Origin of the sequence: Enterococcus wangshanyuanii, from assembly GCF_002197645.1 — a bacterium.
In the GTDB taxonomy this organism is placed as follows: domain Bacteria; phylum Bacillota; class Bacilli; order Lactobacillales; family Enterococcaceae; genus Enterococcus_L; species Enterococcus_L wangshanyuanii.
The window spans coordinates 1729362-1787032 of sequence record NZ_CP021874.1 but is presented as its reverse complement, the minus strand read 5'-3'; the positions used below and the strand labels follow the sequence as shown (position 1 = coordinate 1787032).

60 protein-coding genes and 1 pseudogene (2 of these 61 cut by a window edge) are annotated in these 57671 nt (G+C 34.9%); 45 read left to right on the top strand and 16 right to left on the bottom strand.

The genetic code is table 11. The features are described 5' to 3' along the window. The 3 genes in view from CC204_RS08710 to fucO are tightly spaced (at most 21 nt apart) and all read left to right on the top strand, a layout consistent with a single transcriptional unit that may run on beyond the window. On the top strand, window positions 1-1927 hold the 3' portion of the coding sequence (locus CC204_RS08710) for a BglG family transcription antiterminator (RefSeq protein ID WP_162288337.1). Its footprint begins 122 nt before the window's first position; 1927 of the gene's 2049 nt are visible here — the last part of the coding sequence; its start codon lies off the left edge, out of view; the stop codon is at window positions 1925-1927. A gap of 21 nt (window positions 1928-1948) precedes the next feature. Then, the gene (locus CC204_RS08705; protein WP_088269830.1) at window positions 1949-2518 is read left to right on the top strand and encodes a hypothetical protein; all 570 of its coding nucleotides are present in this window, start codon (window positions 1949-1951) and stop codon (window positions 2516-2518) included. Window positions 2519-2535: 17 nt separating this feature from the next. Then, on the top strand, window positions 2536-3693 hold the full coding sequence (gene fucO, locus CC204_RS08700) for a lactaldehyde reductase (protein ID WP_088269829.1): 1158 nt from the start codon (window positions 2536-2538) through the stop codon (window positions 3691-3693). A 94-nt stretch (window positions 3694-3787) separates the two neighbouring features. Here fucO and fni read toward each other — a convergent pair whose 3' ends face one another. The 6 genes from fni to CC204_RS08670 are packed head-to-tail and all read right to left on the bottom strand — an operon-like array spanning window position 3788 to window position 9460. After that, entirely contained in the window at window positions 3788-4837 is a 1050-nt protein-coding gene (gene fni, locus CC204_RS08695) for a type 2 isopentenyl-diphosphate Delta-isomerase (protein ID WP_088269828.1), read from the bottom strand. Continuing rightward, the gene (locus tag CC204_RS08690) at window positions 4821-5918 is read right to left on the bottom strand and encodes a phosphomevalonate kinase (RefSeq protein WP_088269827.1); all 1098 of its coding nucleotides are present in this window, start codon (window positions 5916-5918) and stop codon (window positions 4821-4823) included. The genes fni and CC204_RS08690 overlap by 17 nt, the downstream gene beginning before the upstream one ends. After that, complete coding sequence (gene mvaD, locus CC204_RS08685; RefSeq protein WP_088269826.1) at window positions 5915-6913, bottom strand: diphosphomevalonate decarboxylase; 999 nt, start codon at window positions 6911-6913, stop codon at window positions 5915-5917. Before mvaD ends, CC204_RS08690 begins: the two co-directional genes overlap by 4 nt. Further along, complete coding sequence (mvk, locus tag CC204_RS08680; protein ID WP_088269825.1) at window positions 6913-7857, bottom strand: mevalonate kinase; 945 nt, start codon at window positions 7855-7857, stop codon at window positions 6913-6915. Before mvk ends, mvaD begins: the two co-directional genes overlap by 1 nt. Window positions 7858-7874: 17 nt before the next feature. Next, the gene (locus CC204_RS08675) at window positions 7875-9233 is read right to left on the bottom strand and encodes a tripartite tricarboxylate transporter permease (RefSeq protein WP_088269824.1); all 1359 of its coding nucleotides are present in this window, start codon (window positions 9231-9233) and stop codon (window positions 7875-7877) included. Further along, the gene (locus tag CC204_RS08670; protein WP_088269823.1) at window positions 9233-9460 is read right to left on the bottom strand and encodes a hypothetical protein; all 228 of its coding nucleotides are present in this window, start codon (window positions 9458-9460) and stop codon (window positions 9233-9235) included. Before CC204_RS08670 ends, CC204_RS08675 begins: the two co-directional genes overlap by 1 nt. Window positions 9461-10017: 557 nt before the next feature. On the opposite strand from CC204_RS08670, the gene CC204_RS08665 reads away from it, so the two are divergent. Then, window positions 10018-10950, top strand: coding sequence for an N-acetylmuramoyl-L-alanine amidase (locus CC204_RS08665; RefSeq protein ID WP_088269822.1), 933 nt, complete (start codon window positions 10018-10020; stop codon window positions 10948-10950). Window positions 10951-10995: 45 nt separating this feature from the next. On the opposite strand, the gene CC204_RS08660 is transcribed toward CC204_RS08665, so the two are convergent. Next, entirely contained in the window at window positions 10996-11628 is a 633-nt protein-coding gene (locus CC204_RS08660) for a pentapeptide repeat-containing protein (RefSeq protein ID WP_088269821.1), read from the bottom strand. Between the two features lie 35 nt (window positions 11629-11663). Further along, complete coding sequence (locus tag CC204_RS08655; protein ID WP_088269820.1) at window positions 11664-12728, bottom strand: FUSC family protein; 1065 nt, start codon at window positions 12726-12728, stop codon at window positions 11664-11666. A gap of 302 nt (window positions 12729-13030) precedes the next feature. Between CC204_RS08655 and CC204_RS08650 the strand changes: the two genes are divergently transcribed. Continuing rightward, window positions 13031-14704 carry a peptide ABC transporter substrate-binding protein gene (locus CC204_RS08650; RefSeq protein WP_088269819.1) on the top strand — a complete coding sequence of 558 codons (1674 nt, stop codon included), beginning with the start codon at window positions 13031-13033 and terminating at the stop codon, window positions 14702-14704. Window positions 14705-15012: 308 nt separating this feature from the next. Here CC204_RS08650 and CC204_RS08645 read toward each other — a convergent pair whose 3' ends face one another. Then, window positions 15013-15360 (bottom strand): DUF3899 domain-containing protein, encoded by a 348-nt coding sequence (locus CC204_RS08645; RefSeq protein WP_088269818.1) that lies wholly within the window; start codon window positions 15358-15360, stop codon window positions 15013-15015. Between the two features lie 83 nt (window positions 15361-15443). Between CC204_RS08645 and opp1B the strand changes: the two genes are divergently transcribed. The 10 genes from opp1B (at window position 15444) to rplT (CC204_RS08595) (ending at window position 24510) form a co-directional block, all read left to right on the top strand. Next, a complete protein-coding gene (gene opp1B, locus CC204_RS08640) occupies window positions 15444-16385 on the top strand; it encodes an oligopeptide ABC transporter permease Opp1B (RefSeq protein WP_088269817.1) in 942 nt (313 codons plus the stop codon). Further along, window positions 16385-17437: an oligopeptide ABC transporter permease gene (opp3C, locus tag CC204_RS08635; protein WP_088269816.1), complete on the top strand. Its 1053-nt coding sequence runs from the start codon at window positions 16385-16387 to the stop codon at window positions 17435-17437. The genes opp1B and opp3C overlap by 1 nt, the downstream gene beginning before the upstream one ends. A gap of 5 nt (window positions 17438-17442) precedes the next feature. Next, entirely contained in the window at window positions 17443-18504 is a 1062-nt protein-coding gene (gene opp1D, locus CC204_RS08630; protein ID WP_087640927.1) for an oligopeptide ABC transporter ATP-binding protein Opp1D, read from the top strand. Next, a complete protein-coding gene (locus tag CC204_RS08625) occupies window positions 18504-19463 on the top strand; it encodes an ABC transporter ATP-binding protein (RefSeq protein ID WP_088269815.1) in 960 nt (319 codons plus the stop codon). Before opp1D ends, CC204_RS08625 begins: the two co-directional genes overlap by 1 nt. A gap of 435 nt (window positions 19464-19898) precedes the next feature. Further along, window positions 19899-21011, top strand: coding sequence for an RNA-guided endonuclease TnpB family protein (locus tag CC204_RS08620; protein ID WP_088269814.1), 1113 nt, complete (start codon window positions 19899-19901; stop codon window positions 21009-21011). Window positions 21012-21276: 265 nt separating this feature from the next. Then, window positions 21277-22062 (top strand): Cof-type HAD-IIB family hydrolase, encoded by a 786-nt coding sequence (locus tag CC204_RS08615; protein ID WP_088269813.1) that lies wholly within the window; start codon window positions 21277-21279, stop codon window positions 22060-22062. Between the two features lie 13 nt (window positions 22063-22075). Next, window positions 22076-22873, top strand: a complete 798-nt coding sequence (locus CC204_RS08610) for a Cof-type HAD-IIB family hydrolase (RefSeq protein ID WP_088269812.1) — start codon at window positions 22076-22078, stop codon at window positions 22871-22873. Between the two features lie 323 nt (window positions 22874-23196). Further along, the gene (infC, locus tag CC204_RS08605) at window positions 23197-23718 is read left to right on the top strand and encodes a translation initiation factor IF-3 (RefSeq protein WP_087640931.1); all 522 of its coding nucleotides are present in this window, start codon (window positions 23197-23199) and stop codon (window positions 23716-23718) included. Between the two features lie 97 nt (window positions 23719-23815). Next, window positions 23816-24016: a 50S ribosomal protein L35 gene (rpmI, locus tag CC204_RS08600; protein ID WP_069662903.1), complete on the top strand. Its 201-nt coding sequence runs from the start codon at window positions 23816-23818 to the stop codon at window positions 24014-24016. A gap of 131 nt (window positions 24017-24147) precedes the next feature. Beyond that, a complete protein-coding gene (rplT, locus tag CC204_RS08595; RefSeq protein ID WP_088269811.1) occupies window positions 24148-24510 on the top strand; it encodes a 50S ribosomal protein L20 in 363 nt (120 codons plus the stop codon). A 61-nt stretch (window positions 24511-24571) separates the two neighbouring features. On the opposite strand, the gene CC204_RS08590 is transcribed toward rplT (CC204_RS08595), so the two are convergent. Next, window positions 24572-25738 (bottom strand): tyrosine-type recombinase/integrase, encoded by a 1167-nt coding sequence (locus CC204_RS08590; RefSeq protein ID WP_088269810.1) that lies wholly within the window; start codon window positions 25736-25738, stop codon window positions 24572-24574. Window positions 25739-26127: 389 nt separating this feature from the next. On the opposite strand from CC204_RS08590, the gene CC204_RS08585 reads away from it, so the two are divergent. Together CC204_RS08585 and CC204_RS08580 are read left to right on the top strand one after the other, a co-directional pair. After that, a complete protein-coding gene (locus CC204_RS08585) occupies window positions 26128-28779 on the top strand; it encodes an HAD-IC family P-type ATPase (RefSeq protein ID WP_088269809.1) in 2652 nt (883 codons plus the stop codon). A gap of 240 nt (window positions 28780-29019) precedes the next feature. Continuing rightward, on the top strand, window positions 29020-29583 hold the full coding sequence (locus CC204_RS08580) for a tyrosine-type recombinase/integrase (protein ID WP_188634506.1): 564 nt from the start codon (window positions 29020-29022) through the stop codon (window positions 29581-29583). A 270-nt stretch (window positions 29584-29853) separates the two neighbouring features. Here the strand turns inward: CC204_RS08580 and CC204_RS08575 are convergent, their stop codons facing one another. Together CC204_RS08575 and CC204_RS08570 are read right to left on the bottom strand one after the other, a co-directional pair. Next, window positions 29854-30513, bottom strand: coding sequence for a hypothetical protein (locus CC204_RS08575; protein WP_227011247.1), 660 nt, complete (start codon window positions 30511-30513; stop codon window positions 29854-29856). A gap of 541 nt (window positions 30514-31054) precedes the next feature. Then, window positions 31055-31300: a lipopolysaccharide assembly protein LapA domain-containing protein gene (locus CC204_RS08570; RefSeq protein WP_157894262.1), complete on the bottom strand. Its 246-nt coding sequence runs from the start codon at window positions 31298-31300 to the stop codon at window positions 31055-31057. A gap of 102 nt (window positions 31301-31402) precedes the next feature. Here CC204_RS08570 and CC204_RS08565 point away from each other — a divergent pair, with 102 nt between their 5' ends. Next, window positions 31403-32401, top strand: coding sequence for an alpha/beta hydrolase (locus CC204_RS08565; RefSeq protein WP_088269806.1), 999 nt, complete (start codon window positions 31403-31405; stop codon window positions 32399-32401). Between the two features lie 58 nt (window positions 32402-32459). Here the strand turns inward: CC204_RS08565 and CC204_RS08560 are convergent, their stop codons facing one another. Further along, window positions 32460-33299, bottom strand: a complete 840-nt coding sequence (locus tag CC204_RS08560) for a hypothetical protein (RefSeq protein ID WP_088269805.1) — start codon at window positions 33297-33299, stop codon at window positions 32460-32462. A gap of 355 nt (window positions 33300-33654) precedes the next feature. Here CC204_RS08560 and CC204_RS08555 point away from each other — a divergent pair, with 355 nt between their 5' ends. The 18 genes and pseudogenes from CC204_RS08555 to CC204_RS08465 all read left to right on the top strand — a co-directional run bounded on the left by CC204_RS08555 (window position 33655) and on the right by CC204_RS08465 (window position 46848). Further along, the gene (locus CC204_RS08555) at window positions 33655-34224 is read left to right on the top strand and encodes a recombinase family protein (protein ID WP_088269804.1); all 570 of its coding nucleotides are present in this window, start codon (window positions 33655-33657) and stop codon (window positions 34222-34224) included. 217 nt (window positions 34225-34441) lie between these two features. Continuing rightward, the gene (locus tag CC204_RS08550) at window positions 34442-34654 is read left to right on the top strand and encodes a preprotein translocase, SecE subunit domain protein (protein ID WP_088269803.1); all 213 of its coding nucleotides are present in this window, start codon (window positions 34442-34444) and stop codon (window positions 34652-34654) included. 17 nt (window positions 34655-34671) lie between these two features. Continuing rightward, a complete protein-coding gene (locus CC204_RS08545) occupies window positions 34672-35592 on the top strand; it encodes a hypothetical protein (RefSeq protein WP_088269802.1) in 921 nt (306 codons plus the stop codon). Window positions 35593-35601: 9 nt separating this feature from the next. Next, window positions 35602-35844 carry a hypothetical protein gene (locus tag CC204_RS08540; protein WP_088269801.1) on the top strand — a complete coding sequence of 81 codons (243 nt, stop codon included), beginning with the start codon at window positions 35602-35604 and terminating at the stop codon, window positions 35842-35844. Window positions 35845-36307: 463 nt separating this feature from the next. Next, window positions 36308-36577: a hypothetical protein gene (locus tag CC204_RS08535; protein WP_088269800.1), complete on the top strand. Its 270-nt coding sequence runs from the start codon at window positions 36308-36310 to the stop codon at window positions 36575-36577. Next, window positions 36558-38414: a hypothetical protein gene (locus tag CC204_RS08530; RefSeq protein ID WP_088269799.1), complete on the top strand. Its 1857-nt coding sequence runs from the start codon at window positions 36558-36560 to the stop codon at window positions 38412-38414. Before CC204_RS08535 ends, CC204_RS08530 begins: the two co-directional genes overlap by 20 nt. An 808-nt stretch (window positions 38415-39222) precedes the next feature. Further along, window positions 39223-39483 (top strand): WxL protein host-binding domain-containing protein, encoded by a 261-nt coding sequence (locus tag CC204_RS21810; RefSeq protein ID WP_088269798.1) that lies wholly within the window; start codon window positions 39223-39225, stop codon window positions 39481-39483. Window positions 39484-39714: 231 nt separating this feature from the next. Continuing rightward, on the top strand, window positions 39715-40209 hold the full coding sequence (locus CC204_RS08520) for an isoprenylcysteine carboxylmethyltransferase family protein (protein ID WP_088269797.1): 495 nt from the start codon (window positions 39715-39717) through the stop codon (window positions 40207-40209). A gap of 23 nt (window positions 40210-40232) precedes the next feature. Next, window positions 40233-40457: a hypothetical protein gene (locus CC204_RS08515; protein WP_088269796.1), complete on the top strand. Its 225-nt coding sequence runs from the start codon at window positions 40233-40235 to the stop codon at window positions 40455-40457. Window positions 40458-40775: 318 nt separating this feature from the next. Next, entirely contained in the window at window positions 40776-41177 is a 402-nt protein-coding gene (gene mscL / locus CC204_RS08510) for a large conductance mechanosensitive channel protein MscL (protein WP_088269795.1), read from the top strand. A gap of 308 nt (window positions 41178-41485) precedes the next feature. Next, a complete protein-coding gene (locus tag CC204_RS08505) occupies window positions 41486-41992 on the top strand; it encodes a hypothetical protein (protein WP_088269794.1) in 507 nt (168 codons plus the stop codon). 115 nt (window positions 41993-42107) lie between these two features. After that, a complete protein-coding gene (locus tag CC204_RS08500; RefSeq protein ID WP_088269793.1) occupies window positions 42108-42551 on the top strand; it encodes a DUF3290 domain-containing protein in 444 nt (147 codons plus the stop codon). Window positions 42552-42563: 12 nt separating this feature from the next. Then, window positions 42564-43199: a DUF421 domain-containing protein gene (locus CC204_RS08495; protein ID WP_088269792.1), complete on the top strand. Its 636-nt coding sequence runs from the start codon at window positions 42564-42566 to the stop codon at window positions 43197-43199. A gap of 446 nt (window positions 43200-43645) precedes the next feature. Then, window positions 43646-43906: a hypothetical protein gene (locus CC204_RS21495; protein ID WP_227011246.1), complete on the top strand. Its 261-nt coding sequence runs from the start codon at window positions 43646-43648 to the stop codon at window positions 43904-43906. A 438-nt stretch (window positions 43907-44344) separates the two neighbouring features. Next, complete coding sequence (locus CC204_RS08480) at window positions 44345-44746, top strand: hypothetical protein (protein ID WP_088269790.1); 402 nt, start codon at window positions 44345-44347, stop codon at window positions 44744-44746. A gap of 222 nt (window positions 44747-44968) precedes the next feature. Further along, a pseudogene (gene rplT, locus CC204_RS08475) lies at window positions 44969-45178 on the top strand (50S ribosomal protein L20); the annotation flags it as partial. Between the two features lie 129 nt (window positions 45179-45307). Next, window positions 45308-46033 carry a hypothetical protein gene (locus tag CC204_RS08470; RefSeq protein ID WP_088269789.1) on the top strand — a complete coding sequence of 242 codons (726 nt, stop codon included), beginning with the start codon at window positions 45308-45310 and terminating at the stop codon, window positions 46031-46033. Between the two features lie 125 nt (window positions 46034-46158). Beyond that, the gene (locus tag CC204_RS08465; RefSeq protein ID WP_227011245.1) at window positions 46159-46848 is read left to right on the top strand and encodes a CPBP family intramembrane glutamic endopeptidase; all 690 of its coding nucleotides are present in this window, start codon (window positions 46159-46161) and stop codon (window positions 46846-46848) included. A 62-nt stretch (window positions 46849-46910) separates the two neighbouring features. On the opposite strand, the gene CC204_RS08460 is transcribed toward CC204_RS08465, so the two are convergent. Continuing rightward, the gene (locus tag CC204_RS08460) at window positions 46911-47639 is read right to left on the bottom strand and encodes a TraX family protein (RefSeq protein WP_088269788.1); all 729 of its coding nucleotides are present in this window, start codon (window positions 47637-47639) and stop codon (window positions 46911-46913) included. 231 nt (window positions 47640-47870) lie between these two features. On the opposite strand from CC204_RS08460, the gene psiE reads away from it, so the two are divergent. After that, window positions 47871-48314, top strand: coding sequence for a phosphate-starvation-inducible protein PsiE (gene psiE, locus CC204_RS08455; protein WP_088269787.1), 444 nt, complete (start codon window positions 47871-47873; stop codon window positions 48312-48314). 45 nt (window positions 48315-48359) lie between these two features. On the opposite strand, the gene CC204_RS08450 is transcribed toward psiE, so the two are convergent. Beyond that, window positions 48360-49403, bottom strand: a complete 1044-nt coding sequence (locus CC204_RS08450; RefSeq protein WP_088269786.1) for a YeiH family protein — start codon at window positions 49401-49403, stop codon at window positions 48360-48362. A gap of 106 nt (window positions 49404-49509) precedes the next feature. On the opposite strand from CC204_RS08450, the gene CC204_RS08445 reads away from it, so the two are divergent. Next, on the top strand, window positions 49510-50334 hold the full coding sequence (locus tag CC204_RS08445) for a LysR family transcriptional regulator (RefSeq protein ID WP_088269785.1): 825 nt from the start codon (window positions 49510-49512) through the stop codon (window positions 50332-50334). 75 nt (window positions 50335-50409) lie between these two features. Beyond that, on the top strand, window positions 50410-50826 hold the full coding sequence (locus CC204_RS08440) for a helix-turn-helix domain-containing protein (RefSeq protein WP_088269784.1): 417 nt from the start codon (window positions 50410-50412) through the stop codon (window positions 50824-50826). A gap of 867 nt (window positions 50827-51693) precedes the next feature. Here CC204_RS08440 and CC204_RS08435 read toward each other — a convergent pair. Continuing rightward, window positions 51694-52614, bottom strand: coding sequence for a PTS sugar transporter subunit IIB (locus tag CC204_RS08435; protein WP_088269783.1), 921 nt, complete (start codon window positions 52612-52614; stop codon window positions 51694-51696). Between the two features lie 235 nt (window positions 52615-52849). On the opposite strand from CC204_RS08435, the gene CC204_RS08430 reads away from it, so the two are divergent. The 6 genes from CC204_RS08430 to CC204_RS08405 all read left to right on the top strand — a co-directional run. Further along, entirely contained in the window at window positions 52850-53101 is a 252-nt protein-coding gene (locus CC204_RS08430) for a hypothetical protein (protein ID WP_088269782.1), read from the top strand. Window positions 53102-53181: 80 nt separating this feature from the next. Further along, the gene (locus tag CC204_RS08425) at window positions 53182-54447 is read left to right on the top strand and encodes an efflux RND transporter periplasmic adaptor subunit (protein WP_157894261.1); all 1266 of its coding nucleotides are present in this window, start codon (window positions 53182-53184) and stop codon (window positions 54445-54447) included. Then, a complete protein-coding gene (locus CC204_RS08420) occupies window positions 54434-55126 on the top strand; it encodes an ABC transporter ATP-binding protein (RefSeq protein WP_088269780.1) in 693 nt (230 codons plus the stop codon). The genes CC204_RS08425 and CC204_RS08420 overlap by 14 nt, the downstream gene beginning before the upstream one ends. Further along, window positions 55126-56346: an ABC transporter permease gene (locus tag CC204_RS08415; protein WP_088269779.1), complete on the top strand. Its 1221-nt coding sequence runs from the start codon at window positions 55126-55128 to the stop codon at window positions 56344-56346. Before CC204_RS08420 ends, CC204_RS08415 begins: the two co-directional genes overlap by 1 nt. 12 nt (window positions 56347-56358) lie before the next feature. Continuing rightward, window positions 56359-57015, top strand: a complete 657-nt coding sequence (locus tag CC204_RS08410; protein ID WP_088269778.1) for a response regulator transcription factor — start codon at window positions 56359-56361, stop codon at window positions 57013-57015. Further along, window positions 57012-57671: the 5' end (the start) of a sensor histidine kinase gene (locus CC204_RS08405; RefSeq protein WP_088269777.1), read on the top strand. 768 nt of this gene lie beyond the right edge of the window; 660 of the gene's 1428 nt are visible here — the first part of the coding sequence; its start codon is at window positions 57012-57014; its stop codon lies beyond the right edge, outside the window. Before CC204_RS08410 ends, CC204_RS08405 begins: the two co-directional genes overlap by 4 nt.

Here is a 57671-nt window from a genome sequence, read left to right as displayed (position 1 = left end):
TTTACGTATTCAGGGAAAAGAAAGGATCAGTAAGAACGGTCAAATCGTATCTAGTGATCTGGATGTTCAACATTTAGCTCAACTGTTGGATGAGTTATCGCCATTGGTTTATTTGACGGATACAGAGCGGCAGCATTATCTGTTAGTGATTCTACTATTTAATGATACTAGCTCGCTCGCATCATTAGCACAAAGACTGGCAGTAAGTAAGAATACTATTTTAAAAGACAATAAGAAATTGAGCAGCCAGCTAAAAAAACAACATATAGACTTAGTCTACAGCCGAAAAAGCGGCTACTATTTGGAAGGAGAGGAATTATCGATCCGCAAGATCGGGATCAAAGCGATCAGAGAAATCCTCAATGATACACAAGAAGCTGCCCGCTTTAATTCTGTGTTTGCAACAGATCTCCAACGGATCAAAAAACTTCAAGCCCAATTAGAACTGTTGGAAAAGCATCTGAATTTGACTTTTACCGAAGCAAAGCTAGTAGATTTATCCTTTGTCCTTTATATGTGTACAAAAAGAATAGCACGCGGCAATAAACTCAAAAAAGATGTATTGAAGCATGTGATTCCAATGGTTGACCGTTCTTTTTATGAAGAGGTTTCTGCCACATTAAGCTACTTTTTTGAAGGTTTGGACGACCCGGCAGAAGCAGAGTTTATCAGTCTGCAAATTTTAAGTAGCAGTTTGATTTGGAATCGAACGCAGCAAAAAAATGCTCAGCTGATCACCGCGATCCAAGCAACGATCCAGCAATTTGAATTATTGGGGATCACTACGATCAATGAAAAAGAGGAGCTGACCGAAGCTTTATATCAGCATATTCTCCCTGCGAGTTATCGTATCAAGTTTGGCGTGCCAGATAACAATCCAAGTGCTAAGAAGATCATTGAGGAATATGAACACATCCACCAATTAGTAAAAGCAGCGATCCAGCCGATCGAATCAGTATTGAAGGTTGTGTTTCCAGAAGATGAACTGACCTATATTACGGTACTTTTTTTGAGTTTTCTAAAAAATGATTTGGTAAAAAAAGATAAGAAGCAGGCCGTTGTTGTTTGTCTTCAGGGAATTTCGATTTCTCGTTTATTGCTGGAAAACTTAAAGGAATTATTCCCGGATATTCATTTCGTCCGCTATATGTCTTTGCGGGAATTTTATGAAATGGATGACCGTTACATTGATTATATATTTTCTACGGTTCATTTAGATACAGAAAAAACAGTGTTCTTTATTCGACATTTTCTGAATGGAACTGAAAAAGCCTTGTTAAGCCAAGAAGTTGAAAAAGAATTAGGGGCAACGAATAAAAAACGAGCAGCTACAATCGAAACCAATAAGGTATTAGAAATTGTTGATCAGTATGCGAGTGTCACAGAAAAGCTGTTGCTTGAAAAAAATCTGGATGCATATTTTCACTCCTTGAATTATCAGCAAACAAGTACATTACCTCACAGCTCCGGCAAGCAGCAATTATTGAACTTATTGCCTATCGAGCATATTCAGATTTATCAAGGATCACTCACTTTTTCCGAAGCGATCCATGTGGCTTCCAAGCCATTGATAGAGCGAAAGTTTGTTGAAGCGGATTATGCGAAAACGATTATTAAAAATTACGATCCTGCCTATCCTTATTTTGTGATTGCACCTGAGACTGCGATTCCTCATGCTGGTCCGGAAGATGGTGTGCGTAAACTGGGCATGTCATTGTTGCTGTTGAAAAAACCAGTGTATTTTTCAGATGAGCTGCCGGTTCGTCTGATCTTCATGATCGCGCCTAAAGATAAGAAAAGTCATATCAACGCTATCAGCAGTTTGTATGATTTTGTTAATGATAGACGTCACTTAGAGCGGTTGCTTTCAAAAAACTATGAACGGGAATTAAAAGCGTATTTGGATGAGCAGTTGGGCTGTCGTTAAAACAAAGAGGAGGAAGAAAAAATGGGGGAACAGGGCATTTTGATGAGAAAAGTATCTGTCGATAAAACTTTGAATCAATTAATGATTTTTCTTAAAGGATCAGCTGTGATTTGTCTGTTATACCTTATAAACGGCTGGTTTATTCAAAAAAATCTGACGTTAAAAGAAGTCCTTGCTTTAGGACCACTGTATCTAATTTTATTGATTGGTTTTTTCATTTTGCTAAAGATGAAGCATGAAGGACGCAACGATCCTCTGCTGCAGGAAATATATGAGAATTTTCAGTTAAGCCGCTTTGAAGAGATAAAAAAATTAGATCAGCAGCTGGTAAAACAGATCAAAAAGGCCCGCAAATTTGTCTCGAATAACGGGCAAGTTGTAGGGACTGCCGATTTCCTGTTGGCAGATTTACGTGATGGTCAATTTCAGTTATTACCGATCAAAAGAATCGTTACTGTTGAGTTGACCGCTAAAGGAAATCAGGCAGCTGTTGAGTTTGAGCTGGAGACTAAACAGTATCAACTGTTCTTTAAAAAGTATAAAGAAGCGAAAGAGCTGACTGATGCATTGAAAACCCATTATTCTTTATAAGAAAAGGAGTGGAAACGATGACGATCCATCGAATGATATTAAATGAAACTGCTTATTTTGGCAAAGGGGCAATTAAAGAAATTGTCAATGAAATCAACAAACGCCAGTTTAAAAAAGCATTGATCGTAACAGACAAAGAGCTCATAAAAAATGGTGTTGTGACAAAAGTGATCAACTTGTTGACAGCTGAAAAAATGCCGTATGCAATTTATGATGAAATTGTGCCTAATCCGACCATTCGTGATGTTCAAAACGGTGTGGAAAGTTGTCGGGACGCGAAAGCTGATTATATTATCGCGATCGGTGGCGGTTCCCCGATCGATACAGCGAAAGCAATTGGTGTGATCATCAATAATCCCGAATTTTCTGATGTCATCAGTTTGGAAGGAGAAGTACAAACTAAGACACCAAGTTTGCCTATTTTAGCTATACCAACTACTTCTGGAACAGCCGCTGAGGTGACGATCAATTATGTTATCACAGATGAAAACAATCACAGAAAATTTGTATGTGTCGATCCTCATGATATTCCACTCGTTGCTTTTATCGATAGTGACATGATGATCGGAATGCCTAAAGCCTTATGTGCTGCAACTGGCATGGATGCGTTGACTCATGCAATCGAAGGATATGTCACAAAAGGAGCATGGGAAATGACAGATATGCTGCATTTAAAAGCCATCGAGATCATTTCTCATGTCCTACGTGACTCAGTAGCTGGGGATGAACAGGCAAGAGAAAAAATGGCGTTGGGTCAATACCTTGCTGGAATGGGGTTCTCTAACGTAGGTTTGGGCTTAGTTCATGGTATGGCTCATCCGTTGAGCGCTTGGTACAATGTTCCTCATGGTGTCGCCTGTGCATCATTACTACCAACTGTTATGGCCTATAATCAGGATGCTACTGGAGAAAAATACCGTGAAATCGCTAAATATATGGGCATTGAAAATACGGAGCAGCTGTCGATCGAAGAAGCTCGTAGCGCTGCTGTGGAGGCAGTTCAGCAGTTAAGTACAGATGTGGGGATCCCGCAAACGATCAGTGCATTGGGTGTGAAAGAACAAGATTTAGCAGCAATCGCTGAAGATGCACATAAAGATGTATGTACACCAGGTAATCCACGAAGTGCCACAGTTGAAGAAATCACCGAATTATACCGTAGCTTGCTTGCGTAAAAAATAGAAAAGAGTGCGTTACACCTTTTGTAAAAGGTACAACGCACTCTTTTCTATTTGATTAGTATTCGCAAATATATTAATGCTTGTTGATTTATCGATGACTTCTCGTGGCAAATGTCCGGTAAGGAATCCCGCGGCTTTCGCACCAATGACTGATTTCACTAGAAAAAATGAGATCTGTTGCAGTCAGTTCAGCGGTTGTTGTTTTTCCAAGCAAGGTATAAAGCATATGGAGTTCATTCTCCCACTGTTTGACTAACTCGATCGTTTTATCTAAACCATGTGTCATCAGGTGATTCAAGATCGTTCCGGCGACGCCAACACTTTTGGCTCCTAAGCTTAATGCTTTTACAATATCCAAAGACTGACGGATACCGCCAGAAGCTAGAATCGTTATCTCTTGCTGCAATGATTGAGATTCTAGTAAAGAAAGGACAGTGGACTGTCCCCAATTATCTAAAAAGCTCAATTCTCTCTTTTTTCGACGAGCATTTTCAATTTGAGTAAAACTAGTTCCGCCTTGACCGCTGATATCGATCGCTTGAACACCTCGAGCCAGTAATTGAGTGACTGTTTCATTACTCATTCCAAAACCAACTTCTTTTACGGTTACCGGAACTGATAAATGAGCGACGATTTCTTCGATATTGTCTAACCAGCCATGAAAATCACGATCTCCTTCCGGCATAACCAGCTCTTGCGCAAGATTCACATGAACTTGTAAGCCATCTGCCTGAAACAAATCAACAGCTTTTTTGGCATCTTCTAAAGAAAGACCAGCACCGATATTTGCGAATATGATTCCCTTTGGATTTTCTTTACGAATGATTTGATACGTATCGGCTAAATCAGGATTTTTTAATGCGGCATTGACAGAGCCTGTCGCGGTCATCATCCCAGTTTCTTTTGCGATGATCCCGATTTGTTGATTGATTTCTTTTGCACGATCACTGCCTCCTGTCATCGCATTGATGTAAAAAGGCTGCTTAAATGAAAAATCGAGAAAAGAAGTGGAGATATCGACGTCCTCCACTGCAGTTTCAGAAAAAGAGTGGTGAACAAAACGCAGTTGATCAAAGTCGTTGCTTTTCTCTTTATGAAAGGCTTTCGCTAAAGAAATATGTTCATCTTTTCGATTCATCGTTTCCCTTCTTTCTGTAAAAATAAACGTGCAGCGGTAAAGGCGTGATGCCTTCTTTTTCCCATGAGCTCATCAAAGGTAAGATACCCGTTTTTTGTTTGAAAACAACAATTCCGCAATCACCACCGCCGGCACCAGAAGATTTAGCTGCACCGCCATAAGCATCAGCGAGGTTACATAATTTTTTTAGAGCAGGTGTTTCGATCGTCACTCCAGTGATCGATGTCAGTTCTTGCAATAAGATGCGGTTTTCTCTAATTTGCGATTGAATCAGTGAAATATTCTCTGTTTCAAATCCAGTGATCATTGTCTCTACACAAGTCTTACTTTTTAGTAGAAAGTCCTTATAGGCTACTTCTTGAACGTCTTTTGATTGATGAACTTGATCCACTAAGTCAGAAGTAGAAGCAGGTGAGCCTGTCCAGCCGATCAATAGACGTAGTTTTTTAGGAACAGTCAATGGCTGAATTCTTAGCTTCGGCCAGGTGGCTTCAAGTAGCTCTGTTAAGGTTTGGCTTTGAAGAGCGTCATTGACCCATTGATGATCGAATGTAGAAAAAGCGATCCAGCCGCCATAACAGCTTGCTGCAATATCACCACAGGAGCCATTTCCCTGAACGGCTAAGTGAGCAAGGGCAGAAAGCTTGAAAATGTCTTCCTCTGATAAAGATAGATCATAAAAAAGCCCTAATGCTTTGACTGTCGCAACCGTTACAGCGCCGCTGGAGCCTAAACCGTATTTGCGGCCGTTAGAATTATCCAGTTCACTTGTGACTTTCAAATGGTAAAAAGAAAGTTCCTTTTGTTGTTCTTGTGCATATTTTTCTGTTAAACGAATAGCGGCCAAAACATAATGAAAGGGATTCTCCCGAATATCTAAAACAAGTTCATCATTTCTCCTCGTCCAACGGACAGGTAAAGAGCTGTATTGCGCTGACTGGATACTGCCATTTTTTTCTGCGTTTTGTACAGTAACAGTCACGAATTGATCGACGGCAACAATGATCGATGGATGTCCAGGCTCGACAACTGCATATTCGCCAGCGATAAATAATTTACCAGGGGCAGACACTTCAATCATGATTTTTCAGATCCTTCCACAGGCAGCAGCTTGATCCCAGGGCCAGCGGACGCTGAAATCAATTGTTCACTAGAAAAGTGCTCTGCCAAAGAATGTTTTAATGTTGCGAGATGTTTCTTTTCAACTAGAATTTTGACGTTGGGACCTGCATCCATTGTAAAATAGCAAGGTAACCTATTTTTCCGAATTTCCCTGACCAACTGCATTACTTTAAGACTTTCTGGTGACCAGTAAGTAAACGGAGGGACAGCTCCTAAGGTTGTACCATGCATCCGTAAGCTATTTGCTTCGGTAACTTCACCCAATTTTACAAAATCCTTTTCTGCAATAGCTTGTTTAGCAGCCGTTAAATCAGTTTCGATCGAATCTAACCAGCCAGAATAAAAACTGGAGGTTTCTACAGTACGCCTCATGCCATCACGACTAGAGATATCCTTAACACCATCATCCACTAAGACAAAGAGCATCGCAAGCTCGTCTTCCCAACCATCAGCATCGATCGCTTTTGCAAAAGAAGTTTGGTCAGATGTTCCTTTTTGCCACTCAGCGAAACCACCGAAAATACTGCGGCAAGCAGAACCTGAACCACGACGAGCTAAACGGGATAATTCTGTATCTGTAAGATTTAAATGCAAGGCTTGATTGCATGCACCTGCTAAAGCAGCTAAACCACTTGCAGAGGAAGCTAATCCGGCAGCAGTTGGGACAAAATTTTGACTGTCGACCTTAGCAAATAACTCTATCTGGTGCCTTTGACGGACTAAATCTAAAAAGGCGGTGATTTTTTTTGTTTGTTTTGATTCTTGAATTGTTCCATCTAAAAAAAATTGATCTTCTGTTAGGGTTTCGTCGAACTCGACACATGTCTCTGTGTAAAAGGCATCTAAGGTCAACGATAAACTATTATTCATTGGTAAAATCAATTGCTCATCTTTTTTGCCCCAATACTTGATCAGGGCAATATTTGTATAGGCACGTGCTTTTCCCGCGTACATTATTTTTTCACCTCTAATGATTGAATCCATGCGGCAGTCGCACCAGCATTTTTTAAGGAATCTGCGATTTTTTCTGCTTGTCTTTTTGAATCAACTAGAGCGATCAGACAACCTCCGCGGCCGCCGCCTGTCAGCTTTGCTCCGAGAGCGCCATTGTTCCGCGCTGTTTCAACTAAATGATCCAGCTGTTTGTTGCTGACGGTCAAAGCTTTTAAGTGTTCATGAGCCTGATTCATACTGGTTCCTAAAAGTGGAACATCGTTCATTAAAATCGCTTGTTTCGCTTGAACAGTCAAACGTCCTAGTTCAGTAATATGTTTTGCTGCTAATTGCTTGTCTTCTTCAAAAAGATGGGCAACATCGCTGACCGCTTCTCTGGTTTGTCCTTTGATGCCAGTGTCTGCAACAATCAAATAGGCATTAGAGACATTCATCGGAAATAACTCCAGCGGCTGTCCTTTGATAAAAAAAATCGGCTTGCTTCCGCTAGTGGCTGCAGCATCGATGCCGCTAGGATTCCCATGTGCAATTTTTTCTGCCTCATCGACTAGTCTTAGCAGCGTTTCTGGTGAACAAGGTGTCTTAAAATAATCGAACAACCCTCTGACGATCGCTACAGCTACAGCTGCACTTGAGCCCATTCCGCGTTCGGCAGGAATCGTACTGTTGATGGTTATTTTTAAGGTTGTATTCTCTTGCCCTAATTCAGCTAATGTTTGGTAGATGACTTTCTGAACGCTTTTTAAACGAGCAGGGACTTCTGCTAAGTTGCCGCAAAAATATTGACAATCCAAAGTCATCATCTGATCCGACTCTATCGTAGTCATAATTGACGTTTCCTCAAACGGAAAAGCGATAGCAGGTTCACCGTATACAACAGCGTGTTCACCCATCAAAATGATTTTACCTGTCGCTTGACCGTGACCTATATTCTTTCTATTCATTCCAATCAACTATCCTTCTATTTAAAAATTAAATGTGTGGTGATCCAAGGTGCTGCATACAAAATCATGAATTGAACGCCGTAATTGACGCCCATCTTATTAAGAGTACCACAAACGATCCCTACCAGTAAAACACCGAAAATATTGATCAACCCAGCATCCATATAAGCCAATAATAAGATAAAGCCGATAAATAGGCCGAGAATGGCTTCGTGAGGGATTTTTTTCAAAACGAATGCGGTCATTTGACGTGCATATTTCATTGCGACAAAATACGTGATGATCGAAGCTAAAACACCTGCAAAGACAATGGCAAAAACAAACTCACCTTTGCTTAGCAAATGATGGATATTATGCTCTAAAGTAAAAACGGGCGGCGCATTGAATAGAGCATTGGCGGGTCCTACAGCGACTGGAGACAATGGAATCCCTAAAGCGATCAATGGAATGATCACACCGGAAAGATAGGTTGCATGAGACAACGCACTCATAGAAGTGATAGCCATACTGGCTTTTTTTACGGGATCTTTTTCCTTGTTTGCTACAGCTTCACCGAACAAAATCGTCAATCCGACAGGGCTTAAAAAGAAGAGAAAATTTGAAAGTAAAGAAACTACAGCACTTGTTCCAGCTTCTTTTTTTGTGATTGTCTGAAGCGGGTGTGCCAAGGACTGCTGTTCATCTACTTTGTTTAAATGAATCTCATTTTTATCATGCCTTGGCAAAGCCTCTCGACTCTGCTTATTTAATAAGCCCAATAAAGAAACGAGCAGAGGGCCGATCGTGATCCCTAAAAAGAAAGAAACAGTCACATTTTTTTCTTGCGGCACCGCACCGATTCCCCAATAAAGATAACGAAGCCCTTGAAATAACAGACCTAAGGGAATAATACTGATTAGAGCCAACAATTTATTCTTGCCGATCAATGATAAGAAAATCGCACCGAAAACAAATAACAAAGGCGCATATTCTTTCACCGAATCTGAAAATGGTGCCAAAATATTTGCTAAAAGCAGGCTGACTGGAATAGCGATCGCTGTTCCGATGATCGAACCTGTAGCCATCTTTTTAATACTAGTTGCCGCCATCCCGCGCTCTTTCAAATAGAGTGCGTGTTCGATCATAGGCGTTGACATTACACCGCCCGGTAACCCCACAAGCGCTGTAGGGATCGCATTCATCAAATTCAATGTAATGATCGCGGAAATGAAAAAGGTCAGCACGACGATCGGCTCCACACCAGCTAAAACAACGGCTAATGTAACTGGCATCAAAACAGATGTTTCATCCGTTCCAGGAACAAACCCGATAAATGTATATAAAACGATCGCTCCTAAAACAGCTAGAAGCATCTGAAAAAGTAATCCGGCATCCATTAATCTTCTTCCTCCTCAATGACAGTTCGCTTCGGTTTGATCAAAACAGTACTGATAACAAACCCTAAAACAGCTCCGCCTAAACCAAAAAATAATTGCTTCGTTGTATCTCCTGCAGGTGCTAAAAAGAAACTCCCCATGGTCGTCACACTGCAAATTACAATTGCTAAAATCAAATCTTTCAAATCAACTAGGTCGCCCCAGAGTTCAATAAGATTCTTTTTCATGATATCTCCTCCTTGATATAAAAGCGGAACAAATCGTCTGATCCTATAGAAAATTAGGAAATTGACTTTGAGACACTTTTTGTCTCACTGGCAATTTATCTATTTTCCTAAGGAATGATTTGTCAGCTGGATAACGATAAAAGTGGAATGAGCCGTTCAGTCTCGACTGAAAAATAGGAAAATATAACTGAGGTGCTTTTTGCCTCATTTATATTTTATCTTTTTTTCGAGAGACTGGCTCATGCAGCTGGATAAAATAAATGATCAACACTTTCTAGCGAAAGTCTTGTACTGTTCATCATCAACTCAAATCTTTTCGATGTGATTCCCGGCAAAAATTTGTCCGATCAATGTGTATCCTTGCTTCTCCATACTTTCAAGTAATTGAGAATTATTCTCAACCTATATTAGTTTACCAAAAAAGCCTATGAAGTAAAATTTTTGAACCTATCTTAAACAAAAAATTAGAAACTAGTCGATCGTATTTCATTTTAAGGATAGTTTAAGCTTGCAGTTTTACTCTTTTATTGAGTATACAAAAGGCAGGAGAGGAAAAAATGAGGAGACGTTTAATCTATACAATATCGATAGTCATTGTATTACTAGGGACAGGCTATTTAAAAAGAACAAAAGAATTGGCGAGTGATCGGCAATTGACCGAAGATACATCGGTGGAGGCTTTAGCGATTTCCCTTGAAGAAGGGGAAGAAAGCTTAGAAGAACTAGTACAAATAGGTTCAAAAGATGCAATTTTATACAGCAAAGCTTCAATTAAAAGTACGGAACTAGCTGAGGTCAATCGCGGAGAGCTGATAGAATTAATAGCAACAGAAGATCAGTGGTATCAAGTAGTTACAAATGCTGGTGATGAAGGCTATGTTTCAAAAAACGATAGCCAGATAATTACGCGAACAAAACAAAAAACTCCTAGTTCGTTAGAAGGAATGACAATTGTTTTAAACCCCGGGCATGGTGGCGATGACACTGGGGCGATCAGTAATGATGGCTGGATTTACGAAAAAGAGGTGACGTTAGAAACGGCAGAGGTAATCAAATCGGCACTTGAAGAAAAAGGCAGTACAGTGATTTTGACTCGAGACGAGGATATAGCAGAGGACCTCTCTGAGATTTGTACGGTCAGTCAACAAAATAATGCAGATCTCTTTATCAGCTTACATTATGATTCTTCTGAGAACATGAATGAAGCAACCGGGACGACTACGTATTACTATTATGAAGCATATGCTGATTTGGCCGAAGCCGTTAATCAGTCATTGTCTGAAAATCTCCCGTTACAAAATCGTGGGATCGACTATGGCAATTATCAAGTATTACGAGAGAATACTCAACCTGCATTATTACTGGAATTAGGCTATATGAATTCAGACTATGACTTAGAAATATTCAATACAGAAGCATATCAAATGAAAGTTGCAAATGCACTGATCGAAGGGGTGTCTGAGTATTTACAGAAAATGGAAAGGGCATGAAAAAAGGAAGAAGGTTTTTCGACATTGAAAAACCTTCTTCCTTTTTTATTCGATGCTTAATCCTAATCCAGCAGCAATGATCACTGCTTGTTCGGTTGTGACTTTTAATCCTTTGATCAATTCTTGAGAAAAGGCAATTTTTTCAAACGTACTTTTTCTTAAATCAAGTTCTTTCAACATGGTATGAAACCAATTGCTACCAGTCAATGAACATTCTTCAAATAAAAGATTGTTCCAAACAACTTCAACAAATTCGGTATCATTCAAACTAGTCTGGTTGAAGTGGACGACTTTTTGATTCGTTGCGCTAAATGAGGCGTAGTCCGCCAAACAATCCTCAAATGTACAATCACGCAGATAACTCTCTGCAAAGTTAGTCCCAGTTAACTTACAGCGGCGGAAATGGACTTGATGAAAACTTGCACCGAGCCATTCCGTGTTCGAAAAATCGCAATGCTCAAAAATCACATTGCTGCATTCAAAGCGTTCCAAGTGATTTCGATTCATCGTCAATTTATCAAAATGACACTCTCTAAAAACTAAATTTCGACTATCCTGATAACTAAGATCCTGTTCTTTTAGTGCCAATCCCTCAATAATGATCTCATCATCCAAAGAAATGAAATCTGTTTGCGTTAACCGCGGCAGGATTGGTGCTACTGGTTTTTTTATTTTCATGATATGAACCTCCAGAGGGATAATTCAGAATTAGCTTATTCTGTTTCTTTATCTAAATTTTCATCTAATTGATAGGCACGATTATAAAATCGTAAGCAAGTCGTCAACACATAAGCCCCTAAAAGCCCAAGTAGACTCCCTAAGACAATTCCGATCAAACGATAATTCAAAAGACTGACCAAATATTGATGCCGAGCCAAATTAGCTAAAAGTAACGACATTGGTGTGGTAAAAAAGTTTGCGATCGCATAGTTTCGTTTAATAAAAAATTCGACAGTTAAAAAGAAAAAGCAAATCAATAAGATCGATTGCAGTGTCGTAAATGCAATACTCAGCAATAAAGCAGCGATCAATAGCCCAACCATCGTGCCAAAAATCCGCTGGACATTGCGATGCATGATCGCACGTAAGTTGTCTCCCTGTAAAACTGCAGCGCAAGAAACAATCATCCAGTAAGCATTAGTCAGATGCAACGATTGACTGATATAAGTCGCTAAAAACAAGATGGCAGCGTAATGTAAAGCATCTAAAAGGGCAGCAGGATCGATATATAGACGTTCCTGTAAAGAGATTTTCTTTTCTACTGGTTTCGCTTCAACGCTTCCCTCAACAAAATACAGAATAACAGCAACTACTAAAGAGGTTATAACACCTAACAGCACATAACTCATCATGATCGGGATTCTATCAAGCGGAATTTTCGTTCCACTGCCCATTGCAGTAACCATGACAATAAAAAAAGCCCCCGGCTTGGCAATTGCATACAATCTAAAAATGATTCTAGCTAAAAAAGCAATCAACGCGATCATGATGGGAATGACCCATGGAACATGGGTACTGAGCATCCCAAGTAAATTTCCTAAAAGTAAAAAGCTACCTACGGAACTTAAGCGGATCATTAAATCCTTAAAAGGTAATGTTTGATAATAAAGAAACGTAAAGATACCTAAAGAACCAAAGCTGCCTATTAGTAAATTATTTGAGAAGTATCCAATAAACAGTGGGATCGCCATACAAATTCCAGCCCCAACTAGGCGAAAGGGTGCTTTTTGTGGTTTGTGAAATACTAATAACTCCTTAAAAAAAGATGAACTCTCCATCTAATTCCTCCTATACTCTTAAGACAATCATTTTTTGGTCCAATTTAAAAGTACCGCTAAAAGATATGTCCTCTCTATTAATCTAACATACTATTTAAGTAGAAGACAATTGCTTTTTTACTTTATTTCTAAGATTATTCTTCTAATGTAAATATAATTTGATGATGCGAATATGAGGATAAGATAAGATTTTTCTTGATTTTTTAATTTAAAAATTGTAAACTATACCTCAGATACAATAAATAATTATTAAATTCTGATTTTTCAGAAAATACTTTAGGGTTTCTAGGGAGGAAATAAGAATGAAGTTAAAGAAGTCATTTGCTTTTGGATTCATCACTTTATTTAGTCTAACACTTGCTGCGTGCGGCAATGGTGGAAAAACAGACGATTCAGGCAGTGCTGCATCAACTGGCGGAAAACCAAGTGGAGAGCAAGTATTTCGCGTGAATGTATTACAGGAAATGCCAAGTGCTGATTTATCGTTAGCAACAGATACGATTAGTTTTACAGCATTAAATAATGTGTATGAAGGAATTTATCGTTTAGATCTTGAAAATAATCCACAACCTGCTGGTGCAGCAGAGAAAGCTGAAGTCAGTGAAGATGGGATTACTTACAAAATCAAGTTGAATGAAGACGCAAAATGGTCTGATGGTCAACCTGTAAAAGCAGAAGACTATGTTTATGGATGGCAACGTACAGTTGATCCAGCAACAGCTTCAGAATATGCCTACTTATATGAATCTGTGAAAAACGGTGCAGATATCGCAGCAGGTAAAAAAGACAAAGGTGAACTAGGGATCAAAGCTGTAGGCGACTACGAACTAGAAATTACTCTAGAAAAAGCAACACCATACTTTGATTATCTATTAGCGTTCCCTTCATTCTTCCCGCAAAGAAAAGATATTGTGGAAAAATATGGTAAAGAATATGCTGCAAACAGCGACAATGCTGTCTATAACGGACCATTTGTCTTAGCTGATTTTGATGGACCAGGTACAGATACTGATTGGTCTTACAAGAAAAACAAAGATTACTGGGATGCTGACACTGTGAAATTGGACGAAGTGAAAACGAACGTTGTAAAAGAAGCACCGACTTCTTATAACTTATTCCAAGACGGACAAGCAGATGACGTGATCTTGACTGGTGAATTAGCGCAACAAGCGGCGAACGATCCAGCATTAGTTATCCAAAAAGAAGCATCAACACAATATATCGAATTAAATCAAATCGATGAAAATTCTCCATACAGAAATGAAAACTTAAGAAAAGCGATTTCTTATTCAATCGATCGTAAATCTCTTGTTGAAAATATCTTAGGTGACGGATCAGTAGAACCTAAAGGATTAGTACCAGCAGATATGTCTAAATCTCCAGATGGAAAAGAAGACTTTGCTAAAGCTGCTGATGACAAGATCGAATACGATAAAGAAAAAGCAAAAGAATATTGGGAAAAAGCTAAAAAAGAATTGAAAATTGATTCTCTAGAGTTAGATATTCTATCTTCTGATGCGGATTCTTCTAAGAAAACCGTAGAATACGTACAAGGTGCGATTCAAGAATCATTAGATGGTGTTAAAGTAACAGTTAGTCCAGTACCATTCTCAGTTCGTCTAGACCGTTCAAACAAAGGTGACTTTGATGTAGTTATCGGTGGTTGGGGAGCTGACTATGCAGATCCAAGTAGTTTCTTAGATCTATTCCAAACAGGCGTTTCATATAACCGTGGACGTTACAGCAACACTAAATATGACGAGTTTGTAAAATCTGCTGCAACAACAAATGCCAATGATCCTGAAAAACGTTGGGATGATATGGTCAATGCAGAGAAAACAATCATGGGCGACATGGGTGTCATTCCGCTTTACCAAAAAGCAGAAGCACACTTACGTGCTGAAAAAGTCAAAGATGTTTGTTTCCACCCAGCAGGTGCGCAATACGATTTCAAATGGACATACATTTCAGAATAATTCTGAAACACATTTGAAGTGACACTTATCAAAAATGCGGAGGCAGGTATGATTGCCAGTCTCCGATTGTAATAAGAAGAGATTCACGAAAATTGACAAGAAACATTGAAACTAAAAGTAACAGATGTGATTGCCCGTGCGAATACTCTTTGCGCGAGCATGACTGTTCTTTTATCAGATGTCTTGTGATTTTCGTGAATCTCGGCTTGTTTTTAATGAATTTGCATTTATCTTATCATAAATGCTTCATTTAAAAGGAAGAAGCAAGAATCATAGAAATTTATTTTCCTCACTCTTGCTATCTTTGCTTATAAAAAGTAAAATAATAAAGAAACAATAGAGACGATCAGTAAGATACCGCCTGTTTCAAGCCAGTAAAGCTGATGTGCTTTACCAATCTCTGAAAATGGGATAAATTCTTTCGGTTCATTTTTCTTTTTAAAACGAAAATGCATTTTCATAAAACGTTGGAAATTATCAAAAAATCCTGAGGACATGACCCAAAGGGCCAAGCCAATGATTAAAAAGAACAAAGAAACGATGAAAAAGGTATCTGATACAGAACGGATAGTCAATGACTGTTTTATTAATAGGTAAGTAAAAATACCGATGCTTGAGACCGCTGAAGTAATGAGGGGCCATTTTATTTTATTCATGTGCTCATCCTTATCTAAATTTTTCTATCCTTACTTTATCGAAAAAAGCTGATGAAGTCAAAATAATCTCGGAGGTGTCATTCTTGAACAGTTTTGGAAAATATTTTCTTAAACGGGTCTTTTTTATGATCGTCACGTTGTGGCTGATCGCGACGATTACGTTTTTCTTGATGCAATTATTACCAGGTACTCCTTATACCAACCAAGAAAAACTTAGTCCGGAAACAATTGCTATGTTGAATAAGCAATCTGGTTTAGATAAACCAGTCATCGTTCAATATGGAATCTATTTAAAAAATCTGCTAGTCGGTGATTTTGGGATTTCATTCCAATTTAAAAACCAACCAGTAGCAAAACTTTTAGCAGGCCGTATCGGACCATCCGTCCAATTAGGGGGACAAGCGATCATTTTCGGTACATTAGTAGGGATTCTTTTAGGAATCATCGCTGCAATGCGCCAAAATACTTGGGTAGATACATTGGCAACTCTGATGGCTATTTTAGGACGTTCGATTCCTAACTTTGTCTTTGCCGTATTATTACAATACGTTTTTGCTATGAAATTAAAAGTATTACCGATTGCAATGTGGAATGGATTTGCTTATACGATTCTACCGACGATTGCACTTGCTATGAGTCCAATGGCAGACTCCGCCAGGTTTATCCGAACGGAAATGGTCGAGGTATTACATAGTGATTATGTAGAGCTAGCGCGTGCTAAAGGCTTAAGCCGTTGGCAAGTTGCGGTTAGACATGGACTTAGAAATAGTTTGATTCCATTGATTACATTATTAGGACCTTTAGCTGTTGGTCTGATGACAGGATCGTTAGTTGTTGAGAATATTTTCGCCATCCCGGGAATCGGGGAGCAATTTGTAAAATCAATCATGACCAATGATTATCCAACGATCATGGCTGTAACGATTTTATATTCTGCTTTACTAGTATTCGTTATTTTAGTCGTAGACTTACTTTATGGATTGATCGATCCAAGAATTCGTGTTTCAGGAGGTGACCGTGGCTAATGCAATCAGTTGATTTAAACAATGTACCAGATAAAATCAAAAATATTCCTGCTGGAGAATTCCAGCCTTTAGATACTTCAACAACAAAAGAGCGGGAACGAATCGCAACACCGTCACTAAGCTTTTTGCAAGATTCTTGGCGTCGTTTGAAAAAGAATAAAGCTGCTGTAGTTTCCTTGATCTTTTTAGGAATCATCATCTTTATCTCAATTATTACGATTTGGGTTTCACCACATGACCCAACACAACAAAATGTTGCATATATCAATTTACCGCCGCGTATTCCATTTTTGGATAGCATCAACGGCTTCAATGGGACAGCTACAGTAGCTGGGCAAGTAGTTGATAAGTATGCGCAAGCAAATGTTCCAGATAATGTGAACTTCTATTTAGGAACAGATGGATTAGGACGTGATGTGTTAAGCCGTTTGTTCATGGGAACACGTATCTCATTATTGATCGCCTTTATTGCTGCTTTACTTGATATCACGATCGGTGTTACGTATGGTTTGATCTCAGGGTTATTAGGCGGACGTGTCGATACAGTGATGCAACGTATTCTTGAAGTTCTTTCAGGAATTCCTAACTTAGTTGTAATGATCTTGATGCTGACTGTTTTTGATCCAGGTATTTTATCGATCGTGTTAGCGATGGTTATTACCAACTGGATTTCAATGGCCAGAATCGTTCGGGCACAGACCTTGAAATTAAAAGACCAAGAATTTGTACTAGCTGCTCAAACATTAGGTGAATCTCGTTTGAAGATCGCCGTAAAACATATCTTGCCGAATATTTCTAGCGTGATCATTGTTCAAATGATGTTCAGTATCCCGTCGGCAATTTTCTTCGAAGCGTTTCTAAGTTTCATCGGTTTAGGATTAAGACCGCCGACCGCTTCTCTTGGAACCTTGTTGAATGAAGGATATAAAACGTTCCGTTTCCTTCCATATTTAATGTGGATTCCTGCCGTAACACTATCAATAGTAATGATTTGTTTCAACTTACTAGCTGATGGTCTACGTGATGCCTTCGATCCTAAGATGAAAGAGTAGAGTGAATGACTATGGAAAAAGTATTAGAAGTAAAAGACCTACAGATTTCTTTTGATACGTTTGCTGGAAAAGTAAATGCTATTCGCGGTGTCAGCTTTGAATTGTTCAAGGGTGAAACACTTGCGATCGTAGGAGAATCTGGTAGTGGTAAATCAGTAACGACTAGAAGTATCATGCGTTTATTGAGTAGTAATGCAAATATTGATAATGGAGAAATCCTGTTCAAAGGCGAAGATATCGTTAAGAAAACTGAAAAACAAATGCAAACGATTCGTGGAAAAGAAATTGCAATGATTTTCCAAGATCCGATGACATCATTGGATCCGACGATGCCGATTGGTAAACAAGTGGCTGAATCGTTGATCAAGCATAATAAAGTATCGAAAAAAGAAGGATTAGAGCAAGCATTAGAACTCCTTAAATTAGTAGGGATTCCAAATGCCGAAAAACGTTTAAAAAACTATCCTCACCAATTTTCAGGCGGACAACGTCAACGGATCGTTATCGCGATCGCTTTGATTTGTTACCCAGAAGTTCTGATTGCGGATGAACCAACAACTGCATTGGATGTAACGATCCAAGCACAAATTTTAGAATTATTAAAAGACTTACAGCAAAAAATCAGCACATCGATCATTTTTATCACCCATGATCTAGGGGTCGTAGCCAATGTTGCTGACCGTGTAGCTGTAATGTATGGCGGCCGTTTAGTCGAAGTTGGGACATCAGAAGAAATTTTCTATAATCCTCAACATCCATATACATGGGGATTACTTGGCTCGATGCCGACAATGGAAGGAACAGAAGATAAGCTATATGCGATTCCAGGTTCACCTCCAGATTTGTTGGATCCGCCAAAAGGGGACGCTTTTTATCCGCGTAACGAATTCGCAATGAAAATCGATGCAGAAGAAGCACCTCCGTATTTTGAAGTATCACCAACTCATAAAGCTGCGACATGGTTATTGGCGCCACAAGCACCAAAAATCACACCTCCAGCAGAAATCGTTCGTCGTTGGGCAATTTACGCTGAACGTCATAAGACAGCAACAGGAGGCGTTAAGTAATGAGTGAAAAAAGAAAAGTACTTTTAGATGTTAAAGGCTTAAAACAGTATTTTAACGTAGGTCGTCCTGATGAAGTCAAAGCGGTCGATGATATCAGTTTTCACATTTATGAAGGTGAAACATTTGGTTTAGTTGGAGAATCCGGTAGTGGAAAATCAACAACAGGCCGTAGTGTTATCCGCCTATACAATCCAACTGATGGCGAAATTATTTTTGATGGAGAAGATATCAGTAAAATTCGTTCAAAATCAGCGATGCAAGAATTCCGTCGTGAAGTTCAAATGATCTTCCAGGATCCTTATGCATCATTGAATCCAAGAATGAAAGTCAATGACATCATTGCTGAAGGAATCGATATCAATCATTTAGCTAGCACTCCTGCTGAGCGCGAAGAGAAAGTCAATGAGCTTTTAAAAGTCGTAGGACTTGATCCAAGTCACGGTACACGTTACCCACATGAGTTTTCAGGTGGTCAGCGTCAACGGATCGGGATTGCTCGTGCATTAGCTGTGGACCCTCGTTTCATCATTTGTGATGAGCCGATTTCTGCATTGGATGTATCGATTCAGGCACAGGTCGTTAACTTGCTGCAGGATCTGCAAAAAGATGCTGGCTTGACGTATCTATTTATCGCGCATGATTTATCTATGGTAAAACATATCAGTGATCGAATCGGTGTGATGCACAGTGGTAGATTGTTGGAAATGGGTTCAAGTGATGATGTGTATAACTTTGGGGTACATCCGTATACTGAAAGTTTATTATCAGCGATCCCATTACCAGATCCGGATTACGAACGCACACGTAAACGTATCGTTTACAAACCACAGCCTGAAGACAATAAAGAACGTAAATTGAGAGAAATCACTCCTGAACATTACGTGTATTGTTCTGAAGATGAAGTGGATATCTATCGTAAAAAAATTGAAGAGAAAAAAGCCAGAGCGACTCAAGGGTAGTCGTCTGGTAAAAGAAAGACTAGCTAAGAAAGATTCTTTTCTTAGCTAGGATTTTTAACAAGTAGCTTCTTGAGCCAGCTCTTCAGAAAAAAGATAAAATAAGAATGAGGCAAAAAGCGCCTCAGTCGTATTTTCCTATTTTTCAGTCAGAGTAAATCGGCTCAATTGGCTTTTTATCTAATCTAGCTTCTTGAGCCAGCATCTCGCAAAAAAGATAAAACCTGATTATGGCGAAAAGCGCCATTCTCATGTTTTCCTATTTTTGATCGATGCAAACCGGCTCAATCAGCTTTTATTTAATCTAGCTTCTTGAGCCAACTCTTCAGAAAAAAGATAAAATAAGAATGAGGCAAAGAGCGCCTCAATCGTATTTTCCTATTTTTCAGTCAGAGCTAACCGGCTCAATCAGCTTTTTATTGGTAGGGTGGTATGTTCATGAGGGTTTTAAAGGCGTATAAGTATCGGCTTTATCCTACCTCAGCTCAAGAGGAGTTTATCAAAAAAACTTTTTCTTGTGTTCGTCTTGTGTATAATCTTTTGCTGCAGGATCGGATCGCTCTTTATAAAGCATTGAAAGAAAATCCTGATCTTACTGTCAAGCTGCCGACACCTGCTCAATATAAAAAAGAGCATCCTTGTTTAAAAGAAGTAGATAGTTTGGCGTTAGCGAATGCGCAAGTTTATCTGGATCGGGCATTTAAAAAATTTCATAGGGAAAAAGGCGTTGGTTTTCCAAAAATGAAACAAAAGAAGGATTCTGTTTCGTCTTACACAACTAATAATCAAAATGGGACGATCAAAATTATCGATGACAAATGGATAAAAGTTCCCAAGTTGAAGACACCAATGAAAGTAAAAATGCATCGTCCGATAAAAGGAAAAATAAAGTCAGCAACGATTTCTTTAACACCTAGCCATAAGTTTTTCATTTCGATTCTTTGTGAAGAGGAAGTTCTTGCGGTAGAGAAAACACACTCTGCTATAGGAATCACATTAGGCACTTCTGAATTTGCGGTGTTATCAAATGGTAGACGTATCGATAATGATAAGTACACCAAAGAATTCGAGCAACGACTCATACGGGAAGAGAGAAAACTTGTTAGGCGTAAAGAAATTGCTAAATTGAAAGGTACAGAACTATCTCAGCAAAAAAACTACCAGAAACAAAAATTGAAGGTAGCTAAGATGCGGGAAAAATTGATGAATCAGCGAACGGATTTTTTAAATAAGATTACAACAGAAATCGTTCATAAATATGATGTGATTTGTATTGAAGATATTCATCAATCAGATGTGTATAGAAATAGCAAACTTCATCGAGGAATCTCAGATGTTTCTTGGGCGTTATTCGTTTCAAAATTGGAATATAAAGCTTCTTGGTATAATAAAAGATTGATCAAAGTTTCAGCTTGCGATAAATGTTCTGAACATTCAGAAAATAAAAAGCGGAGTAAAATATTTATTGAAGACATCGATAAACAAAAAGAAGTATCTGATCTAGAAACTGCAGCAAGTATCCATGTTTTGAACAAAGGATTAAGCTATTAAAATACACAGTAAAAACTGTAGGGACTACAGGGTTAGCCTAGGGCATATAAGGTAGATACAGCGATAATTCGATCATTTATCTTTTTCTAGGAAGTTTCTATTAAAATAGAAATAGTTCACTAATTATTAGTTGATAAAAAATAAAAAGTTGAACTTTGCTAAGATCTACTTATTCATTTTTGAATAAGCTTAGCAAAGTTTTTTTAGTTTCTGAATAAAAGTGTAGTACAATGATAGATAGAAGAAACAGTAGAGGAGGTTGATCATGAGAAATTGGAAAGCGCTTGTATTTTTTGACTTAGATGGCACATTGCTAAATGCAGACTCTGAGATCTCTAAGGAGAATCTGCAGGCTATTCAAGGATTGAAACAAAATCATATATTACCAATGATTGCCAGTGGTCGTTCACCTAAAGAAATCATTACTATTACAGCAAATACAGGAATCGATTCATATGTAAGTTTGAATGGTCAATTTAATGTAGTTGAAAATCAAGTGGTATCAAAGCATGTCTTTCCGCTTGACGTGATCAACAGACTAATGATTTTTTCTAAGGCATTAAATCATTCATTTGCCTGTTACACGGATCAAGAATATGCAGCTTGCTACAAAACTGCCAGTATGGAAAAGCTCTATAAATTGGATAATGCGCCATTACCTGAAATCAACAAAAATTTCCATCTCAAAAATGAAATCTATATGGGGTATCTTTTTTCAGAAGATGAGACAAAAGATCAACTGTATCAAACAGAATTTTCTGATAGTCTGACTTTTTATCGTGATAGTCCATATTCATTGGCAGTTGTAATAAAAGGTCAATCGAAAAAGACAGGGATTCAAGAAGTTATCAATTCACTTGATTTAGCGCATGTACCCACCTATGCATTTGGTGACGGGAATAATGATTTAGGAATGTTCGAAGCAGTTCAAACGGCAATTGCGATGGACAATGCATCAGAATATGTCAAACATCACGCAGATTTTATTACTAAGTCCCATATGGATGACGGGATTCGTTTTGGTTTAGAGCATTTTGGTTTGTTACCATGAAAGGATGAGTATAATGACAGTTAAAATGATTGCAGTAGACATGGATGGTACGTTTTTAAATAGTCAAAAAGAATATGACCGTGAAAGATTTGATTATCTGTATAACAAGATGAAACAGCAGAATGTTCGCTTTGTAGTAGCAAGCGGAAATCAATATTATCAATTAAAGTCTTTTTTTCCAACGATTGCAGATGAGCTATCTTTTGTCTCAGAAAATGGCGCTTATGTCATTAGCGAAGGAAATGAAATTTTTTGTGGAGAGCTTCATCCGGAGAGTGTAAAAGACGTACTTACTATCTTATCCGAGGTAGAAGGCGCACATACGATCCTTTGTGGGAAAAACAGTGCATATGTCAGCGAGCAAGAGCCGGATGAATTTGTCGCATACGGTAGTAACTATTACCATCGATTAAAAAGAGTGCCGAATTTATTTGACGTAACTGATGATACATTATTTAAATTTGCTTTGAGTTTTCCTTCTGAGAAAGTAAAGGGCGTATTAGCACAGTTAAATACAGTTTTGGGTGACAAAGTGACGCCTGTTTCCAGCGGCCATGAGGATGTGGATTTGATCATTCCAGGAATTCATAAAGCCTATGGATTGATGCAACTGCAGGAATTATGGGGAATCAAAAATCATGAGATTGCTGCTTTTGGTGATAGTGGGAATGACTTGGAAATGCTAAAGCATGTGGGTCATAGCTTTGCGATGAGTAACGCACAGCCGGAAGTCAAGGTTGCTGCAAGTGAAATCATTCTATCGAATGATGAAGATGGTGTTTTAGTTAAAATCGAGGAACTATTAAAATAGAAAGCTTCTTCAGGGAAATGGGGCAAACAATGAATAGCTCATTTGCTTCATTTCCTAATTTTTTGATGAAAAGATGTTTGACAAATACAGAAAGATGGCTTATACTATTAAAGTTGAGAAATGAAAGCAGAAGCACCCGCTTCTCGCCTTAGTTGACCTTGTCACTGGGCTGGATAAGAGGATTCCTTATATCAGAAGATATAAGTCCGAAAAATCGCGGGATCTGTTTACAGAGCCTGTTTTTTATTGTCATTTTTATGACAGGGACGTCAAGGAATAAAAACGTTTCAGCGCTGATTTTCTCTTAATAAACTTGGAGGTGAATGACCATAGCAAAGGATATGATGGTGAACGACGGCATTCGTGCACGCGAGTTACGTTTGATCGGACAAGACGGTGAACAATTAGGTGTTAAAACAAAAGTGGAAGCGTTGAAAATCGCTGAAACAGCCAATTTGGATTTAGTTCTAGTAGCACCTACTGCGAAACCTCCTGTTGCGCGAATTATGGATTATGGAAAATTCCGTTTCGAAACGCAAAAGAAAGAGCGTGAAGCTCGTAAGAAACAAAAAGTGATCAACGTAAAAGAAGTTCGTTTAAGTCCGACGATCGATGTCAATGACTTTAACACAAAACTTCGTAATGCACGCAAGTTCTTGGAAAAAGGGGACAAAGTGAAAGCTTCGATCCGTTTCAAAGGCCGTGCCATTACCCATAAAGAGATTGGTCAGAAAGTTCTTGATCGCTTAGCGGAAGAAACTGCAGATATCGCTACAGTTGAACAAAAAGCGAAAATGGACGGACGCAGCATGTTCCTAACGCTGGCACCGAAAAACGACAAGTAAGCTGAAAAGCTGATAACTAGTTAACAAAAGATTTTGAGGATACTCGTTCAATAGTTGAACGGTAGACGAAAATGAAAATGTAGGAGGAAAATTAGTCATGCCAAAACAAAAAACTCACCGCGGATCAGCAAAACGTTTCAAACGTACTGGTAAAGGCGGTTTGAAGAGATTCCGTGCGTTTACAAGTCACCGTTTCCACGGTAAAACAAAGAAACAACGCCGTCAATTGCGTAAAGCAGGAATGGTATCAGCTGGCGATTTCAAACGTATTCGCCAACAATTAGCAAGAATGAAATAAAAAGCTGAATAGCTCGATTAGCATTGACTGAAAAAGCTTGCTGAATGTAGGAAAGTTGAAGAATTTCTTGTAACAACTTAGCAATGAAAACACTCATAGAGATAATAGATATTTATTAGGAGGAATTAACCATGGCACGTGTTAAAGGTGGCGTAGTAAGCCGTAAACGTCGTAAAAAGATCCTTAAATTAGCGAAAGGCTATTACGGATCAAAACATACTTTATTTAGAACAGCAAAAGAACAAGTGATGAAATCTTATAGTTATGCATACAGAGATCGTCGTCAGAAAAAACGTGATTTCCGTAAATTATGGATTGCGCGTATCAACGCAGCAGCTCGTATGAATGGCTTGAGCTATTCTAAATTAATGCACGGTTTGAAATTGGCAGAGATTGATATCAACCGCAAAATGTTAGCTGACTTGGCTGTTAACGATGCATCAGCATTTACAGCATTAGCTGACCAAGCCTCAAAAGCCCTAGAAAACAAATAATAGGCAACTTTTGAACACTCCAAACCCACTATAATCAGTGGGTTTTTTATTTTTCATTTTGCTATATTTCATTCATAAACTCAGCAAAACGATTAGCTGTTTTATCTCTTTGGTCTTTGGATAAGTGAGTGTAAATATTCAGTGTCGTTTTCACATTAGAATGTCCAAGTCTTTCTTGAGCTTCTTTAATTGGGATATTTGCTTTGTATAATAGACTTGCATGTGTATGCCTGAAACCGTGCATTGTGATTGTTTTGATTTCTTTACCAGTTTTTTTCCTATATAGTCTCTGAATTGTTAAAAACCACTCTTTAGTTATACCTGATTCGAGATAAGTATTTTTGTAATTAGAAAAAATAATCTGATTAGGGTTTAGCTTGGGTAAATCAAATTTTATTGCTTGTTTTTCCTGCCATGTTTTTAAAGCTACTAATGTGGTATCGTCCAAGCTTATTCTTCTAAAACCAGCCTTTGTTTTCGGTGGGTGAACTAGGGTTTTGTTTCTGTCTCCTTTAGCAACAGTTTTAGTTACTTCTAAATACTTCTCGTCAAAATTAATATCCTCCCAAGTTAAAGCAAATGCTTCTCCTTTGCGTAATCCAGTAAATGCCAATGTTCTAAAAAAGGCATATCTTTCAGAATCAAAATTTTCTTTTGTAAATCTCAGAAACTCTATTAATTCTTCTTTAGTAAAAAAATTTGAAAACTCTTCATACTGATTTAAATTAAGATTGGTTACTGGTTTTTTAACATTAGCCATTGGGTTTTGATAGATTAATTCTAAGAACATAGCATGTTCCATTACTCTATTAAAATAGTAAATAAACCTACTAGCTCTTTTTGGTTTATCTTTATACCATTCATTTACTATTTGCTGACAATAAATTGGAGTAATGTCTTGGATTCTCATTTCTTGAAATTTTGGCAATATAGCATACTTGAATTCACATTTAGCTGTAACTGCAGTACTTTCCTTTACTAAGTTGCAATACTGCTTATACCATAGTGTGAAAATTTCATTAAAGGTATGGTGTTTCTTAGGTACATACTGTTCAGTTGCAACTAAAAGACTTAATTCTGCTAAGGCTAAACTAGCTTCTTCCTCTGTTTCAAACCCTCTTCTGGTCGTTTTTTGTTTTTTTCCAGTTTTAGGATTAACACCTACATAGTAGTCAAACATGTAATTGATAGTGCCATCTTGCTTTTTGTATTGCTTAATTTGTGCCATAAAAATTCTCCTTTTCATGGCATAGGATAAAGCTGAGAATATTATACGATATCTGAAAAGAAATTTCGAGAATGGATGGAATAATAGATTTAGAACACTTGAATATACCTAAACGTAAATTTGATAATATAAATTCTCAATAACGTATAACAAATATTAAAATTGCAGTTTTTATATCTTTCATGTATCATTGTATAGTGTAATTGATTGGAGGTGGTATACTTGACAAGTGACTCGGAAGATGGAGAGCAGAAAATCTTAGTCTGTTTATCCTATTTCTTAATTGAATAGATTATATAGGTGCATCGGTCTAGGTCTTTTAGCTAGTATAATGATGGGCTTATTTGTGTTGCAAAAATTTAGGCAATTAGGAGAAGATAAAAACAATTATGAATAAAAAAAATATATATCAAATGGATGTTAAAGACGTTTTAGAGGAATATGAATTATCCGATTTAGAAAATGGTTTAAATAATAAACAAGTTGAAGAAAGTTTAATCATAAATGGTTTAAATAAACTAGAGTCGAAGAAGGTACCAAAATGGAAACTCCTTCTCAGACAGTTTAACAACATGATAATTTATATTTTAATGTTTTCAGCATTGTTGACATTAATAATGGGACATACATCAGATGCGGTCATTATTGCATTAGTAGTGATTGTAAATGCATTAATAGGATATTATCAAGAGGCAAGTGCTTCTGATGCCTTAGAACGAATCAGAGAAATGTTGTCTTCAGAAGCTACAGTATATAGAGAAGGGGTTAGAAAAGACATACCCTCTGAAGAAATAGTTGTTGGCGATGTTGTCTTTTTAGAAGCTGGTGATAATGTTCCAGCAGATTTGAGAATCGTTGAAGCCGATAATTTGAGGATTCAAGAATCTGCTCTGACTGGTGAACCTGATTCTGTAGAGAAGACTGAAGAATCTTTAGAATCGAAAGACATACCACTTGCTGAAAGAGTTAATTTAGCTTTTGCTTCAACTTCTGTTACTTCTGGTAGTGGCATAGGAGTTGTAACTTCAGTTGGTCAAAAGACTGAAATAGGAAAAATATCAACTGATGTTAATAATACGGAAACTAGAAAAACTCCACTAATGAAAGAGATAGATGGATTAGGTAAAGGAATTACTTATGTCATCATGGGGGTAGCAATAGCTTTGTTTGTTTTTAGTTTGATTTTAGAGACTTATTCTTTGTCAGTGCTATCTCTTGCCGTAGTTACAATGATTGTGGGGTCTATCCCTGAGGGATTACCAGCCACAACTTCCGTTGTTCTAGCAATGGGTGTGAGTGATATGGCTAAGAACAAGAACACAATAGTTAAGACCTTGCCTGCTGTAGAAACATTAGGTTCCGTAGATATTGTAGCTACAGATAAAACTGGAACTTTAACTAAAAATGAAATGACTGTGAAAGATATTATTTTTTACAAAAAATATCTTCAAGTTACAGGAGATGGATATAAACCCAAAGGAGAGATTCTTCATAATGATTCTCCAGTTGTAGTCGATAACCAACTTGAATTGTTTTTAAAAGCTGGGTTTGAAGCTAATGATACGGTGCTGGTGAAAGAAGAGGACAGTTGGACAATTAATGGAGAGCCTACGGATGGTTCTTTCTTAACGTTGTTTTATAAGCAATATTCTTATCCTGAGAAACCAGACTATGAAGAAATAGACATGTTACCTTTTGATTCGGATTATCGATACATGGCAAAGCTTGTCGAAAATAGTAACAAAGAACGGATTATTTTTATAAAAGGTTCTCCCGATAAACTTTTTCCAATGGCACAATCTTTTGATTCTTCATTTGACGAGAAATATTGGTTTCAACAAGTAACAGAACTTTCTGAGGAAGGAAAAAGAGTTGTTGCTGTTGGATTCAAAAAGGTCTCTTCTGATATTGAAGAAGTGACGCATGAATTACTTAGTCAGGGCGTAGACTTACTGGGAATTGCAGGAATTATTGACCCTCCAAGAGAAGAAGTTATTCAAGCTTTAGAAGAAATGAATCATGCAGGTGTTCACGTCAAAATGATAACGGGGGACCATCCTTTAACAGCCAAAGCAATAGGTGAAAAACTTGGTTTAGCTCCTAAGATAAACGTGGTCACTGGTGCGGAACTTGACAGTATGTCACACGAAGAGTTTAAGAATGCAGTGTTGTATAATCAAGTATTTGCAAGAACCACACCAAAAAATAAAATGGATATTGTGGAAGCTTTACAAGAAAGCGGAAAAGTAACTGCGATGACGGGTGATGGTGTCAATGATGCTCCTGCTTTAAAGAGAGCTGATATTGGTGTAGCCATGGGAATGAAAGGAACAGATGTTGCAAAAGATTCTGCGGATATGATTCTAACAGATGATAATTTTGGAACAATGTCTATAGCCATCAGAGAAGGCAGAAGAATTTACGATAATATCAAGAAGAGCATATTATTCCTTCTGCCAACATCTTTTGCTGAAGGTTTAATCATTGCTTTTACAATTTTGATGCAAAAAGAAATGCCATTACAACCAACACAATTATTATGGATTAATATGGTATCAGCAATTACGATTCAATTTGCTTTTATCTTTGAACCTGCAGAAGAAGGGATTATGAATAGGAAACCACGTAAAACAGGGAATCGCTTATTAAATGCCCATGATATTTGGCAAATGGCATATGTATCCATAATAATGGCTTTAATAAGTATAGTTTCTTATGAGTGGTTATTAACACAAGGAGTTAGTCAGGCAGTTGCTAGTACTATGATGATTAATATTGTAGTCTTGAGTAAAATATTCTACTTATTCAATATTCGTACTAATCAGCCAGTAATTTCAAAAAGTTTTTTTAGTAATCCTAAAGCATTTTTGATAATTTCTATTATGATTATTCTGCAGCTAATTTTGACTTATGTTCCATTCATGCAATCTGTTTTTTACACGGAAGGTATGTCCATGTTAGCATGGGGAATTTCGGTTGCATCAGGTATAATTATTTTGGTGATAACTGAAATAGACAAACTTATTCGGCTAAAAAAATAAATAGATAAAAAGGTATGCTGTCACTTGCATACCTTTTTGATGTTCTACAAATTTGCCCTCCTTTATTAATGATGCTATAACGGACCTTAATAGGGATACTTTTGTAATTAGTATCCCTCATGAATCCTATTCCATCAATGTTTCATTTTTGGTTTATAGGAAAATGGATACTTATAGTCTGTTTCAATAGAAAAGTATCCATAAAAGATGCATATTTGGGAGGTAATTTATGGGAAAAAAATGATTAATGTCAAACCAATAAAAAATAAGGAAACGCTAATTCAATTTGGAAAAGAATTAAAAAAGGGGAAACACGGAAAAAGAGATTATTTGATTATGGCAATTGGAATAAAGACAGGATTACGGATTTCAGATATATTGAACCTAAAGGTATGTGATGTGAAAAACAAGACACAAACAGAAATTATTGAAATAAAAACTGGCAAAAAAAGAACTGTGCATCTAAAATCCTTAACTTCAAATATTATTGACTATTTGAATACAGAACATGATGCTAAATCTGAATGGTTATTCCCAAGTCCAACAGATAGTAGTAGACATTTAGCCAGTCATCAATTTTATAAAATATTGCAAAAAATAGCAAAAAACTTGGGATTAGACTACATTGGCACACATACACTTAGAAAAACATTTTCCTACTTCTTTTTAAAGCAAAACAAGGGGGATATTGTTACTCTGATGAAGATTTTAAATCATAGTAGCCAAGCAGTTACTCTAAGGTATGCAGGAATTGAAGAGGAAGATATTAAGGCAAAGCTAGAAGATTTTGACCCGTTTAAGTAAGTAAAAGCACAATCATTTAAGATTGTGCTTTTTGCTTGCCTTGTTTTAATTGAACAGTATTATACTTTTCTTTATTCAAATAACTTTGAAAATACAAGTTATCTGAATTATCATACTCTGTTTTATCATTAGAGAGATAAATGGAATCTTTAGAGTTTTGGTGCAAGGTTAAATAATAGAAGAAGTCAACTACAGAACGAATTGTTTGTAACTTATATTGATTCTTTTCTTTCACAAAATAACCAAGGGTATTAGAATCATTCAGATATATCAAAATATCATTCCTGATAAGAGTGGTATTTTTTTTAAATTTCTAAACGAGACATCTGCTAAATTAGATTGTATTGCAGGAATAAATTCTTTATTAGGTAGTGCAAGAATATCAACAGTATCTATAGAATTTGTATAATAGCGTTCTTGTAGCTTGTCCGAAAGAGAAGATAGTCTAATTGGAAATTTAGTCAATTCGTTGATGATAAATTGACTGAAATACTTTCTACCTTCTTCAGAAGACAATTGATTGACCCGTTTATTTGCAAGTTTTTTTATAGCTTCATCATTTTTATAGTTATACTTACCTGAAGCAAATACTGAAATATAGAGCTGTTTGTTCTTGTCTAAGGAATCAATCACTTGAATTTTATTGGTATATAAGCCAATTGAAACTAAATATTGAACGACCATTGCCTGCAAATCTAACTCTTTCATATGTTTCAAGTTATACCTATCAATATAATAAAAATGTTTGTTTGATTTTCCTCTGGATATTATTTTATTCTTTTTTAATGTCTTTAGCCGTGCCTCTAAACTGATACGATTACACTGCAATAGCTTAATCAATGTATTCTCATATATTCCATTTGCATTGATTATGATGTCTATCAATTCCTCAGAATCAATGGCTCGATTGTTTACAAAAAGTGTGTCCATGTTCACTCCCTCCTATAGTTTTATCTATTTTATTTTAAAAGTATCCATTCTCGCATCTATCCATTAGAAGTCCACAAACTCATAAGTATCCCTCTCATTTTTATCCATAATTGGATAGTGGTTTTCAGGGAGAAATTTTTCTATTTTTTGATTACGCAGCTGTTTCTAAAATTTTATGGAGGTTTCCATTGCAATTTTTCCGAATTCAGCTTAAAAATGACATAGTTTTCAAAAAGTTCTCACGAAAGTTCTCATTTTGTTATCATCTGATAATTCCAAAAAACCTCTTTTTTAGGGTTGAAGAAGGGTTTATGTAGGGATATGATGTAAACAAATGTAGGGTTCATGAAGGGGAAAATACAATGGTGAAAATTAATTAATTCTCAAAACTATCCATTGAAAAGTATCCCAATATAAAAGTATCTAACTCCTACGTTACTTCTTCATTATACCATCCATTTTCTAGGGATAAAAATTTGAACGACATATCTCTATTTGTTGACAAAAAAAGACCAATCAGTAGATTGGTCAAATCAAACTATTATTTTAAATCTTCTTTCACTGATTCAATAGTTTTCTTAATATCTTTCTGTTTTACCATCCATCCTAAGAATGTTCCTAGAGCAAAAAGTATTAAGATTAGAAATAGCAATGGACATTTTACTGAAAAGAAAATAAAATTAATTGTTACAGGATTCATATTTTGAAATGCAAAAACAATAACTAAGATAGAGACAACAATAGCAATTACACGCTTAACAGTAAAAAAATCTTTAATTTTATCCATAATTACACCACCTTTCATGAAAATTTTAACTGATTTTCAATGGCTATACAATTATCAGAATTATTCAAAGTAAGTAAGTATTTACATTTTTAGGAGAGTGTTATGAAAAAGACAGCTAAAATATTTATTATAGGTATTCCTGTAGTAATTATATTAAGTATTTTAATACTAGGAATTACTTTATCCTTTACACCTAAACCACTTTTTAAGATTGCAGATATGGTACCAATCGAAGCCAATCTAACTAAGCCAGACAATTATTCTTCTGTAGACAGAAACACTAGAGTAGAAAAGAATATTATATATTCTAAAAACTATTCAAATAGCTCTTTGGATATCTATTCTCCAAAGAAATCAAATGGAAAAGTACCAATTGTTTTATTCATTCATGGTGGAGGTTTTTTTAAAGGGGAAAAAGAGATGGCCAAGTATTTTGGACCTACAATATCTGATAATCAATATGCCTTTATTAGTATAAATTATGACTTAGTCCCTAATGTTACCGTATTTGACCAAGTAAAACAGGTTAATGAAGCTATTAAATATATCAAAGAAAATGCGGATAAGTACTCCTTAGATATCAATAATTTCAATTTATCGGGTTCATCTGCAGGAGGTTTTTTAGCATTACAATTATTAACTGCTTATTGTGATAAGGACTATGCAGAGTCTCTGAAAGTTACGCCAGTTGGAACTATTAAATTCAACAGTATATTACTTTATAGTGCAGTGTATGATTTATCGGAATTTCAAAATTTTGATGGTAATAGTTTCACGAACTATCTTTTATCTAAAATGGGATGGGGGTTAACAGGGGAGAAAAATTGGAAAACTAATAAGAAATTAGGAGAATTACTGAACCTAAATGAATATGTAAGTGGAGATTTTCCACCGATTTTTATAACTGATGGCAATACGAATACCTTCACAGAACAAGCAGAAAATTATGCTAATGAATTAAGACAAAAACAGGTTCCTGTTCAAACGTTATTTTTTGACTCAAAAGAAAAAGTAAGACATGGATATCAACTTAATATGGATACATCAGCATCAAAACAAGCAGTAAAAGAATCATTAGAATTCTTAAATAAATGGAATTAGAAAAAGCTCAACCATGAAATGAGTGAGCTTTTTATCCAAATAACTATCATTATAAATCTTATTGATAAGGATTGCTGTAGTAGCTGGTATCAAACAATCTAATTGCTGTGTTGCTAATCGATTTACTATCATCTGAAGGATAATCTTCATTCACCGTTTTTATATCAAACGGATTAATGACTTTTTTAAATTTAGAGTTATCAAACGCTTTTGTTTTGATAACAAAAATATCACCCAAAGTTAATGTACCCTCAAACAAAGAGTTCTCAAATGCACCGTCCATTATGTATTGAACTGATGAAGCATCTAAATTACCAGTAAAAACAGACTTTCTAAATGCGTTTTCAAGAATTTGTTCTAGCTGACGATTAGAAAAAGTTCCAGAATACTTTGAGTTTTGAAAAGTAAATGGAGCAATAATTTTTAAGTTTTTCGAATCAAAATCACCTGTAAAACTAGCTTCAGAAAAACCTGAAATAAATGTTACTGGTAAACCCTCAATCTCATAAGGGATATCTAGTTTTGTCATACCTAACCCATTATTAAGCATTATTTCGTCTGTATCTTCTAAATATACAACACCACCATCGATACCTATTTGAGTTGCTGATTCTTTAGATACAATGTCATAAGTATCATTCAAATATGAGTATTGATATCCTAGAAGTTGTGATGAAGCGTTCTTTTCTCCTGTGAAGATAATATTATCTTTTACTGGCAAAGAGTTCTTATTTTCATGATTTGAGCTATCCTCAGCTTGTTGTAAACCATCAGTAAAGATATTTGCTAGTGTTGGTTTTAAATTGTCCTTAAAAAGTAAATAGCTTATCAAAACAAAAATTCCAAATATTACGATTGCAACGACTACAAAGAGTCCTTGACTTGTTCCATTTGTCATAAAACGACCTCCTTGATATGTTATTTTATAGTCATATAAAATTATATCAAGTAACCCTGTTTTTACAAATTTATAGCATGTCTACCATTTAAATAAATATTGTCAAATCAGTACTTATTACAATGTTTAAAGCGTAACAATAGAAAAGTAAAGGGACGATTGATTTACTCGACAATCGTTTGTTTGGATGTAATAATATAATTATACCTTGACGAAACTATTTGGAATTTCACATCGATATAAATGAATATTTCAAAATGTTTCATTTCCCCTAACATATTCCAATTGTTGGGGGATTTTTATATCTTACAGCAAATAAATGCACTACTATTTATGATAGAAAGGAGGAGATACTATGCAAAACAGAACTATTGGTTATATTCGTACTAGTAAAAATACACAAGATTTGGGATTGGAAGTGCAACGAAAAGCACTAGAAAAATTTGAACCAGATGAATTGTTTTCTGAACAAATTAGTGGAAGAAAGGAGCATCGGACAGAGCTTGATAAAGCTTTGAAATGTTTAAAAAAAGGCGATACGTTACTTATTTATAATTTAGCTAGATTAAGCAGGTCGTCACGGCAGTTAGTAAATCTTATGTCTGAACTGAATGAGAAAGAGATATATCTGAAAAGTATTCAAGAATCTATTGATACCAGAACAGCAAGTGGACGACTATTCTTCACTGTTTTGGCTGGGATAGCAGAATTTGAGGCAGAGAACATCAGCATTCGAACAAAAGAAGCATTAGCTAACTCAGATAAACAATTGGGTAGACCACCAATAAAACAAAGTAAGCGTAAGAAAATCATTGTTTTATATAAGGGTAATCACCTATCTTTAAAAGAAATTGCAGTAAAATGTGGTGTGTCCGAAAAAAATGTTTATAACATTGCTAAAAAAGAAGGTTTGTCCCGAAAATGAGACTTGATAAATTATCAATCTGAGGGTAACATTACTAGAGGGAAGCAAGATTTACCGGCAATAAATCAACGTTTTTTACCGATACTGTATAAAAAAATATAATACATAAAAAAGACGATTATATCAGCATTTCTGTAGTTGATATGGTGGTCTTATTTTATTGTGGCAAAAACGTTGATTTTTTGCATCAAGAAAGTTTAAGAAAGGATTGAATTATTTGGCATTAAAGAGTGGAAGGATTTTTCAAGAAATGATAGAGGTTCCTGACGAAAAGGAAAAAGGGTGTGGCTGTATTGGTTGGATAGTATTATCAGTGATTATCATAACAATTCTGATACATGTATTAGATTTTATTTTCCAACATCTGTTTATTTCCTTTTTGTTTGTTGCTGGAATAGTGTTTGTGATTAATTTATTTAATAAAAGATAACAGAAGAGGTGAATAAAATGAAAAAATGGATAAAGATGGGTGTAGCTTTAGTGGGAATTGCTATAATAAGCGGTGTAACAGGAGCTTATTTATATTCACAAATAAAAGAACCAGTGAAAGTAAAAGCAGTTAGTAGCAGTTCTTCGACAATTAAAGAAGAATCTCTTGAAAATGAAAGTAGTTCAATTAATAGTATATCTGCAGAACCAAATGAAAAAGTTGAAGAACTAAGTGTAATAGATGAATTTAAACAGCTGAAAAATGATGAAAGTAATTCTCAAGTATTATTAGAAAATAAGATAAAAAAAGAAGATGACAGATTCAATACGAATATTGTTGTAAATCAACAAGATATTTATGAAGCTTTTGAGATGGATGGATTAAATGTAGGCACTTTATTTTATAACTGGAATCCTAGTGCTTCAAACCCATTTTTTTATATAGGTAACTCTAAAGCCGAAGTAGTAGAGGCAACAGAAATTGGTTCAAATCTACAAATTGACAGTAGTAAATATGATAAATTTGTGACTCTGCTTTTAAATCAAGGTTCTGGTGAAACAAATTATTATTTAGTAACTCAAAAAGCTGATGAAATAATAATAAGTTTACACACTGTAAAAGACTTGGTAACAGAAGAAAATCGTGTAGAAAAAGCATTACTGGTAGTAAAACCTATCCATTCAAAGCAAGCAACGGACACAAGAGATATAAGTAAAATGTTAAGTAGTCTAGAAAATGAAGAAGCTCCATCGCTTGCGGTTTTAAACAACCAAATGAGTATAAATGGAAAAAATACTTCTCATTTGGATAACGTATATGTCTCACTAACCGATAATAATGAAACGATTTATTTATACAAACAGGTGTTTGATGGAGCTTTAGATAAATTTGAACAATATTTCTTCACTATTTCAATGTTTAATTACTTTTTCATGTAAGGAGAATAGATGAATACTAATCAATTAGCCCAAAAGAAATATGTTCAAAACAAAGTGAAGAAAGCATTTGTTCAATCGAATGTAACCATTCCTAAAGTAGTAATCAATAAAATAGCTAAGGCTCTATACAAGGAATTTATCAATTTATCTATTAAAGAGCAAGAGAGAGTATTATTCAGTGAAGAATTAGTAGCTTGTCTGTGGGAGAAACATGTGGTAACAAAAGAAAAAGAATTATTAAAAGAGATATGAGTAAAATCATGTCTCTTTTTTTCATCAAAAAATATCTTAAAATTATCATCAAAAACCACTTAAAAAATGACCCCTTTAAAACCCTTATTTATCACGGGTTTTATGATTGTTGACAAAATTAGCAGATTGCTGTTATATCAACGTTTTAAATAATTATTTTTGAAAATATACCTTAAATTGAACGTGAATTATTTTTTATGGGGAATTATCCATTACCTGTTCAATTTAAGGTGTTTTTTACATATGATTTTTTCTGAAATATAAGTTGAACGTTGATATATCAATGTTTTTAATAGTTTTGACAAATCTAAAAAAGGAATAAGAAAATAAGAGTATCCTTTTAATAAAAATACACCAATTTTTTTATTGTCCGAATATGATATTCATTCTTGACTTCAGTTGATAAATGATGATATAGTCCGGCAGCAATGATTAATAAAATAATTAAATGGAGGATAATGAAATGAGTTCAAAAAAATTAACAGAAGAGGAATTGACGGAGAAACAAGAAAAAATCAAAGCATGGTTACATATTTTAGACAAAATCTATGGAGTGAAGATGACGGTTTTTTCTAAAGCAATCAATATTCATAACCAAAACTTGCATAATTTTAGAAAAGGAAAAAGGGGATTAACAGAAGAAAAAACGGTGCTTTTAGAGAAAGTAATTGTTAGAAAATATGGAAGGTTATTGATGTTGGAGGATAGTGACTATGAAATTCTATCTAAGTAACATTTCAAATAAAGAAAAACCAGACCAATATATGGTGAAAAAGATTTCTAATACGATTTTAAATAATCTAAGAGAAATGAGCATGCAAGAATTTGCAGAAGAATTAGCAGTAAATGGAAAAACAGTGGTTTTAGCTGAATTATCAGAGAATAAGTTATCAAAAATGACGAAAATTATTGGTCAAGAACTAGTGATGTTGGATTTTGATAATAAGGATGAGAATAATTTATATACGATTGAAGATTTAGAAGCTGATACGTTTATGCAGGAGAATGCTAGTTTTATATATAAAACATTCAGTGATTTGTTCTCTGAAGTTGATAAATTTAGAGTGGTATTCCATCTAGATAAATTAGTGACTGAGAACCAAGATATAGAACAGATATATCAGGCTTTATTTAAAAAATATCCCCAAGCAGATAGTAGTGTTGGACAAACAAGTAGATTATTTTTCGGAAGTAATAGCGGTTATGAGGTTATTGATTGGGACAACAGGCTAGCTGTTAGTGGACTATTAGAAATTAATAATACAGAATCTACTGAGATTGCGGAAATTATCAGCGGTGAAATAATTGATGAATCTATGCCAAATTATGAATTGTTGAAATTAGGTAGATTGGATATTGTTAAAAATAAACTAGGAGATAATTATAAACAAGAATTTCCTGATGATTATAATGCAATGAACTATTTCAAAGCATTAGACATGAGAGAGTTTCTTGAATTACCTGAAGACAATCCATTTTTTGATATTTTCCATAAAGAAGATAATCCTAGTGCAAGTGTGTTTTATGCTGAAGAACATGGGATATATCTATATAAATGTTTTTCTGCTAGCAATAAGTATTGTGGGAATATTATCTCTTTACTGGAGCGTTATTTAAAAATATCTTCAATCGAAGTAGTTAATTTATTAGTAGAACTTACTGGCTCGACTGTAACAAATACTTCACAACTAGGTCAAAGTAAATTTAATGCTCAAAAATTTAAGCGAGAACTGCAATCAGGAGAATTAAAACAAACGTATCCTGAACTCTATCAATATTTTAGTAAATATCAAGTTGAAATTCCTGTTGTTTTAGACTTTATGTATGATTATGTTTATATGGATGATAATGGTGAACTAAGATATTTAAATTATTACAGCATTAAAAATCTGGCAAAGCAATTAGCTAGAGTAACGGACCAAAAGAAAGTAAGCTTAGATAGGACAAGAAAAATTCTTTATCATATGATTGTTACTGAGATTGTTAAAAAGAAACCAGAAGCAGAAATTCCTAAGGATATATTTAATGGTTTGATACTGGAACAAAAGAAAGATTGCACTAAGCTAAGAACGAGTAACATCTACGAACCAACAAACTTGACGGATGAAAACACAGCAGTTAGTGAAGGAATCGCTAAGGTTTTAAGAGAAAATAAAGTAACAGTCGGTAGTTTAAGTTATGAATTGGTATATAGACTTTTTGGAGAAGAAAAGGCTTATCAGGATTTTCCACAATCTTATAAACCACTTGTTGAACAGAAAAAAATAAAGATGAGTAAAACAGACAGTAATTTAAGCCAAGCAAGTGAGAAATTGGAAAAAGCTTCAGTTAGAATTATCATGAACGAGATAGAAGAAAAAGGATATGTATACGAAAAGGATGTTATTTCTAAGTTAGCTAAAGCAAGAAGATTAAAGGTTCGTGACACTGCAGAAAGATTTAAGAAACTAAGAGCGGATATATACAATAAATATGGTTTAAATACGTGTAGACTAACTAAAGAATTGTATAATCAGTTAGGGATTAAGGAGAAGTATTCATCTAAGAATGTTATATATAAAGTGAATTAGCATATTAGACAGGTAGTGTTTCTATCTGTCTTTTTCTATTAGAAATCATTGATAATAAAGGATTATTTCTATATATTAAGAATATTATCTCTTTTTATATCAATTCAAAATTGCGTATTGAACAGGAAAAATACTTATAGTTTTCCCTAGAAAATACTGGCATAATTGATAGAAATCATTATACACATCTATATAGGATATTCCCTCTAGATGTGTATAATGAGGAGGCTTATAAAAGCCAATAAAATCAATAGAAAACTACGTGTTTTTTCTAAAACCAATACGCACTTTTTATATTCCCTCTAGATGTGTATATTGGGAAGGTCAAAAAAAGTCAATAAAACTAGGGGGAAACTATTTGTTTTCACACATATCATTACGCAAAAAGCTATTTACATTTGATAATTGTGTGATTAAAATAGCTACAAAATGTTGATATATCAGTATTTGTATTTTTGAGTGTAAGCAAGATAACATCTTGCTTACTAATTGACACCTATATGTTTAGTAATATAGCTAAAATTTGTTGCCTAGGATTTTAAAGATAACGAGATAATGATAATTAAGTATTGTTTTTTTTTCGATTGAATCGTATGGAAATGTCTCTATAACAATAATGATATTTTTTTATATATGAAATTTCCAAGTTTTTAAATAACGTGTTTTTAATTCTAGACGGTCTTTTTTTAATCCTTAGAACTCTTAAAAATATTTTCGGTAAATTATACATAAAAATTTAAAATCGCTTAAAACACATTTTAAGCAGCATAAAATCGATTCTGTGATTTAGTAAAATGTTTTCGAAAATGTGAAGGTTAGGAAATGGAATGGACAGTTTGAATCCGGAAAATATGTCTACAATATCAATTTAAAAGATGATGCAGGGAACCAGTGGGAGTTTGATAAAGAATTTGAGATTAAATCAGAAGAAGCAGAAAAATTAAATAAAACTTCTGTAGATGAAAAGAAAACCTCTATTAAAGATTATCTTCTATATATAATTGTTTTATTCATAGTTATTTTGGGTGCATTAATATGGATAATTCGAAAGAAAAATAAGCATGAATAATTGCTAGAGGATTCTACAAAAGACCGAAATGATTTTACATTTGATTACGCAAGTGGCGAAAGTAATCAGCTGACAATTCCAGATAATGCAAAAGGTGGTTCTTATGCTACAGTTTTGACTTGAAATTAAAGTCAACGCCTTAATAAAAGTTACTAAAGAGAAAGTCCTTACTAAAAAGGGCTTTCTTTGTAATTTTGAAGGGAGAGGGAATCGACAAGTGTATCACTATATATGTTATTTATTGTTATTGCCTTGTTTAGAATAAGAGTTTTGCTTATTTCTAAACGGAACGAACAAGAATTACTCGAATCAGGTGGTAAAGAGTATGGAGAAATTGTTTCAGAGCTATTAGCAATATTGCATACCTTATTTTACTTTTGTGCCCTATTTGAAGGCATTTATAAAAAAGTTCAATTTGATAGTATTGGACTTATAGGTACATTAATAATAGGGTTGTCGTTTTTTATATTAATTAGAGTGATACAAATTCTAGGTAAATATTGGACAGTAAAACTTATTTTTGCAGATAAACATACATTAAATACAAATTGGTTATTTAAACATGTCAAACATCCTAATTATTTTTTTAACATTATTCCAGAATTAATAGGTGTTACGCTCGTTTTTCATGCTTGGTATACTCTATTAATCCTTTTGATGTCATATGGAATTTGTCTTTATTTAAGAATAAGAGAAGAGAACCAACTATTAGCTAATCTGAAATAATAAAGACTGGAGGGAAATGTTTTATGAATTTATACAAAACATTATGTGAGGAAGAGGGCAAAGAGATGAGCCTAGAAAGTCTCGCAATTAAAGCAAAGAAAATAAATAAAACCGATGCTAAGATAGTTGCGAAATGTATGATAGAAGTAATGGCTAAATTAAAATATGATAATCGGATAGCAACCAAATATAAAATTAGTGGTTCGGGGATAAAAAAAATTATTTACATTAAGGATGGAAATAATTAATTATTTTTCTTCATATCAAACTGTTTTATCTAAAATTTGTGCACCTATTGCCCGACAGGTTATTAAATACTAAAGGAGGTAGTTCTAATGTTTCTCATCAACCTTATTTGGTTTGTTTTTGTTGGTGTTTCTTTGTATGGAGTTATTAGAATAGCAGTAAAACATGCTATAAATGATTCTAAAGAAGATAGTTTGTGAAGTATGAATTACATTAGACTTGTTAGTTATAACAAAAGTTAAAAAATATTTTTTAAGAACAAAATATAGAGAATTGATTAGATATGATTTCTATCAATTAAAAATTTATTGGAGGAAAAAATGATTAAAGAATTTAAAGAATTTTTGATGCGTGGAAGTGTTTTAGATATAGCTATTGGTGTGGTAATGGGTAGTGCATTTACAGCTATTGTGAACAAAGTAGTGGAAGGACTAATTACACCATTAATTAGTTTGGTTTTTGTAACATTTATGGATACAAAAAGTGCTGATGATGCTTTTGGAGGGCTTGTCGTTCCAATCAATGGGGTAAAATTTGATTTTGGAGCTGTGATTAGTGCTATAGTAACATTTATTATTACAGCTTTAGTGTTGTTTATGATTGTTAAGCTTGTAAACAGACTAAAAGAAGTTTCAACAAGCCAAAAAGTAGAAGAGGAAGAAGAAGCAAAAGAGTCAGTAGAAGATTATTTAGAACAAATTAGAGACTTGTTATCTAAATAATTCTTTTTAATATTAATTAATTTGCAAAATAAAGTATAATTTTTGATAAAATAAAGGGCAAAATTAGCTTTAAAAATAGAAATAACACATAGAGAGTAAGTTTACTTAATGAGCTTGCTCTCTATGTGTATAAATAATTAGTTATTTATCATATTTTGACTAATTGGATGCATGAGGTATCTTTACTGCAACGTAAAAGATAAAAAACTAAGTCTAATAGGTTCATCAGGTTATATCTAAAGTTAGCTATGAAATACATTTGTACTCTAAAGTAATTTATGAGATTTTTTTTATGAGGAGGTGAAATAATGGATAATGAAGTAATCATATATTTAATTAGTGGATTTGTAGGTGGCTTAAGTACACAATTTGTATCCAAAAACAATTTACGAGATAGCTTAGATACTAAGTCTGGTTGGAGAAAAGAATTATTTAATATTGCATCTAAAGATAAAATTATATTAGATGATGTTTATAGATTGAAAGCGGCAATTAAACTATCAAAACATACCAATAAAAGAATGAAAGTTTATTCTTTTAAATTTATGACTAACGTTATCTATAATTTATGTGATGAATATATTGAAGAATATGAGAATGATTGTAAAAAGAGTCCTCTTATTGATAACTACAACCATAGAGAGATAATAAGAATTTGTGCCAGATACCTATTGAAGTATCACTGGGATTATCTTTCTTCATTCACAATCTTTAAAGGTGTTTTAAAAGATAGTAGGTTAAGGAAATTTGATAAGTATGCTGAAGAATCTTGTAAGCAAATACAAGAAAATTATGAGAAAATAAATTGCACCTGAATATTTTGTTTTGATTTTAGTGGGTATCTTGCTATATTATACTTGAGCTGATAAAAATTTTTTATTTATTTTAAGTATTATCATTAAACTTTATATATAGACAGGGGAGGTAAAAATGAATTTTTATGGGATAAATTTTCTGGAAAATCAGTCCAATATCAATGATTATTTAAAGTATTTCCTGATTTTTGGTTCTTTAGTTCTTTTAATATTAGTTTTTTCACTTTATTTAAGACATAGAATTAATACTAAATACAGGGATTTGAGTATTATTTTTTCCCTAACCTTATTATTTGCATTAGGTGTTCAATATTCTGATTATCAGACGAATCAAACCAAGCATTCCCAATCTTCACAAATGGTAAATTTTGTAAAGGGTCTTGCTAAGCAGGAGAATATAGATACAAATGAAATATATGCTAATGCAACTCAATTTTCTGATGGGATTATAGTGAAATTTAATGAGAAATTTTATAAGGTAAGTTTGAGTAGTGACCAAAATTCTTATACTCTAACTGAAACATATCTAATAAATGACAATATTATCTATACGAAATAAGGAGGATAAGATATGCAGATGTATACGCCCATTATAATTAAATTTACTTTAGGTATTCTTTGTTTGATTCTTCAAATTAATTTGTTGGGAAAAGGTAATTTAGCTCCATCATCAGCAATGGACCAAGTCCAAAACTATGTTTTAGGTGGCATAATTGGTGGGGTTATTTATAATGATTCAATAAGTGTATTGCAGTTTGTGTTAGTTTTGATTATTTGGACGTTGCTGGTTTTAGTAGTTAAATTCGCTAAAGAACATAATCGTTACATCAAAGTAATTGTAGATGGTCGTCCGATTACTTTGATTCAGAATGGGAAAGTGAATGTTAATGTTTGTTTGAGGAATGGAATTTCTGCTAACGAATTAATGTTTAAACTCAGAGCAAATGGTATTTATGAAGTAGAAAATATTAAAAGAGCTGTTTTGGAACAAAATGGTCAATTAACTTTAATAGAATTTGGCGATGAAAATATTAGATATCCAATTATTGTTGATGGTCAAGCTAATTTAGATGTCTTAGAATTAATAAAAAAAGATGATGAATGGCTTCAAGAAGAAGTATCTAAACAAGGATTCAGTCGAATTAATGATGTATATCTTGGTGAATATTTATCAGGAAAATTAAATTTATTTGGCTATGAGAAATAAAAGGAATAAAAAAATTTTATCCTAAATTGGATTTTAAAAAAGTAAATAATTAATCTATCTAAGGCTATTAAATTCTTAATTGAATCCTAGTATGAAAATGTAGAAATTGATTTGTCTGTTATGTACTCAATATTCACTAATCAGAATGAATTGATTTCTCTTAAAAAGCAATATGATAAATCTTATTCAAAAGACAAATTAAAAGTATTGCTTAAAAAGATGGTCGATAATAAAGCGATAGTTATTACAGAGGATAATATTGAATCACTAGGAATTACAACTATGATGCAGGTAACCTTTCAAGTCAAAGCACTCATATTTTAGCTAGAAACAATTTAATTGATTTTAATATATAAAATGTTAATAAATTCAAGGAAGGTGGTGTTATTGTCGAGGCAGTACTTAATCATCCTAATGACTTTCTTGAAAATTATTCTGAGATTGATTTGTCGGAAGAAGAAACGTTTTCTCTAATTAAGAATTGGAAATTTGAATCAATTAAAGAGTTACTAGGTACTATTGTTAATGAAGATTCAGATGAATCTTTCAAAAATACTAGATTGGTGGAAATTCTATTAGAAAGGGGAATTTCTTCTGATGATACATTGTTTGTAAGATTGCTTAAGAATATGGATGTTGAATACTCAAAAGAATATTTTATCTTTAACTTACAAGAGATGACATTAAGTAAATCAACAATTGAATAAACATTAAGCTCGTTTTCAGTGAATAATATTACTGATTTTTTAGTAGAAGACTATGATTGTATTTTTGAAAGTTTATCAACTACACAACTATTCATTGATTTGCTTAATAACCTTTTCAAAAATAAAAGTTGAATATAATTTCTGTAAAAGCTGTAACATATTGGTTGGGAACACAAAACAAACCAATCTCTGAATTGTATATTGATGAAAATGGAAAAAATAAAGTAGTTGAAATAGAGAATACTCCTCAAAATATTGAGTTATTAAATAATTTACAGGACATTAACATAGTATCTACTTTTAAAGTAAAAGAAGATTCCAATATAAAGGTGAACATGCGAAGAAAAGTGCCTAAAGAGCTAAAAATAGAATTGTTATGACACAGGCTATATATTGAATAATTGAACCCCAAAATATTGTATTAGTAGGTGTTAAACTATGATAAATACTTCTGATAAACATTTAATGGATTTTATTTTTCAAATGAATTCATGTTTAACATTTGAGGAATTGAACGAATGGGAGGCTAAATTATCGTACTGTTCAGATGAAATGATTGAATATGCGTTTTCTAATAAAACGGTTGACATTGTTCAATTAAGTGATGAATATGAACAGAATTATGTAAAAGAAGGTTTTATTACAGTCAATGAATTCTTATCTAAACATTATTCAAGAACTATCTCTTTGCTATTACGCATGCCAAAACTTAAAAATGAACTTATGGATAATAAAAATAATAGTAATAATAAAAGATTTCACATTTATCAGGAAAATGGACATGTAGCAACTTATGCCCAACAAATCTTATACTCTTTATCCAATAGATATGAAAATTAGAGAGGTTCATTATGAGGAATTTTGATTTCTGTTCTCTAATTATAGCTAAATTTTTATTTTTTGAAGATATGTATTAGCTGTTATTTAATCTCTGTTTGTTCATTTCTTAAATAAAAATCAACTTTATCCTATGCCTATTTGTATTTTGAGTGAATACCCCATTGAATACCCCTAAGTTAGGTGAAAAATTAAAACTAAATTCCTTTTGGTAAGCTATCCTACCGTCAAAAGAAACGCGACTTCCGTAAATTATGGATTGCTCGTATCAATGCAGCAGCTCGTATGAATGGCTTAAGCTACTCAAAATTAATGCACGGTTTGAAATTGGCAGAAATTGATATCAACCGCAAAATGTTAGCAGACTTAGCTGTAAACGATGCATCAGCTTTCACAGCGTTAGCTGACCAAGCAAAAGACGCTTTAGCTAAATAAAACTATTTTGAAGTTCCCATTTCTTAATTGAAAGGGAACTTTTTTATTATTTTTTACAAAATGAAGGTCCTTAATGCTATAATAATATCGAATTATTAAAAAAATAATAAATAGAAAGCTGGTTTAAAAGTGAAAAAGAAACTATTTGTGTTAGCGCTTGTTTTTTTTGGAGGAGTCTGTTCATTTGGGGTGAATACAGAAGCGGCTTCTATCAATGATCTACGTTTTGGTTCTCACGTACAGGATTATGGAGATACTGGTTTTGGTAAGGATAAACGATTTAGGACGATAGCAGAAATGGGTCCTTCTGGTACAGGTAGTGGTTCCGTGCGACAATCGAAACGAATGGAAGCGATGTTCATAAAAGGAAGCACAGATATTTCGATCAATACACATGTAGAAAATATCGGTTGGTTATCTGAAAAACTAACAGCTAAGGAAAAAAGTGCCGGTGTCTCTAAACGAAATATCAAAGGGCGAAACACAACGATTTATTATCAAGCAGGTCGAGGGGGAACTGCTGGAGGTGCATTGAGAGTAGAAGCGGTAGAATTCACTTTAACAGGTAGCTTAGCCCAGCAATACGATATGTATTATTGTGTTCATGCACAAGATTATGGCTGGTTAGGCTGGTCTAAAGCAAAATCAAAAACCGAAGATAGTAAATCGACTGCTCATAAAGCTGGAACAGCGGGTTTGTCTAAGCGTTTAGAAGCTTATAAAGTAGTACTGGTTCCAAAAGGATCACCTGCACCTAGAAATGTTAGCGGTCAAAAAAATTACCAATATGTAGCCAAAGATTCTTTAGGAAGAGTGTATGCATATAAAGATGGAAAACGAGTTTCTGCAAAATAATTGGTCTATTTATCTAAAATCCATTTTGAAGGATAAGATTGTTTTCGTTATCGATTTTACTATGCTCTCATTATTTGATATGATAAAAAGGTATAGTTTTTATTATTAAAAAGGAGAGTGGAAATATGGATGTTATGAAAAAGGTTTTTATGTACACTAAAAAATTCTTTATCGTAATTGGGTTGTTTTTATTAAGTCAAATCAGTATGACTGTTTTTGGCATTGTTAAAGGGTTTTCTCAAGCTTCTGGTGAAGCAAATTTATCGTTAGCGGTATCGATCATCTTGATTTTATTGGAAATTGGAAACATTTGGCTGCTGGTATTTTTAGCAAAGAAATTAGGCTTTTTTACAATCAAGTTTGATTTTCTCACGGGAAAAAATATAGGCATCATCATTGGTGGTTATGTTTTGGCTCGAATCGTTGCTATTGTCGGTACACTATTGTTAAATGCTCAAGGAACGAATTCTACTGCCAACGATGCGGCGATCCAAACAATGTTTACGGGAGAAAATCCATTGTTGATCATCCTATTGATCGGTATCTCTGCGCCGATCATGGAAGAGATTGTTTTCAGAGGAGGGATCATTGGCTTCTGGCTGAAAGACTATCCAATTATTGGGATTGCGCTAAGCTCAGTTATTTTCGGGTTGATGCATGGTCCAACAGATTTGATAAGTTTCTTGATCTATGGATTGATCGGGTTGATTTTATCAGTTGTTTATTATAAGACAAAACGCTTGGAACTTAGTATAGCGATACACTTTTTAAATAATATTTTAGGCGCTATAATGATTGCATTTGGTTTGATTTGATCAAAGCTGATACAAAAAATAATCTGGAACCTGATTTCAAAAATTAGGTTCCAGATTCTTTTTTACAGCATCACTCTTAGTAAGACCAAGATGATCATATGAAGAGGATAAAATAGGTAGAATCCCCATTTGACCCAAGTTGGAGAATATCCGCGTTGGCCATTATAATTCATCAACAATGGAATAACGCCAAGGATCCCTAAGGTTGAGGCTAGCTCATATAACGGAACAGAGTTTGGAGCCATCGTTCGCGCGACCAATAACAATAAAAATAAGAAAAGGGTTGCATAAACGGGTGGGATGATTTTCTTCAAACGGTCATTCTTTACGCGATAAAAGCCAAAAATGATCAATACACCAATCAAATTCCAGTCGGACATAACGGTGGCAAACGAAAATGCAATGACCAGTAGCACATGCAGGTAAAGGTTTTTAGTTTTATCATAGACCATAATTAGTAGAAGACCCATCAAAAGTGTGAAGAAAATATTATTAACAAGTTCAGAAGGATCAAAAGGATGGCCTGGATAAAATAAGAGATGGAATGGATAAATAGATAGGAGCCAAAATACAGCCAATCGTAAAGCGTATTTTTTAAGGTTCCTGCTGTAATGGAATCCTTCCACTAACAAATAAGCCATGATCGGAAAAGTAAGTTTTCCAATCAATTCAGTAAAAAAGAAAAGTCCAGTTGAATACTGATACAACTGAAAGCCGCTACCGATATGGTTGAGCAGCATAGCAATGATTGCAATCATTTTTAGATGGAACGATGTAAGTTTTTTTTCCATAATAGTTACCTCCTAGTTCTATAAATAACCATATCATAGATATAGCCAAAACAACGGGGGCTTAAGTTGCATTTTCTTCTAGGTCTGAGTAACTATGATCAGGAAATGTGTCTATTTTTTCAGATTTAGATTTTTACATCGTGTAAAAAAAATGATATATTAGTTTTATAATGAAATGTAGTGAGAAGGTTTAATTAATGAATCTACTGCATCAATTAAAAGGGGGAAAATATGAAAGAAGATCAAAGGTTTGGAATAATGAAAAAATACGTTAACGTGGTTCTGGATATTGTTTTAGGAATGCTGGCCGTTCTTATTTTGATATTTATGATCCGTCAGCTGATCGATATTGGTACATTTATCAATAAACCAATGACACCAAAAAATTTATCGGTCGTCATGCAGGAAGTAGTAGCATTTTTCATGTTGTTTGAATTTATCATGATGGTGATTCGTTATATTCAAGAAGGGCATCATATCCCGATCCGTTACTTGATTTTGATTTGTATCACAGCGATTTTGCGTCAGTTGATGGTGATTCATGGAGATGCCGTTCAAACGTTACTATTGTCTATTTCTATTTTAGCATTAGTGATTGTTTTGTTTGTCCTTAATCTGAGTGGAAACAAATCGTATTCTGGATTCAAATCAAATAAAATAGACGAAAAAGATTAAAGAAAAAGACTGCTCACGAATAACCTGAGCAGTCTTTTTTTTAGATCATGCAATGAATAAACGGATCAGACCAATGGCTAAAATGACTTGAATGACACCAACGGATAGTCCATAAATCAAGAAACGTTTGCCTTCTTTAAAGAACTTTTGAAAATCTAGACGTAATCCGATTGCAGCTAAAGCAGTGATTTCAAACCAACCGCTAAAAAAGTGAGCGGTTTGACTTAATTGTGGAGGAAGCTGGATCAGACTATTTATAATGCAAAATAAGACGAAGCCAACAACATACCAGGGCAAGCCAGCCTTTTTTTGGGATGCAGTAGTAGTTGTTCCGACCGTTTCAGCGGTTGGTGTTTTATGTTCTTTAAATTTTCCAAATAAATAGACGATGACAACCAGTAACATGATACGCATAATTTTGAACAGCATGGCAAGTTCAACAACCTCAGCATTGATCATACTAGCACTTGCGACTACCTGACCAACTGATTGTAAAATACCACCAACCAAAGCGCTTTTAGCTAATAAGTCCGTTCCATAAAGGATAGAAGCAAGCAGCGGTAAAAGCAGCATTAAAATTGTTCCTAATAAATTGACCAAGGTAATGATCTGTCCTTTTTCTTCTTCTTTTGCATGGATCGAAGGAGCAATCGATGCAATCGCAGATGATCCACAGACCGCATTTCCACCTGCCATCAGTAGAGACATGTTATCTGAAAATAGTAGTTTTTTCCCAAGAATATAAGTAGCGATGATGGTAAGACCCATTTGTAAAACGACGAAGATGCCGCCTTTTATGCCAATATGGGCAATCGTTTGAAAAGTGACGGTCGCACCTAAGAGAACAACTGAAAATTCCAGCAGCTTTCCTTCTGCTATCTTTGTTCCTTTTTCTAATACAGGATTTTTCAAAAACGTATTTCCTAACACGATGCCCAGTAAAATTGCAATCGTCGCTGCACCTAATGAAGGCAGCCAAATCGCAATTCCTTTACTGATCACAGCCACAATAAATGCGGTGATCAGACCTGGTAGAATTGTGAGTGTTTTTGTTAAATAAGCGTTCATATTTTTCACTAATGTATTCATCTTCTTTCTTTGTTTATCTTTATATTTAGTATAGCGAAATAAGTTGCATTTGAGAAATAAATAGTTAGAATAATATCTATAATTAAAATGAATGGAAGGGGATTCTATGTTTAAATTACTGAATACATTCCGTGCAGTCTATGAAACAAAAAATTTTTCAAAAGCAGCAGAAGTTTTATTTATTTCCCAACCAGCTGTTTCTAATCAAATAAAGCAATTGGAAGAGGAATTGAATGTGGAATTGTTTGTGCGAAGTGGGCGCCAAGAGATGGTTACGACAAAACAGGCAGAGATTCTGTACCATCATTTGCTTAACTTAGCTGATGATTGGGAGGATATCTTACAAGCGTTAAAAACACAATCCGTTCCTAAAGAAACCTGTAAGATCATTGCTTCAAATACATTTGCCGTGTATTATTTACCAGAATTGATGAAGGAATTGGTGCGGCATTTTCCTGAGGTCTCATTTGTTTTAGAGATGGACAATTCAGAAGTAGTATTGGATAAAATCGAAAAACATCAGGCGCATTTTGGTTTTATTGAGAAGCCTTTGATCACGGAAACGGCGATCCGTCAGGAAATTTTGAATGATGAATTAGTCCATGCAGGTGATTTATCAAGTGAATTATGGTTGGTTAGGGAAGAAAGCTCTGGTGTTTATCATTATACAGAGCGCTATTTTCTAGAAAATAATTTGAGTCCGCAAAAAATGATTATCAAAAACAATGAAATCATCGTCCGTTGTTTAGAAAAAGGAATAGGCCAATCCATTTTATCGAAGAAAGCACTCACACCAAAAATACATTGGCAGTCATTAAGTTCTGGCTACCAAAGAAAATTTTATTTGATCAAACGAGATCGTATTGACTCCACTCAATTACGAAAAATCGTTCATTTCATCACTACTCATTTTCAAAAAGAGAACGGATAGATTTCGATTCAAACTATTTTTTCCAATCAAATGACATGATACAATGAAGAGACTAAGGCAGAAAGGATAAGCTAAATGATTGATTTGAATCAAGTATTAACATTTACGGAAGCTGCTGAAAAATGGGGACTTGCTGGAGGAAACACGATTCGCCAAGCTGTGTTAAGAAAAAAATTTGAAGCCTATGAAATCAAAAAGAGCGGGACAGTCTGGCTGACTACTTATGAAGCGATGCACCGCGTTTTCGGCGAACCAAAAGAGCTGGAAGCAGTCTTTTTAAAACAAAGCCGCATATTTCAAGCGATTACTCAAAAAAAGCAAGGGGATAAAACTGCACTATTAAATCTACAAAAAGAAATGTCTACAGCATTTTCTGCGGGTCAAAAAGTCTTTATTCAAGAAGAGTTATTAGGAAAATGGCGAACCTTGTACATTTTCTCAACCGAAACAGAAGCTCAAAATTGGTTGAGGCTGATTCAAAAAACAGAGTGATCTGCTTAAGAAATAATGAAGTACTTTCTTGCTAGAAAAAGCATTGACCATAAATAGAATAAAAAAGTTGGAAATAAGCGGATCAGGCTTATTTCCAACACTAATAGTCACCAATGAAGAAAGTACGAATAACGAGTGTCGTATATAAAAGGAAGTATTGAAAAAGGTTACGAAGTTAATTCTGTTGTACTTTCTTATTGAATACTTGGGAGTAGTAATTGACCATTAGCTTTTAAAAGAGAACGCTACTTACTGAATTAAATCGTCCAGGAGAATGGGAAAAGCTGGTTGGGATCAGCTTTTATTCGTCAATGGTTGGTTGACAAATGATATGTGGTGATTTAAAAAAGCAAGTAGAAATTCTCTAAGATAGAAACGAAGGCATAAAAAAACGATGTTGGACACAGATCCAACATCGTTGTAAGGTCAATAAATAAGCATAAACATCTTTAAGTCAGAAAAAACTAGTATAAACCTCTAGAAATTTCTGTCAAAATTGAGTAAAATGGAAGATGTCAATGTATAACTATTGGCTTAAGCAACTTGATTGGTCAGGTGTTCACTGACTGCTCAGGGCTTCATGATTTAGTTGGTAGCTAAATTGTGAAGTGCTTTTTTTATTCTCTTCGTTTCTATCTACTTTCCATTTTATAGGAAAACCCTTTTAGGGTCAATAAAGGGTTGGAAAAAAAAGGCTATTCATTGCTTTTTTTTAAGTTTTATTGTAATTTATCTCACTCTATTAAAAAAAAATAAATACCTTTATGCATGTTTAGATACTTGGAAAGCATGTATATGGCTTAAAGCCAAAATGAAAGTGCTTCAATCAAACTGGAATATGTTTGTTATTTTCTTCTTTTTGAGGTATTAACGCCAAGAAAACCAACCCAATTTTTTTCTTTTTTTGAGAGTGACTTGTTCCAATGAAGGTGCAAGAAAGTCCTTTGAGAATTCTGTATAAATACTTACATCGAGAAGTTCTGGTAGCAATCGTTCTAATTCTTGTTTCCCTTCATTTCTAGTGTATGCGACGGGATCAAAAGAAAGCAAAGGGATTTGATAGTCCTCCAACCATTGCCGCTTTTTATCAAAACTGGAGTACAACAGTGGTTTTTCTAATACGACATCGATCCGTCGGGCAAATTTAGGAAATTCTTCTTCAGTAATCAAAGCTGAGTTACCATAGAGAAAACGAATATCATACTCTTTTTCGCTATGATCTGTATATAATTGCTCTAAAGAGTAGCTCTCCTCAAGTAAAACCAACCCGAGATTTCTAAGTGCATTTGTAAAGGATTGAAAAAAAGCTTCTTTACGATCTCCACCTAAAACAAAGATATCGATATTTTTGTCACTTGCTTTATTGTTTACTGATTTTTTAGACTGATATCCACGCTCGATATCAATCGTGATCAACTCCTCTAATAAACCATCAAGAGCACGTTCTCCATCCATTAAACCAAATAGTCTAGTATCAATGTCTTTTACAACAATTGGATAATCTGCTAATAATTCTTTTTTGGCTTTCGTCATAAAACGGACCTGCGGCGCAATCAGAACAACATCAAACAACTGAGTGAAATCATAGACGATCTGAGGTCGAATCGCATTGATTCCACCATAAGCAAAAATAATATCTGACTCCGCTGCTAATTCTTTTTCGTGCCGCATGACACTTTCAAGATCATCAAAACTCGTTTTTAAAGTAGAATGTTCAGAAGCTTTGACGATTCGCTGGCAAAACATACTGGACGTTCCACCGCCTGCACATCCGATAAATACAAACATAAGACCCCTTCTTTCGTCACTAATTCGTTACAAAAACCTTAACATAGTTTTGTCTTCCATTCAAGCAAACTGAAAACCAACTTGATTTAAGGCTAAAAATTTTACCTATTTTTTTTATCAGCAAAAAAATAGGTAAAAAACAGATAGGCTTTAGAGGAACTACAGATGGCTTGTCTATAATAAGTTTTATCAAAGCGATACAAATTAACGGATAGAACGAAAGGAAAGATTTACTATGAAAAAAATGACGAAAATAATGTTAGCGATGGCTATTGCACTATCTTTGAGCGCAATGACCGGATGCGATCAAAAAGAGACGAAAGAAGAGGGCTACAAATCGAAACAAGATTTTAAAGACAATGTTCAAAGCAAGAAAAAAGTCACAGTCGATGGTGAAGAAATGGATGAGTTTACGATGAAAGATGGGATGAAAGTCCAGGGAGCAGGACTTGAAGATGCCGTTAATGAAGACGGAGATTCAGAATAAGTTGAAATAGAAAAATGAGAAGGTTTCAAGGGGAAAAATTAGCTTCTCTTGAAACCCTTTTTAATAAGGAGACAATAACTATGAGAGCAGCAGTAAAAAAGAATAGAAAAAAATTTCTACTGATAGGTTTTGCCATTATAATACTAGCGTTAGTGACTTTTATACTAGTGAATGCATTCAACTCATCAGAGAAGCAAAATATAAATGCTTCTAATCCAGAAAATCGAGTAGAAGAAAAGAGTGTTAAAGCGTTAGTCGAAGAAAGTAAAGCGAGTGATTTGACTTTAGCTGGTAAGGTGACAGCGAACAACACCAATAAAATAAAAATCGATCCTGACAAAGGAACGATCAAAGAGGTTTTAGTCAAAGAAGGCGATCGTGTAGAAAAGGGACAGGCATTATTTACGTATCAAACAGATCAGCAAATGAAAACAAAAGAAGCAGAACTGGATGCAGAAGCTAAGGCCAGAGCCGTTGAAGTAGCAAGAAGCAGTGCTGGGATCAAATGGGAAACCTATAATAAAAAGGTAGCGCAATTGAACAAAGCGAAGGCGGATTATGATAAAGAAAACACAGAAGAGCTAAAAGGCGAAATCAAAACACTGGAAGGTGAAGTCGATCAAGCCTATACAGAAGGCTTGACGGGAGATAATGAAGTGAAAAATGCAGAAAGTGAATTGGAAAAAGCACAATTGATGCAAACCAATGAACAAGAAAGATTAGGAGCAGATACGATCGTTGCAGATAATGCCGGTACGATCAAATCATTGAATATGGATTTGATCAATCAATCGAAAGAAAAACAACGGGAAGAAAGCTTTATGGAAATCATTGACGACTCGAATCTGTTTGTCAACGGTGATATCAATGAATTTGATAGAGAAAAAGTCTCACTAAATCAACCGGTAGAATTGATCGATAGAAAAAATAAAGAGAAAAAATGGCAGGGAAAAATTGTTCAGGTTGCTAATTTAAGCTCAGATGAAGCTGGAAATGACAAGAAACAAGACGAAGATCCCAACTTATCCAAATTTCCATACAAAGTCCTGATCGAACAAGCTGATCAAATGCCGATCATTGGTTCCCATGTTTATGTAAAAGTATTACCAAAAGAATTTGAAAGCGACAAAATTATTTTAAATAAACAATATATTCTCTCACAAGATGATAAACAATACGTGTGGAAAATCGACAATAATAAAATCAAACGCCATGAAATCAAAGGAACACCAGTTGGTGAAAATTTAGTGTTCGTCAATGAAGGGCTTGCGCAAACGGATAAGATCGCACTACCAAAAGCTGGCATGAAAGATGGAATGGAGGTAGGTGAAGATGTTAAGCCTTAAACAAATCAAAAAATCCTACTGGCAAGGGCAAACAGAAATTCCAGTACTGAAGGGAATCGACTTAGAAGTAGACGAAGGAGAATTTGTTGCTATTATGGGACCTTCTGGTTCTGGCAAATCCACGTTGATGAACATCATTGGTTGTTTAGACAAAGCAACAAGCGGCGAGTATGAAATCGAAAATGTAGGTGTCAGCACTTTATCTGATAATGAGCTAGCCGATTTAAGAAATCAGAAAATCGGCTTTGTGTTTCAAAATTTTAATTTGATGCCTAAATTGACCGCCTGTCAAAATGTAGAGCTGCCGTTGACTTACAGTAAAGTCAGCAAACAGGAACGGCGCGAACGTGCATTGAAAATGCTTGATTTGGTCGGTCTAAAGGAGAGAAGTGAGTTCAAACCAATGGAACTATCCGGAGGACAAAAACAACGTGTAGCGATTGCCAGAGCATTAGTGACAAATCCAAGTTTTATCCTAGGAGATGAACCGACTGGGGCATTAGATACAAAAACGAGTGTTCAGATCATGGAGCTATTTAAAAAGTTTCATTTGGAAGGAAAAACGATCGTCTTGATCACTCATGAGCCAGAGATCGCCGAGCTATGTGAAAGAACGGTCGTTTTACGCGATGGCAATATCACAAGTGACACTTCGGAACAAAAAGAGGTGATGGTGTAATGGAGGAAATAGGCGTTGCTATCCAATCCATATTGGCACATAAAATGCGTTCGATTTTGACAATGCTTGGTGTGATCATCGGTATCGCAGCGATCATCTCTATTTTTAGTATCATTGAGGGCAATACAGCAAATATGAAAAAAGAAATGATCGGCGGCAGTAACAACACGATGGAAGTGGAATATGACAAAAAAAGCTCATTCGATCCGTCTCTTCGCTCTGGAAAGGAAGAACATAAACCAAGCTATTTACCGGAAATCGGTGAGGAACAGCTGAAAAAAGTGAGACAGGTTCCAGACGTGATCGATGCAGGATTAGCGTATCAAACGGAAGCGAATGTTTACCATCAGGCAAGCAAAACTCAAAGCAAAGTATCCGCTGTAACACCAAATATCGATAAATTGAAAAGGTTGAAAATCTTAAAAGGAGAGGGCTTTGATTCAAAGGCGTTTAAAGAAAATAAGCAAATCATTTATTTGGATCAAACCTTGTATGAGGAACTATTTAAAGGGCAAGATGGGATCGGTCAATATGTAGAGGTCAAAGGAGTGCCGTTTGAAGTCAAAGGTGTTTTCAAAGCTGAAGAAGAGGACAGCAGTCCATATAGCTTTGTCGAAAAAGAAGCATACATCCCATTAGAACAGGCTTATAAGATTTTTTCAGAAATCGATATCGCGCCGAAAGTAATCATTCAATCAACAGATACAGATAAACTACAAATTGCAGCGAGCAAAGTTGCGGAAGTCTTAAATAAAGAAATTCCCAAATCTGATTATGTTTATGGCGTGAGGAATATGGAAGAACTTCAGAAAAGCCTTGAACAGTTCAATCAATCCAACTTTATTCTTTTAGCAGGGATCGCCAGTATTTCTCTTTTAGTTGGCGGAATCGGAGTAATGAATATTATGCTGGTATCAGTGACTGAGCGGACACGAGAAATCGGTGTAAAAAAAGCTTTGGGAGCAAGAAGGAAAGTCATTTTAAAACAATTTCTTGTCGAGGCAGTAGTTATCACTTTACTAGGTGGGATTTTAGGTGTGTTGATCGGTTTGTTCGGTGGTTTTGTAATAACTAGAGTGTTGGAATATCCGTATATCGTTTCAATTATTTCAGTCGTTGCCAGTCTTGCGTTTTGTTGTATAATTGGAATTATCTTTGGATTATTGCCAGCGATGAAAGCATCGAAGCTGGATCCAATCGAAGCATTACGCTTTGAATAAGGAGTTGTAAACATGGTAAAAATTCTAGTCGTTGAAGATGATGAAATGATCAATCAAGTCGTAACAGAATTTCTAATAGAAAAAAAATATGAGGTTGTTTCTGTAAAAGATGGAGAAGAAGCATTAGAGGAATTTGAACTGCAGCATTTTGATTTACTTTTGCTGGATATCATGCTTCCTTCGATGAGCGGAGTCGATATTTTGAAAAAAGTTCGTGAGACATCAGACGTTCCAGTTATTATGCTGACAGCGATCGATGATGAATATACTCAGTTGGTCAGTTTCAATCATTTGATTAGTGATTATATTGTGAAGCCTTTTTCACCAGTCATTTTGATGAAGCGTGTAGAAAATGTATTAAGAATGAGCAGACCAAGTACACAAATCGAGACCAATGGCTATTTGATTGATCTCGATGATTGTCTAGTGACGTATGAAGAAGAAGAAATACAGTTGACGAAAAAAGAGTATGAAATTTTAGCTGTTTTAGCAAAAAGAGCAGGTAATCTTGTGACTCGAGAACAATTGGTTTATCAAGTATGGGGCTATGATGATTATTTAGATAGTCGGATACTGGACAATCATATGAAAAATTTGCGAAAGAAATTACCGTTATTATCCATTCAAACGATCAAAGGAATGGGCTATAAAATCGAGGTCTTGAAATGAAAATCATGTGGAAGAATTTCTTGTTTTCGATTTCTGTGATTTTTACAGTAACGACGGTTTCATTAGTGATTTTGTATTTTGTGATGCCGATTTATTATGAATATACGAAACTGAATACAGTAGAGAGAGAATTTAATAAGATAACGGATGATTTGGATAAGAAGCCTTTAGAGGAAATCAAAGGGAGAATAGATAAACAATTATTTGAAGGGCAAGAAGCAATCACCCTGATTTTATCGGATCTAGATGGAAAGATCGTTCATCCGTATTTAGGTGAGGGAAGTAATTCACTTAATATTAGATTAGGCGATCAAGGAGAAACGAAGATCTTAGATTCCTCTGACGTGATGAATGTGGAATTATCAGAATTGGATAGAGGAAAAGAATTGACAAGTACGATCAAAGATAATCGTGGAATAGAATATCTCTTGACGGGCCTGTATTCGTTACAACCAATATCAGATGCTAGCGCAGTATTACTGCAGATCTATCCATTTCTTTTAGTGATCGATTTTTTGATTGGCGGAATTGCTGCGTATTTTTATAGTCGTTTTTCAACGAAGCGAATCAAGCAGATATCTATGGCGACCAATCAAATGTTAAGTTTGGATCATACGATCAAATGTGAAATCAAAGGAAAAGATGAGCTGGCTTTG

Coding starts and splice junctions, on each gene's coding strand:
- rplT (WP_088269811.1), top strand. CDS start 24,148: ATGGCACGTGTTAAAGGTGGCGTAGTAAGCCGTAAACGTCGTAAAAAG.
- CC204_RS08500 (WP_088269793.1), top strand. CDS start 42,108: ATGAATTTTTATGGGATAAATTTTCTGGAAAATCAGTCCAATATCAAT.
- CC204_RS08580 (WP_188634506.1), top strand. CDS start 29,020: ATGATTAATGTCAAACCAATAAAAAATAAGGAAACGCTAATTCAATTT.
- CC204_RS08610 (WP_088269812.1), top strand. CDS start 22,076: ATGACAGTTAAAATGATTGCAGTAGACATGGATGGTACGTTTTTAAAT.
- opp3C (WP_088269816.1), top strand. CDS start 16,385: ATGCAATCAGTTGATTTAAACAATGTACCAGATAAAATCAAAAATATT.
- CC204_RS08450 (WP_088269786.1), bottom strand. CDS start 49,403: ATGAATACATTAGTGAAAAATATGAACGCTTATTTAACAAAAACACTC.
- CC204_RS08655 (WP_088269820.1), bottom strand. CDS start 12,728: ATGGAGAGTTCATCTTTTTTTAAGGAGTTATTAGTATTTCACAAACCA.
- CC204_RS08415 (WP_088269779.1), top strand. CDS start 55,126: ATGGAGGAAATAGGCGTTGCTATCCAATCCATATTGGCACATAAAATG.
- CC204_RS08555 (WP_088269804.1), top strand. CDS start 33,655: ATGCAAAACAGAACTATTGGTTATATTCGTACTAGTAAAAATACACAA.
- psiE (WP_088269787.1), top strand. CDS start 47,871: ATGAAAGAAGATCAAAGGTTTGGAATAATGAAAAAATACGTTAACGTG.
- mvaD (WP_088269826.1), bottom strand. CDS start 6,913: ATGTACGCGGGAAAAGCACGTGCCTATACAAATATTGCCCTGATCAAG.
- rpmI (WP_069662903.1), top strand. CDS start 23,816: ATGCCAAAACAAAAAACTCACCGCGGATCAGCAAAACGTTTCAAACGT.
- CC204_RS08690 (WP_088269827.1), bottom strand. CDS start 5,918: ATGATTGAAGTGTCTGCCCCTGGTAAATTATTTATCGCTGGCGAATAT.
- CC204_RS08670 (WP_088269823.1), bottom strand. CDS start 9,460: ATGAAAAAGAATCTTATTGAACTCTGGGGCGACCTAGTTGATTTGAAA.
- opp1D (WP_087640927.1), top strand. CDS start 17,443: ATGACTATGGAAAAAGTATTAGAAGTAAAAGACCTACAGATTTCTTTT.
- CC204_RS08620 (WP_088269814.1), top strand. CDS start 19,899: ATGAGGGTTTTAAAGGCGTATAAGTATCGGCTTTATCCTACCTCAGCT.
- CC204_RS08430 (WP_088269782.1), top strand. CDS start 52,850: ATGAAAAAAATGACGAAAATAATGTTAGCGATGGCTATTGCACTATCT.
- CC204_RS08565 (WP_088269806.1), top strand. CDS start 31,403: ATGAAAAAGACAGCTAAAATATTTATTATAGGTATTCCTGTAGTAATT.
- CC204_RS08530 (WP_088269799.1), top strand. CDS start 36,558: ATGAAATTCTATCTAAGTAACATTTCAAATAAAGAAAAACCAGACCAA.
- CC204_RS08660 (WP_088269821.1), bottom strand. CDS start 11,628: ATGAAAATAAAAAAACCAGTAGCACCAATCCTGCCGCGGTTAACGCAA.
- mscL (WP_088269795.1), top strand. CDS start 40,776: ATGATTAAAGAATTTAAAGAATTTTTGATGCGTGGAAGTGTTTTAGAT.
- mvk (WP_088269825.1), bottom strand. CDS start 7,857: ATGAATAGAAAGAATATAGGTCACGGTCAAGCGACAGGTAAAATCATT.
- CC204_RS08420 (WP_088269780.1), top strand. CDS start 54,434: ATGTTAAGCCTTAAACAAATCAAAAAATCCTACTGGCAAGGGCAAACA.
- CC204_RS08650 (WP_088269819.1), top strand. CDS start 13,031: ATGAAGTTAAAGAAGTCATTTGCTTTTGGATTCATCACTTTATTTAGT.
- CC204_RS08410 (WP_088269778.1), top strand. CDS start 56,359: ATGGTAAAAATTCTAGTCGTTGAAGATGATGAAATGATCAATCAAGTC.
- CC204_RS08440 (WP_088269784.1), top strand. CDS start 50,410: ATGATTGATTTGAATCAAGTATTAACATTTACGGAAGCTGCTGAAAAA.
- CC204_RS08675 (WP_088269824.1), bottom strand. CDS start 9,233: ATGGATGCCGGATTACTTTTTCAGATGCTTCTAGCTGTTTTAGGAGCG.
- CC204_RS08585 (WP_088269809.1), top strand. CDS start 26,128: ATGAATAAAAAAAATATATATCAAATGGATGTTAAAGACGTTTTAGAG.
- CC204_RS08575 (WP_227011247.1), bottom strand. CDS start 30,513: ATGGACACACTTTTTGTAAACAATCGAGCCATTGATTCTGAGGAATTG.
- CC204_RS08705 (WP_088269830.1), top strand. CDS start 1,949: ATGGGGGAACAGGGCATTTTGATGAGAAAAGTATCTGTCGATAAAACT.
- CC204_RS08515 (WP_088269796.1), top strand. CDS start 40,233: ATGAATTTATACAAAACATTATGTGAGGAAGAGGGCAAAGAGATGAGC.
- CC204_RS08465 (WP_227011245.1), top strand. CDS start 46,159: ATGGATGTTATGAAAAAGGTTTTTATGTACACTAAAAAATTCTTTATC.
- CC204_RS08590 (WP_088269810.1), bottom strand. CDS start 25,738: ATGGCACAAATTAAGCAATACAAAAAGCAAGATGGCACTATCAATTAC.
- CC204_RS08445 (WP_088269785.1), top strand. CDS start 49,510: ATGTTTAAATTACTGAATACATTCCGTGCAGTCTATGAAACAAAAAAT.
- CC204_RS08480 (WP_088269790.1), top strand. CDS start 44,345: ATGATAAATACTTCTGATAAACATTTAATGGATTTTATTTTTCAAATG.
- CC204_RS08435 (WP_088269783.1), bottom strand. CDS start 52,614: ATGTTTGTATTTATCGGATGTGCAGGCGGTGGAACGTCCAGTATGTTT.
- fucO (WP_088269829.1), top strand. CDS start 2,536: ATGACGATCCATCGAATGATATTAAATGAAACTGCTTATTTTGGCAAA.
- CC204_RS08495 (WP_088269792.1), top strand. CDS start 42,564: ATGCAGATGTATACGCCCATTATAATTAAATTTACTTTAGGTATTCTT.
- CC204_RS08425 (WP_157894261.1), top strand. CDS start 53,182: ATGAGAGCAGCAGTAAAAAAGAATAGAAAAAAATTTCTACTGATAGGT.
- CC204_RS08665 (WP_088269822.1), top strand. CDS start 10,018: ATGAGGAGACGTTTAATCTATACAATATCGATAGTCATTGTATTACTA.
- CC204_RS08540 (WP_088269801.1), top strand. CDS start 35,602: ATGAATACTAATCAATTAGCCCAAAAGAAATATGTTCAAAACAAAGTG.
- CC204_RS08560 (WP_088269805.1), bottom strand. CDS start 33,299: ATGACAAATGGAACAAGTCAAGGACTCTTTGTAGTCGTTGCAATCGTA.
- infC (WP_087640931.1), top strand. CDS start 23,197: ATGACCATAGCAAAGGATATGATGGTGAACGACGGCATTCGTGCACGC.
- CC204_RS08615 (WP_088269813.1), top strand. CDS start 21,277: ATGAGAAATTGGAAAGCGCTTGTATTTTTTGACTTAGATGGCACATTG.
- CC204_RS08570 (WP_157894262.1), bottom strand. CDS start 31,300: ATGGATAAAATTAAAGATTTTTTTACTGTTAAGCGTGTAATTGCTATT.
- CC204_RS08520 (WP_088269797.1), top strand. CDS start 39,715: ATGTTATTTATTGTTATTGCCTTGTTTAGAATAAGAGTTTTGCTTATT.
- CC204_RS08505 (WP_088269794.1), top strand. CDS start 41,486: ATGGATAATGAAGTAATCATATATTTAATTAGTGGATTTGTAGGTGGC.
- CC204_RS08545 (WP_088269802.1), top strand. CDS start 34,672: ATGAAAAAATGGATAAAGATGGGTGTAGCTTTAGTGGGAATTGCTATA.
- CC204_RS08535 (WP_088269800.1), top strand. CDS start 36,308: ATGAGTTCAAAAAAATTAACAGAAGAGGAATTGACGGAGAAACAAGAA.
- CC204_RS08645 (WP_088269818.1), bottom strand. CDS start 15,360: ATGAATAAAATAAAATGGCCCCTCATTACTTCAGCGGTCTCAAGCATC.
- fni (WP_088269828.1), bottom strand. CDS start 4,837: ATGAATCGAAAAGATGAACATATTTCTTTAGCGAAAGCCTTTCATAAA.
- CC204_RS08460 (WP_088269788.1), bottom strand. CDS start 47,639: ATGGAAAAAAAACTTACATCGTTCCATCTAAAAATGATTGCAATCATT.
- CC204_RS08625 (WP_088269815.1), top strand. CDS start 18,504: ATGAGTGAAAAAAGAAAAGTACTTTTAGATGTTAAAGGCTTAAAACAG.